Annotated in this window: 59 protein-coding genes and 1 pseudogene; 22 read left to right on the top strand and 38 right to left on the bottom strand. The window is 65.9% G+C overall.

The annotated features are described in order from the left end of the window. Window positions 1-185: 185 nt before the first annotated feature. The 5 genes from K7711_RS37520 to K7711_RS37500 all read right to left on the bottom strand — a co-directional run bounded on the left by K7711_RS37520 (window position 186) and on the right by K7711_RS37500 (window position 3,784). Window positions 186-1,259: a quercetin 2,3-dioxygenase gene (locus tag K7711_RS37520; protein WP_222975915.1), complete on the bottom strand. Its 1,074-nt coding sequence runs from the start codon at window positions 1,257-1,259 to the stop codon at window positions 186-188. Next, window positions 1,256-2,176, bottom strand: a complete 921-nt coding sequence (locus tag K7711_RS37515) for an alpha/beta hydrolase (protein ID WP_222975913.1) — start codon at window positions 2,174-2,176, stop codon at window positions 1,256-1,258. The genes K7711_RS37520 and K7711_RS37515 overlap by 4 nt, the downstream gene beginning before the upstream one ends. 54 nt (window positions 2,177-2,230) lie before the next feature. Beyond that, window positions 2,231-3,118: a LysR family transcriptional regulator gene (locus K7711_RS37510; protein WP_222975911.1), complete on the bottom strand. Its 888-nt coding sequence runs from the start codon at window positions 3,116-3,118 to the stop codon at window positions 2,231-2,233. Between the two features lie 101 nt (window positions 3,119-3,219). After that, window positions 3,220-3,396 carry a hypothetical protein gene (locus tag K7711_RS37505; RefSeq protein WP_222975909.1) on the bottom strand — a complete coding sequence of 59 codons (177 nt, stop codon included), beginning with the start codon at window positions 3,394-3,396 and terminating at the stop codon, window positions 3,220-3,222. 154 nt (window positions 3,397-3,550) lie between these two features. Then, window positions 3,551-3,784 carry a hypothetical protein gene (locus K7711_RS37500; protein ID WP_222975907.1) on the bottom strand — a complete coding sequence of 78 codons (234 nt, stop codon included), beginning with the start codon at window positions 3,782-3,784 and terminating at the stop codon, window positions 3,551-3,553. Between the two features lie 343 nt (window positions 3,785-4,127). Here K7711_RS37500 and K7711_RS37495 point away from each other — a divergent pair, with 343 nt between their 5' ends. The 3 genes from K7711_RS37495 to K7711_RS37485 all read left to right on the top strand — a co-directional run bounded on the left by K7711_RS37495 (window position 4,128) and on the right by K7711_RS37485 (window position 6,909). After that, entirely contained in the window at window positions 4,128-5,459 is a 1,332-nt protein-coding gene (locus K7711_RS37495; RefSeq protein ID WP_268929627.1) for an NsdA family TPR-like regulatory protein, read from the top strand. After that, entirely contained in the window at window positions 5,456-6,031 is a 576-nt protein-coding gene (locus K7711_RS37490; RefSeq protein ID WP_235748369.1) for a GNAT family N-acetyltransferase, read from the top strand. Before K7711_RS37495 ends, K7711_RS37490 begins: the two co-directional genes overlap by 4 nt. A gap of 188 nt (window positions 6,032-6,219) precedes the next feature. Further along, window positions 6,220-6,909: an LppX_LprAFG lipoprotein gene (locus tag K7711_RS37485; protein ID WP_222975903.1), complete on the top strand. Its 690-nt coding sequence runs from the start codon at window positions 6,220-6,222 to the stop codon at window positions 6,907-6,909. 56 nt (window positions 6,910-6,965) lie between these two features. Here the strand turns inward: K7711_RS37485 and K7711_RS37480 are convergent, their stop codons facing one another. The 4 genes from K7711_RS37480 to K7711_RS37465 are packed head-to-tail and all read right to left on the bottom strand — an operon-like array spanning window position 6,966 to window position 8,727. Continuing rightward, on the bottom strand, window positions 6,966-7,412 hold the full coding sequence (locus K7711_RS37480) for a 3-hydroxyacyl-ACP dehydratase FabZ family protein (protein ID WP_222975901.1): 447 nt from the start codon (window positions 7,410-7,412) through the stop codon (window positions 6,966-6,968). A 9-nt stretch (window positions 7,413-7,421) separates the two neighbouring features. Then, entirely contained in the window at window positions 7,422-7,874 is a 453-nt protein-coding gene (locus K7711_RS49115; protein ID WP_222975899.1) for a hotdog family protein, read from the bottom strand. A 5-nt stretch (window positions 7,875-7,879) separates the two neighbouring features. Next, window positions 7,880-8,518: a hypothetical protein gene (locus K7711_RS49110; RefSeq protein ID WP_222975898.1), complete on the bottom strand. Its 639-nt coding sequence runs from the start codon at window positions 8,516-8,518 to the stop codon at window positions 7,880-7,882. After that, on the bottom strand, window positions 8,515-8,727 hold the full coding sequence (locus tag K7711_RS37465; protein WP_222975896.1) for a hypothetical protein: 213 nt from the start codon (window positions 8,725-8,727) through the stop codon (window positions 8,515-8,517). Before K7711_RS37465 ends, K7711_RS49110 begins: the two co-directional genes overlap by 4 nt. Window positions 8,728-8,996: 269 nt before the next feature. Between K7711_RS37465 and K7711_RS37460 the strand changes: the two genes are divergently transcribed. From K7711_RS37460 to K7711_RS37400, 13 genes are all read left to right on the top strand, one after another. Then, window positions 8,997-9,440: an SCP2 sterol-binding domain-containing protein gene (locus K7711_RS37460; RefSeq protein WP_222975894.1), complete on the top strand. Its 444-nt coding sequence runs from the start codon at window positions 8,997-8,999 to the stop codon at window positions 9,438-9,440. A 364-nt stretch (window positions 9,441-9,804) separates the two neighbouring features. Further along, the gene (locus K7711_RS37455; protein WP_222975892.1) at window positions 9,805-10,089 is read left to right on the top strand and encodes an acyl carrier protein; all 285 of its coding nucleotides are present in this window, start codon (window positions 9,805-9,807) and stop codon (window positions 10,087-10,089) included. Between the two features lie 7 nt (window positions 10,090-10,096). Further along, window positions 10,097-11,254, top strand: coding sequence for a thiolase family protein (locus tag K7711_RS37450; RefSeq protein ID WP_222975890.1), 1,158 nt, complete (start codon window positions 10,097-10,099; stop codon window positions 11,252-11,254). Beyond that, window positions 11,251-12,210, top strand: a complete 960-nt coding sequence (locus K7711_RS37445; RefSeq protein ID WP_222975888.1) for a hypothetical protein — start codon at window positions 11,251-11,253, stop codon at window positions 12,208-12,210. Before K7711_RS37450 ends, K7711_RS37445 begins: the two co-directional genes overlap by 4 nt. Beyond that, on the top strand, window positions 12,207-13,886 hold the full coding sequence (locus K7711_RS37440) for an FAD-dependent oxidoreductase (RefSeq protein WP_222975886.1): 1,680 nt from the start codon (window positions 12,207-12,209) through the stop codon (window positions 13,884-13,886). The genes K7711_RS37445 and K7711_RS37440 overlap by 4 nt, the downstream gene beginning before the upstream one ends. Next, the gene (locus K7711_RS37435) at window positions 13,883-14,389 is read left to right on the top strand and encodes an SCP2 sterol-binding domain-containing protein (RefSeq protein WP_222975883.1); all 507 of its coding nucleotides are present in this window, start codon (window positions 13,883-13,885) and stop codon (window positions 14,387-14,389) included. The genes K7711_RS37440 and K7711_RS37435 overlap by 4 nt, the downstream gene beginning before the upstream one ends. Beyond that, the gene (gene fabF, locus K7711_RS37430; RefSeq protein ID WP_222975881.1) at window positions 14,386-15,642 is read left to right on the top strand and encodes a beta-ketoacyl-ACP synthase II; all 1,257 of its coding nucleotides are present in this window, start codon (window positions 14,386-14,388) and stop codon (window positions 15,640-15,642) included. The genes K7711_RS37435 and fabF overlap by 4 nt, the downstream gene beginning before the upstream one ends. 2 nt (window positions 15,643-15,644) lie before the next feature. Beyond that, window positions 15,645-16,118 (top strand): DUF3237 domain-containing protein, encoded by a 474-nt coding sequence (locus K7711_RS37425; protein WP_040832617.1) that lies wholly within the window; start codon window positions 15,645-15,647, stop codon window positions 16,116-16,118. A gap of 6 nt (window positions 16,119-16,124) precedes the next feature. Continuing rightward, a complete protein-coding gene (locus K7711_RS37420; RefSeq protein WP_308015125.1) occupies window positions 16,125-16,895 on the top strand; it encodes an ABC transporter ATP-binding protein in 771 nt (256 codons plus the stop codon). Window positions 16,896-16,898: 3 nt separating this feature from the next. Continuing rightward, entirely contained in the window at window positions 16,899-17,636 is a 738-nt protein-coding gene (locus tag K7711_RS37415; RefSeq protein ID WP_222975879.1) for an ABC transporter permease, read from the top strand. 33 nt (window positions 17,637-17,669) lie between these two features. Then, a complete protein-coding gene (locus tag K7711_RS37410) occupies window positions 17,670-18,662 on the top strand; it encodes a DUF1702 family protein (protein ID WP_222975877.1) in 993 nt (330 codons plus the stop codon). After that, on the top strand, window positions 18,659-20,083 hold the full coding sequence (locus tag K7711_RS37405) for an ABC1 kinase family protein (RefSeq protein ID WP_222975875.1): 1,425 nt from the start codon (window positions 18,659-18,661) through the stop codon (window positions 20,081-20,083). The genes K7711_RS37410 and K7711_RS37405 overlap by 4 nt, the downstream gene beginning before the upstream one ends. Window positions 20,084-20,176: 93 nt before the next feature. After that, window positions 20,177-21,937 (top strand): sigma-54-dependent Fis family transcriptional regulator, encoded by a 1,761-nt coding sequence (locus K7711_RS37400; RefSeq protein WP_222975873.1) that lies wholly within the window; start codon window positions 20,177-20,179, stop codon window positions 21,935-21,937. A gap of 65 nt (window positions 21,938-22,002) precedes the next feature. Here the strand turns inward: K7711_RS37400 and K7711_RS37395 are convergent, their stop codons facing one another. The 9 genes from K7711_RS37395 to K7711_RS37355 form a co-directional block, all read right to left on the bottom strand. Further along, window positions 22,003-22,329 (bottom strand): putative quinol monooxygenase, encoded by a 327-nt coding sequence (locus tag K7711_RS37395; RefSeq protein ID WP_222975871.1) that lies wholly within the window; start codon window positions 22,327-22,329, stop codon window positions 22,003-22,005. Between the two features lie 14 nt (window positions 22,330-22,343). Further along, window positions 22,344-23,993, bottom strand: coding sequence for a chaperonin GroEL (gene groL, locus K7711_RS37390; protein ID WP_222975868.1), 1,650 nt, complete (start codon window positions 23,991-23,993; stop codon window positions 22,344-22,346). Between the two features lie 45 nt (window positions 23,994-24,038). After that, entirely contained in the window at window positions 24,039-25,064 is a 1,026-nt protein-coding gene (locus K7711_RS37385) for an NAD(P)-dependent alcohol dehydrogenase (RefSeq protein ID WP_222975866.1), read from the bottom strand. Beyond that, window positions 25,061-25,807, bottom strand: a complete 747-nt coding sequence (locus K7711_RS37380) for an iron-sulfur cluster assembly protein (protein WP_222975864.1) — start codon at window positions 25,805-25,807, stop codon at window positions 25,061-25,063. The genes K7711_RS37385 and K7711_RS37380 overlap by 4 nt, the downstream gene beginning before the upstream one ends. Then, complete coding sequence (locus tag K7711_RS37375; RefSeq protein ID WP_222975862.1) at window positions 25,804-26,841, bottom strand: amidohydrolase family protein; 1,038 nt, start codon at window positions 26,839-26,841, stop codon at window positions 25,804-25,806. The genes K7711_RS37380 and K7711_RS37375 overlap by 4 nt, the downstream gene beginning before the upstream one ends. A 96-nt stretch (window positions 26,842-26,937) precedes the next feature. Beyond that, entirely contained in the window at window positions 26,938-27,279 is a 342-nt protein-coding gene (gene mimD, locus K7711_RS37370; protein ID WP_222975860.1) for a propane 2-monooxygenase effector subunit MimD, read from the bottom strand. After that, the gene (locus tag K7711_RS37365) at window positions 27,276-28,382 is read right to left on the bottom strand and encodes an aromatic/alkene monooxygenase hydroxylase subunit beta (RefSeq protein WP_222975858.1); all 1,107 of its coding nucleotides are present in this window, start codon (window positions 28,380-28,382) and stop codon (window positions 27,276-27,278) included. Before K7711_RS37365 ends, mimD begins: the two co-directional genes overlap by 4 nt. Window positions 28,383-28,425: 43 nt before the next feature. Beyond that, window positions 28,426-29,475: a 2Fe-2S iron-sulfur cluster-binding protein gene (locus tag K7711_RS37360; RefSeq protein WP_222975856.1), complete on the bottom strand. Its 1,050-nt coding sequence runs from the start codon at window positions 29,473-29,475 to the stop codon at window positions 28,426-28,428. 74 nt (window positions 29,476-29,549) lie between these two features. After that, window positions 29,550-31,181, bottom strand: a complete 1,632-nt coding sequence (locus tag K7711_RS37355) for an aromatic/alkene/methane monooxygenase hydroxylase/oxygenase subunit alpha (protein WP_222975854.1) — start codon at window positions 31,179-31,181, stop codon at window positions 29,550-29,552. Between the two features lie 283 nt (window positions 31,182-31,464). Between K7711_RS37355 and K7711_RS37350 the strand changes: the two genes are divergently transcribed. The 3 genes and pseudogenes from K7711_RS37350 (at window position 31,465) to K7711_RS48040 (ending at window position 32,626) form a co-directional block, all read left to right on the top strand. After that, window positions 31,465-31,959 carry a hypothetical protein gene (locus K7711_RS37350; RefSeq protein ID WP_222975852.1) on the top strand — a complete coding sequence of 165 codons (495 nt, stop codon included), beginning with the start codon at window positions 31,465-31,467 and terminating at the stop codon, window positions 31,957-31,959. Beyond that, window positions 31,932-32,174, top strand: a pseudogene (locus K7711_RS49405) (putative toxin); the annotation flags it as partial. The gene K7711_RS37350 and the pseudogene K7711_RS49405, both read left to right, overlap by 28 nt. Before the next feature lie 209 nt (window positions 32,175-32,383). Further along, window positions 32,384-32,626 (top strand): hypothetical protein, encoded by a 243-nt coding sequence (locus K7711_RS48040; protein WP_235748368.1) that lies wholly within the window; start codon window positions 32,384-32,386, stop codon window positions 32,624-32,626. A 178-nt stretch (window positions 32,627-32,804) separates the two neighbouring features. On the opposite strand, the gene K7711_RS37340 is transcribed toward K7711_RS48040, so the two are convergent. From K7711_RS37340 to K7711_RS37275, 14 genes are all read right to left on the bottom strand, one after another. Beyond that, window positions 32,805-33,530, bottom strand: a complete 726-nt coding sequence (locus K7711_RS37340) for an aspartate/glutamate racemase family protein (RefSeq protein ID WP_222975848.1) — start codon at window positions 33,528-33,530, stop codon at window positions 32,805-32,807. 4 nt (window positions 33,531-33,534) lie between these two features. Beyond that, a complete protein-coding gene (locus K7711_RS37335; RefSeq protein WP_235748367.1) occupies window positions 33,535-35,034 on the bottom strand; it encodes an NCS1 family nucleobase:cation symporter-1 in 1,500 nt (499 codons plus the stop codon). A gap of 126 nt (window positions 35,035-35,160) precedes the next feature. Beyond that, complete coding sequence (locus K7711_RS37330) at window positions 35,161-35,883, bottom strand: GntR family transcriptional regulator (RefSeq protein ID WP_222975844.1); 723 nt, start codon at window positions 35,881-35,883, stop codon at window positions 35,161-35,163. 152 nt (window positions 35,884-36,035) lie between these two features. Next, window positions 36,036-36,953, bottom strand: coding sequence for an ABC transporter substrate-binding protein (locus K7711_RS37325; protein ID WP_222975842.1), 918 nt, complete (start codon window positions 36,951-36,953; stop codon window positions 36,036-36,038). Window positions 36,954-36,980: 27 nt separating this feature from the next. Then, window positions 36,981-38,459 carry an MFS transporter gene (locus K7711_RS37320; protein ID WP_235748366.1) on the bottom strand — a complete coding sequence of 493 codons (1,479 nt, stop codon included), beginning with the start codon at window positions 38,457-38,459 and terminating at the stop codon, window positions 36,981-36,983. Between the two features lie 181 nt (window positions 38,460-38,640). Next, window positions 38,641-39,255 (bottom strand): GntR family transcriptional regulator, encoded by a 615-nt coding sequence (locus tag K7711_RS48655; protein ID WP_222975840.1) that lies wholly within the window; start codon window positions 39,253-39,255, stop codon window positions 38,641-38,643. 292 nt (window positions 39,256-39,547) lie between these two features. Beyond that, entirely contained in the window at window positions 39,548-40,435 is an 888-nt protein-coding gene (locus tag K7711_RS37310) for an alpha/beta fold hydrolase (protein WP_235748365.1), read from the bottom strand. A gap of 100 nt (window positions 40,436-40,535) precedes the next feature. Then, window positions 40,536-41,954 carry a cellulase family glycosylhydrolase gene (locus K7711_RS37305; protein WP_222975838.1) on the bottom strand — a complete coding sequence of 473 codons (1,419 nt, stop codon included), beginning with the start codon at window positions 41,952-41,954 and terminating at the stop codon, window positions 40,536-40,538. 176 nt (window positions 41,955-42,130) lie between these two features. Beyond that, window positions 42,131-43,507: an NAD-dependent succinate-semialdehyde dehydrogenase gene (locus K7711_RS37300; RefSeq protein WP_222975836.1), complete on the bottom strand. Its 1,377-nt coding sequence runs from the start codon at window positions 43,505-43,507 to the stop codon at window positions 42,131-42,133. A 159-nt stretch (window positions 43,508-43,666) separates the two neighbouring features. After that, entirely contained in the window at window positions 43,667-44,083 is a 417-nt protein-coding gene (locus tag K7711_RS37295) for a YbaB/EbfC family nucleoid-associated protein (protein WP_222975834.1), read from the bottom strand. Between the two features lie 4 nt (window positions 44,084-44,087). Then, on the bottom strand, window positions 44,088-45,737 hold the full coding sequence (locus K7711_RS49105) for an alpha/beta hydrolase (protein ID WP_222975832.1): 1,650 nt from the start codon (window positions 45,735-45,737) through the stop codon (window positions 44,088-44,090). Beyond that, window positions 45,734-46,108, bottom strand: a complete 375-nt coding sequence (locus tag K7711_RS37285) for a hypothetical protein (RefSeq protein WP_222975830.1) — start codon at window positions 46,106-46,108, stop codon at window positions 45,734-45,736. Before K7711_RS37285 ends, K7711_RS49105 begins: the two co-directional genes overlap by 4 nt. A gap of 184 nt (window positions 46,109-46,292) precedes the next feature. Beyond that, window positions 46,293-47,063: a 3-hydroxybutyrate dehydrogenase gene (locus tag K7711_RS37280; protein WP_308015124.1), complete on the bottom strand. Its 771-nt coding sequence runs from the start codon at window positions 47,061-47,063 to the stop codon at window positions 46,293-46,295. Beyond that, window positions 47,060-48,442, bottom strand: coding sequence for an MFS transporter (locus K7711_RS37275; protein ID WP_308015123.1), 1,383 nt, complete (start codon window positions 48,440-48,442; stop codon window positions 47,060-47,062). The genes K7711_RS37280 and K7711_RS37275 overlap by 4 nt, the downstream gene beginning before the upstream one ends. Window positions 48,443-48,547: 105 nt before the next feature. Here K7711_RS37275 and K7711_RS37270 point away from each other — a divergent pair, with 105 nt between their 5' ends. After that, window positions 48,548-49,510, top strand: coding sequence for a LysR family transcriptional regulator (locus K7711_RS37270; RefSeq protein WP_222975828.1), 963 nt, complete (start codon window positions 48,548-48,550; stop codon window positions 49,508-49,510). Window positions 49,511-49,617: 107 nt separating this feature from the next. Here the strand turns inward: K7711_RS37270 and K7711_RS37265 are convergent, their stop codons facing one another. After that, entirely contained in the window at window positions 49,618-50,337 is a 720-nt protein-coding gene (locus tag K7711_RS37265) for a YoaK family protein (protein WP_235748393.1), read from the bottom strand. On the opposite strand from K7711_RS37265, the gene K7711_RS37260 reads away from it, so the two are divergent. Continuing rightward, on the top strand, window positions 50,273-50,515 hold the full coding sequence (locus K7711_RS37260) for a hypothetical protein (RefSeq protein ID WP_222975958.1): 243 nt from the start codon (window positions 50,273-50,275) through the stop codon (window positions 50,513-50,515). The two genes, K7711_RS37265 and K7711_RS37260, sit on opposite strands and share 65 nt — an antisense overlap. 236 nt (window positions 50,516-50,751) lie before the next feature. Here K7711_RS37260 and K7711_RS37255 read toward each other — a convergent pair whose 3' ends face one another. Both K7711_RS37255 and K7711_RS37250 read right to left on the bottom strand, forming a co-directional pair. Then, entirely contained in the window at window positions 50,752-51,117 is a 366-nt protein-coding gene (locus K7711_RS37255; RefSeq protein ID WP_222975824.1) for a BlaI/MecI/CopY family transcriptional regulator, read from the bottom strand. 56 nt (window positions 51,118-51,173) lie between these two features. Then, entirely contained in the window at window positions 51,174-52,013 is an 840-nt protein-coding gene (locus tag K7711_RS37250) for a TetR/AcrR family transcriptional regulator (protein ID WP_222975822.1), read from the bottom strand. Window positions 52,014-52,126: 113 nt separating this feature from the next. Here K7711_RS37250 and K7711_RS37245 point away from each other — a divergent pair, with 113 nt between their 5' ends. Continuing rightward, on the top strand, window positions 52,127-52,711 hold the full coding sequence (locus tag K7711_RS37245) for a flavodoxin family protein (protein ID WP_222975820.1): 585 nt from the start codon (window positions 52,127-52,129) through the stop codon (window positions 52,709-52,711). A 92-nt stretch (window positions 52,712-52,803) separates the two neighbouring features. Here the strand turns inward: K7711_RS37245 and K7711_RS37240 are convergent, their stop codons facing one another. The 3 genes from K7711_RS37240 to K7711_RS37230 all read right to left on the bottom strand — a co-directional run bounded on the left by K7711_RS37240 (window position 52,804) and on the right by K7711_RS37230 (window position 55,337). Continuing rightward, window positions 52,804-53,541, bottom strand: coding sequence for a sterol desaturase family protein (locus K7711_RS37240; RefSeq protein ID WP_222975818.1), 738 nt, complete (start codon window positions 53,539-53,541; stop codon window positions 52,804-52,806). After that, window positions 53,538-54,263 (bottom strand): FadR/GntR family transcriptional regulator, encoded by a 726-nt coding sequence (locus tag K7711_RS37235; RefSeq protein WP_222975816.1) that lies wholly within the window; start codon window positions 54,261-54,263, stop codon window positions 53,538-53,540. Before K7711_RS37235 ends, K7711_RS37240 begins: the two co-directional genes overlap by 4 nt. A 111-nt stretch (window positions 54,264-54,374) precedes the next feature. Continuing rightward, on the bottom strand, window positions 54,375-55,337 hold the full coding sequence (locus K7711_RS37230) for a glycoside hydrolase family 43 protein (protein WP_222975814.1): 963 nt from the start codon (window positions 55,335-55,337) through the stop codon (window positions 54,375-54,377). Between the last annotated feature and the right edge of the window lie 227 nt (window positions 55,338-55,564).

Raw genomic sequence — 55,564 nt, 5'->3', positions numbered from 1 at the left:
TCCGTCTCCACCGCCAGCAGCGCCGAGGTGAACTCCGCTCTCGTCGCTTTCTCGCGCAGCGCGGCAGCGAACCTTACTCGCTGTCCGGGGGTGGCCGCTGGTGTCCGACGATCCGCTGGCAGCCGTTTCTTCAGTGGTGTGGCGACCGGGGAAAGGGGCAGATCGCCGGGGCGAGGGTTCTCCGACTACAGGTCGAGCGCGCGGGTGCGGGTGGGTGGGGGACCGACGACGACGAGGTCGAGATCGGCGGCGTTGGCGATCAGGCGCTGCTGGAACACTTCCGGGGTGATCAGACCCCGGGTGTAGATGTGCTCGTCGGTCGGGTCGCCGGTGACCTCGAAGAACGGCTCGAAGATGTCGCTGGTGAGCATGCCGAGCAATCGGGTGCCGTGCCGTTCGATGGCGAAGGTGTGAATCGTGCCCGCCGGGGCGTGGACGAAGTCGCCGGGGGTCAGCAGCACTTCCTCACCGTTGACGTACACCCAGATCCGGCCGGACATGCAGAAGAAGTTCTCGGTGTGGTGCTGATGGAAATGCCGGATGAAGTACGGCTGCGGCGCTGCCGCGGACAGCACCGAGAAGTACCGGCCGCCGGTGTTGCGTCCGCGGGCGTTGAACGCCTGGATGGTGTCGGGCCAGTCCAGTCGTTCGCCGGTCATCGCGCGCAGGAAATACGGTTCGATGCCGTCGGGGAGCGTGTCGTCCCAGTCGTCGGTCGCCGGGGTGAAGGACTCGCCGGTGTGACGGCGCGCGCCGCGGGGCAGTAGCAGTTGTTCGCTCGCCGCATCGCCGCCCGCGGTGTACATGTGTGCCTCGACGCGGGCCTGGGCCAGCGCGTCGTCGTCGAGCAGGACATCGAGCGCTCCGCCGGGAGCCGAGAAGAACAAGATCCGGCTGCCGTGGCCGAGAATGCGATAGGCGACCGGGACGCCGGGCGGAACGTGGATCGAATCACCCTGTGCCAGAACGCGACTCCGACCGGGCAGCCAGAATTGCGCACTGCCTTCGAACACGTGGTAGGTGCGCTGGAGTTCGGCCAGACTGTGGAAGGGAGCGCCCGCCCCGCGCGGGCCCAGAATGAAGGCGGCGTCGAAGAGTCCGCCGGTGTCGGCAGGTCGCGCGATGACCGTCCACAGTTGCCCGTCGACCTCGTAGCGCTGTCCTTCGCCGCTGGCCAGGTAGTAGGGGGCGGGCTCGCCGGGCAGCGCGTTGATCAGGGGAGGGGTTCGGTTCATCGCGTCCAGATCGATGGCTGTCATCGCGTATTTCCCTCCGAGAGGTGACGAGCGAAGAAGTCACCGATGTCGTCGAATCCGAAGGTGGAGTGCTCGTCTCGCGGATCGGCGCGGCGGACGCGGGCGGCTGCCCGGCCATCGCGGAGCAGGCGGCCGTCATCCATCACGTCCGTGAGGTCGGCGTCCATGTGCCCGCTCGGGTTCAGGAATCCGTGCTTGTAGTCCTCGACCAGGTACAAGGTGCTCTCGACACCGGCGGCGATCAGCGCGGCGTGCAGCCGTTCGCTGTGGCCTTGGGAGACAACGGGATCCGCCGTGCCGTGTGAAATCTGGAACGGCGGCGCCGACGCTACGACCTGATGCAGTGGGCTCGCTGCGAGCGCCGACGCGCGCCGCTGCTCCGGAGGACCGCCGAGGAACGCCGCCTCGTGACTCGGCCTGCCATCGGGCAGCAGCGCCCGGGCCGTGGTCAGGTCGGTGGGACCGTACGATTCGGCGACCGCGGCCACCCGGGCGTCGCCGGAGTCGGGCTCATCGTCGAGCCGGTCGAGATGACCGGTGAGCCCGGCCAATGCGGCCAGATGCCCGCCCGCCGACGAGCCCCAGACCCCGATGCGGTCGGCCCGTAGATTCCAGGTGGCGGCGTTGCCGCGCAGAAACCGGATCGCCGATCGCACATCGTGCAACTGGGCGGGGAACACCGCCTGGCCGCTGAGCCGATACTCGATCGACACCATGGCTATCCCGCGTTCGACGAAGAATCGCCCGAAGTCGGGCGCCAGGGTCCGATCGCCGGTGAACCACGCGCCGCCGTGCAGCCAGATCACGACCGAAGTCGGCCCGTCGGCTCCGATCGGGGTGTAGAGGTCCAGCAGCAGCGCGCCGGTGGCTCTGTCGGCGAACGGCAGATCCCGTGTGACAGATACCGAATTGTTTTGCACACCTTCGATATTGCGGACCGTCGACACCGAAGACCAGCGGGAAATCCCGAACCGCTATTCGGCGAATCCGGATGATGCCGACTGTGCGACCCGCACCGCCAAACGGGTGAAGCGCCGCAGCGCCGGGGTGGACCGCCCCGCGCCGACACACAGGTGGGTCGGCCGATCGTCGAGATCGGCGATGGGCACGAATCGCACACCCGGCCGCTGATAGATGCGGGCGCCCAGCGCCCCCGCGACGTTCACGCCGATACCCGCCGCACACAGTTCGAGGACTTCGTCGAAGTTGTGCGCGGTCGGGAGCGTGCGCGGGGCGTCGCGCAGCACGTTCCCGAGCCATCGGTCCGAGGTCCGCGCGTCACCGACCGTGACGAAGGTCTGGTCGACCAACTCGGCAACCGTGACGGACTCCCGCGCAGCCAGCGGATGACTGTCGGCGACGATCAGCACACACGGATCGGTCCACAGCGGCGTCGCATGGATCGTGGGCGGGACGGTCCCGGCGCCGGGTATCAACGCACAGTCGACCGTCCGGTCGAGCAGCGCCCGATACGGATCGGAGAATCCCAATTGTTTGATGTGCCATTCGATTTCGGGCATCTCGTTGCGCGCGGCGGTCAGGATCTGCCTGGACTGTGTACTGAAAACGGCTATGCCGATGCGCAGTTCGAGCCGTCCGCTGTCCGACCGCGCCCAGAAGATGACATCGTCGACCGCGCGGACCGCGTTCTCCGCCAACGGGATCAGCTCGCGACCTTCGGCGCTGAGGCTGACATTTCGGGATGTCCGCTGGAAGAGTGTTTTGCCGAGCCGTCGCTCCAGCGCGGCCACGTGTTCGCTCAGTGACGAAGGGCTCACGTTGAGCCGCTCCGCAGCTCGACCGAAATGCAGTTCCTCGGCAACTGCCAGAAAGCTGCGGAGATGCGCGACGGTGACGTCCACACTCCGAGCCTAGTGCGGAGCACGTGGGGTGTTGGGATCCTCTCGCGGTCCGCGCGGGTATTCGCCACGCTGATCCGTGTCGGCTGCCGCTGAATGCGTCCTCACTGATTCTGTCGCAGGTGGTTGGACTTGGGTGCGGCCTCGGCGTGTGTGCGGTCTCGCTCGGCCCATTCGTCCAAGCCGACGGCGACCCGGATCAGCAACGCGAGCGCCTCCGATGTCGCCCGGTGCGGGATGCGGTGAGCGACTGGTATGCGCTGCGGCAATCGGGAATTCACGTCTCGCCCAGCGTCGGATCAACGCCGTTCGGGGCATACCCGCGAGCCTGGTACCGATGGATGCAGGAAGCGCCGCAGAACGCGCGGTCGTCGTAGCGGTGTATCCGCAGATTCCTTTTTCCGCACCAATCGCACCACAGATCGTCTTCGCAGCTCACATGCCCTCCGATCCCCGGGACGGCCCGTTCGGTTCGCCGTCTCGTCGAGCAGGGTGCTGTTCGAGTACGCGTCCGCCGTCGACGAGCACATCCCGTGCGGCGCGTTTGCGGCCGCACTCGGTGATATTGCATCCGAGGTGTCGCTGCATCGTGGCGTGCGCTTCCGGGATGCTCATGGCGGTGTCGGGGGAGTCGTGCGGCCACTCCGCGGGCCAGAGGCTGGTGTCCATGACGAGTTCCTTTGTCGGTCAGAGGAATTCAGTGGACGGCACTCCCATGCGATGAAGCCGAACAATCCGGCTGTCAAAGCGCCGAGCAGGATCCAAGTCGTCCACATCGAGACCTCCGGGGGTGTCGGTCGGTTCGGGTTCCCAGATGCCGGTGCCGGATCGGTCACCCGGGCTATGAGTCAGTGACCGGCGCGGCAACCCCCTTGTGGGACTGGGGAATCCCGGAATCTGGAGTGCCTTCAAGCGTCGCTGAGACACGACCTCCAAACCAGCGACAGACCACTACCGAACTCCTACACTTCCCTTACGGCATTTGCGTCGCATGGACAGGGGTGGATAGGGGATGGTTGTCCGTCAGTGGACTCGATGTGAAGTCCGGGCGCTGCGGGTCGTGGCGCTGCGGCTCACGCAGGAAAAATTCGCTGAGCGAGCGGGGTATTCGGCAGCCGCGGTGGGCAAATGGGAACGCGCTACCTCGGAGCGCCCGGTGCGTGGGGAATCGGCGCAGGATCTCGACACCGTGCTCGCCCAGCTCGATCCCGAGCAACGAGCACGGTTTCGATCCGCAGTCGATATCCTCGATGATGACGGTGCGAAGCATGCCCGAAGTGCTACTTCGCCTCCGCGTGCAGTTCGGGGCGAGTATCGCGACGGGCAGAAAGCTGACGGTGACGTGAAGCGACGAGAATTCGGCAAGCTGACCGCCACCACAGCCCTGGCGATCACTCTTCCAGGCAATCACAACCGTATCGGAATGAGCGATGCGCAAAGACTTTCGGACGATATCGATGCTCTCGACAAGGCAGATCAGCAGTCGGGTGGCGCGGTGCTCGTCGACTTCGCCGTACAGCACCTCGGCAAGGCCAAAGAGCGTCTACTGACCGGCGTATTCGCCGACAGGTCGGGGCGCGCATTCACCACGGCGACTGGAGAGCTGTCCGTGCTCACCGGTTGGCTCGCCTACGACTCCGATCGGCAGGCGCTCGCGCAGAGTTGCTACGCCGATGCGATGGCGCTCGGTGTGGAAGCGGGCGATACCGAACTCATCGCGCATACCTGCTTGTATGCGGCAAATCAGGCTATTTCCCTCGTGCGCTCCGGCCGAGGAGGAAGCCTGCACAGAGCGCTGCAACTGATCGATCGTGCACGAGATCTCATGCGCGGACGTCCCCCAGGCCGAATCCACGCGCTGATCGCGATCCGGGAAGCCCAGGCGCGGGGGCTCCTGGGTGAACTGCAGGCGTTCGAGCGTGCCGTGGCCACGGCACATCGCGAACTCGAATGCGCGGTGCAGTACGAGCCGTTGGAGGCGGTCCCCCAGTGGCTTCGATTCGTCACACACTCGGAAGTTGCCGACCACGAAGCCCGAGGCTACGCCGATATCGGCAAACTCGGCCGCGCTGTCGAACTCTATTGCGCCGCAATGCAACACCCTGCGGCACCGCGCAACATCACGAACATCCGCGCATGGTCTGCGGCTACCCGCGCAGCCCTCGGCGACATCAACGGCGCACTCGAGGAGGGAATGACGGTACTCGCGGACCTGTCCACTGTCTCGTCGACGCGTACCCTCCGGCACCTCGAGCCGGTGCGCACGGCCGCCGCTCGAGCAGGTGTCGGCGCCGACTTCCGAGCCGCATACGACAGCCTCGATCAGAAAGTGATCACTGCATGAGCGTGCCAGATGGCCTCGAGTTCGAGCACTTCACCGCTGCGCAGGCGCGAGCGCGCGGGAATATGGTCGAAGACATCTATCGGGCTTCCTATGTCGATGCGATCGCGTCCGGAGACCCCTTCGATTCGCCGTCCGAGTTCATGCGCAGGTTCGATTCGTACACCGGTCCTCGGAACGGGGACAGGTTCGCGTATGTGCTCGCGCGGGTGGGGGATGAGTCGGCAGGGCAGACCTGGGGGTGGTCGCTTCCGCCGGATGCGGCGTGGTGGAGGGGGTTTCAGCCGGATTCGGGTCTTGCGGGGGATTTCACCGCCGAGGATGGTGAGCGCACGTTCGCGCTGAGCGAGATCATGGTGTGTGCCGGGTATGCGGGCCGGGGGATTGCGCGTGCCATGCATGACGAGCTGCTGCGTTCGCGGCCGGAAGGCCGCGCCACTCTGCTTGTGGAAGAGGGCAATTCGCGGGCCTATCAGCGGTACATCCAGTGGGGCTGGCGCAAGGTCGGGCATCTGCGGCCCGACTGGCCCGATGCGCCGCGGTTCGATGTTCTGCTTCGGGATCTCGCGGACTGAAACTTGCAGAGTGGAAGTGGGAGATCGCAGGACGTCGGTCTGTTGGCCTCGCTTGTGCAACCGAGGTGGGCGCGCGACGGGTCCAGTGCACCCGCGAAAGTGAATTATGTTGGTGCACTGCATTATTCGCTTGTAATTCGCCCAATTTACTATGGTGTCGTGCGGTGTCCTCTCGATAAAATGCGGGGGTGGATACGAGCCGAGCGTTGAAGACGATTCTGATGGCGGCCGTTGTCTCGGCCGGGGTGGTGGCCTGTGGCGATGGGTCCGGGGGGCTGCCTGATCCGCACTATCTGTTGCGGGGGGCCGTGGCGGGGGCCGGAGATGTGAGCAGTGCTCATATCGAGATGGCCAGTTCGGGGGCGGTTGCCGGGTTGCCGGTGCAGAAGATGAGCGCGGATGTGGTGGCGCCCGAGGGGAGTGCGGCCGGCGCTTCGGTGGGGACCGTCGAATCGGTCGGGGTGCGGGTGAACTTCGTGGAGCGCAAGGGGGTGTTGTACTCGCGTGGCCAGGATGGGAAATATGCACCGGTGCAACAGATTCAGGGTGCCGGTACGCTGCCGCATCCCTCGACGCTGCTCGATCCGGACCACGGTCTGGCGCACACCCTGGCCGATCTGAAGAACGTCGTCACCGAGGTGCGCGAAGACCATGACGGCACGCTGGCCTTCCGAGTGACCGGGGATCTGCCCGCCGCCGATGTGAGCGCATGGCTGCCCGGTGTGCATGCGGACAAGCGGATCGCGGTGTGGTTCGCCGCGACGGGCCGTCATCAGCCGCTGGGGACGCGACTCACGGTGTCGGGCTCCACGCCTGCGTCGATCGACTTCACGCTGTCCAACCTGAACAGGAAAGTTCAAGTCCCCCAGGTGGTTTGAGTAAATGCCGCGCCCCGGCGACAATCGCCGGGGCGCGGCCGACCACCACGGGAAGCTCATGGTGCGGGCGTACGCACCAGGCTCGCGGCGAGCACGAGTACGCCGATGCTGGCCACGATCTCGCCGTCCACTCGCGCCTGCATCTCCCACTGGGTGTCCTCGGGCAGTTCCGGCTCGCCGCCGTGCGCCGACACCATGAACTCCACCTGATCGCCCGGAACCACGAAGCGGCGGAAGCGAAGTCGCTGCGCACGGCGTAGTCGCGCGGTGTCCGAACCCGCCGCCAGGCGCGCGAGGGCCACGGCGCTCTCGACCAGGAGTACGCCCGGCAGCACCGGATACCGGGGGAAATGCGTCGAGAAATAGGGCATGGTGGCAGTCACGTTCAGATACGCCACCGCGCGAACACCGGGTTCGACCGCGCCGATCCGGTCGAAGGCGGGTGTGCCCAGAGTGGCCAGGGGGCCGGTCGTCAGGGGTCCGGGTATCAGCGTTCCGGTCATCTCTGCCTCCTAATCCATCGGGCCGCGGCCCAGCAACATATCCGCCATCCGCGCGGTGTCCACGGGATCGTCGAGCCGCTCGGCGTCGACGAACGCGCACATCAGGCTGTGCACCACCAGGATCGGCTCGCCGCCGACCTCGACCCGGCCGTCCATCATGGCGGTGCGGTTGCGTTTGGAGGTGACCTGCGCGGTCATGCGCAGTACGTCACCGGGCACCGCATCGCGCAGTACACGCACCTCGCCCAGGCTCAGCAGGGCCGCGCGTTTGCGATGCTCGGAACTGAGCAGTACCAGCCACGCCCCGGCCTGGCACAGCGCTTCCAGCGCCAGCCCGAACGGCAGTACCGGACCTGATTCATCTGTCTGCCAATGATTTTCGTACACCGACACCGCCTTGCGCGCCACGATGCTGTGGTCCGCATCCCACGATTCGATGCGATCGATCAGATGGAAACGCACGTCGATCAGCCCTCGCTCGTGTCGGCCCGGGAATGCAGTGCCCGCAGCTGGTCGGACAGGGGTGTGGTGGTCACCGCCGCGAGGCGGTCGAGGGCGGCCGGGTCGTAGACCAGGCGCGCGGCCGAGAGGATCTCCTCGACATCCAGCGCCCGCAGGCAGCGTTCCAGCTGTGTCGCGGTCGCGACCTCCATGACGGTGCCGAGGGTGAGCCAATCCTGCCGGTCGGCCAGCGTGCGGGCGATCGCGACCGCGAGATCGACCGGCAGTCCAGCGATCAGCGCCGCCGATCGATGCAGGTCCAGATAGGCGGCAACGCGGGCGAGCAGCTCGGGCCGCAGGCGCTTGGCCACCGACAGCGCCCGCGCGGGTTCGAGCACGGCCGCCAGATGCGCGGTCATGAGCGCACTGTTGTTGTGCGAGGCCACTTTTGCGGCCACGGGCGGCGGCAGCACCCTGGTGGCGGCGACGATCTTGCCGAGACCGTCCTCGGTGACCGAGAAGAAGTGGTCGTAGACCTGATGCAGCAGGGCGTCCAGATCGCCGGTGGGCACATCGGCCAGGTAGTCCAGGCGCTCGACCGGAATCTCCAGCGCGCGTGCCAGCCGGTCCCGCGCGGCGGCCCTGGTCTCGGCGGAGTCGATCACAGACCCACCGCCCTGCGAACCGCGCCGCGCAGGAATCCGGGCACGTTGTCCAGCGCACCGAACGCATCGGTGGTGAGCTGCTCGACCCTGCTCTGCGCCGCCTGCGCGATCAGCCGGGCGAGATCATCTCGATCCGCCTGCGGCAATGCTGAAATCGATTCCGGTACAGCATGTTTCAAGATACTGATCAGGTCATCGGAATCGGTCATGGGAACCTCCCGGAAATCGAGCTGCATCGACTGGAGTGACGGCGGAGCGACCTCGGGCCCGCGCGCGTGTTCCAGTGGTGCGGAGAAGGTTGAGATAGGGCATCTTCGACCGGAAGAATGTCGTCCCGAAAGTACCACGCGTACCAGCGCTCTGCGAGTTGACCGACGCTCGTGCGCGTACCTACTCTGACCCTCGCGCGCCGGCCTCTCGGCGACGCCGCCCGATGTACTCACATTGTGGCAAATCATCGAATTTCGGGGAGATGTCTATGTCCGAGAACGATACTGCCGTGCCCGTCGAGCGATCCCTCGCGGCCGAGTTCAACGCCATCGTCCGGGGGATCGACGACGACACGTTGAACCGGTCGATGTCCGACGCGCTGAGTCGAGAGTTGGTGCTGGCAGCGGTATTTCGCGAGATGCCCGCTCGGATGCGGACGGATCGAACCGCCCGCAAACGCACCGTCGTACGGTGGCGGATCGGTGATCCGGCCGCGGTCTGGACCGTGGTCGTCGACGTCGGCGGGTGCACCACCCACAGTGGTCCGACCGACGAAATCCCCGATGTCACAGTAGAACTCGAGATGGTGCCGTTCCTGCGGCTGATTGCCGGACAGGTCGGCGGCTTCGCCCTCACGACCACCGGCCGGCTGCGAATCAAGGGCAACCTGCTGCTCGCCCGCAAGCTCGAGGATTGGTTCGCGCGCGAGTGAGGATTTCATTCGAAAGTGTGCATCCTGCAACATGTTCGGGCACATGAGTGGTTAATGACGTGTCTCGCAACATCTCTGGGCTGGGGAGAGGCGTCCGGATGTAACCAGCGGTTGACGGTCCGAACGACGTAACTTAGGCTTTGTAACGACCGGAAGCAAAGGCGCTCAGCATCATCCGACCCCCCAGTGTTGTGGCGGTTGTTTCTCTGTACCTCGAACCGATCGACTTCTCGAATCCGACCGATCTCGCAGTCGGATCATATTTCCCGGAATGCGGCGGTAGTTATCCGTCACATGATTTCTCGCTGGATTCCGTGCTGCTCACAGAGCATCTCCTTGCGTACCCTCTCCGGAAGGCTGGCACATGCAGGTCGAGACATCGATCCGCGATGACATCGCGGAATTCTTGCAGGCACATTATCAGATCGATCTGGACTCCGTATCCGCGGATGCGACGATGGAGGACCTCGGTCTCGATTCCCTCGGAGTGCTTTCGGTCGCGGATCTGATCGAAACGAAGTATGGCATTTCCCTGGACGACGAACGTATCGCCTCGGTGCGAACGTTCTCCGATCTGATGGACCTCATCCGGGTCAAGGTCGAAGAAAGTAAGGCCAACGAATCCGCACGTGCGGAAACGAGGGGCTGAGTATCAGATGAACGATGTTTACATCACCGCCACCGGTCGCTTCCTACCGGGTGATCCGATAACGAACGACGAGATCGAGGAATACATCGGAAAGGCCGGTCGTGCGTCCTCGGATCTGAAGGATCAGATTCTGCAGAACAGTGGCATCAAAACTCGCCACTACGCGATCGACAAGAATCAGGAGACGGTGTATTCGAACGCGGCGCTGGCCGCGGCCGCGGTCCGCGATGCGGTCGAGCGCGCCGGCGTATCGGCCGAGCAGGTCGAGATGCTGGCCGCGGCGACGACACTGCCCGATCTGATGGGCCCGGGGCACGCCAGCATGGTGCACGGGGAGCTGGATTACCCGCCCATGGAGATCGTCACCGCGCACGGCATCTGCAGCTCCGGCATGATGGCGCTGAAGAATGCCTATCTGCAGGTCAAGGTGGGCGAGAAGGCGACCGCGGTGGCAGTGGCCAGTGAATTGGCCTCGCGCGGGTTCAAGCACACGCGCTACGAGGAGATGAACGCGCTCACCGAGGACGGTTCGCTGCCGATGGAGACCGCGTTCCTGCGGTACATGCTCTCCGACGGCGCCGGCGCGGCCGTGGTGTCCGACACTCCGGCCAGTGACCGCATCAGCCTGCGCGTGGACTGGATCTCGCTCACCTCCTACGCGAACACCGAAAAAGCGTGCATGTATTTCGGCAGCAACAAGAACACCATCGACAAGGCGTGGGCAGATTATCCGAACGCGACCGCCGCCGCGCGGGACGGGGCGCTCGTGGCGCGGCAGAAACTGTCGCTGCTGCCGCATCTGGTCCGTGTCGGCATCGACGAATACGAGCGTCTGGCGGTGGCCGGGAAATTCGATCCGGACAAGGTGACCTGGTTCCCCGCGCACTATTCCAGTGAGCGGATGAAGACCATGCTCACCGGTGAATTGCGGCGGCGCGGCGTCTCGGCCGGTCGGCCCGAGGCGTGGTACAGCAATCTCACCCGGGTCGGAAATATCGGCAGTGCGAGCATTTACGTGATCGTCGATGAAATGCTGCGCGAGAATCTCATTCGCCCGGGTGACACTCTGCTGTGCATGGTTCCCGAATCCGGGCGCTTCGCGATTTCCTTCATGCATCTGACCGCGGTCGCACCGAGCGAATCGGCGGCGAAGGAAACCGCATGACGGGCGAATCCGTCCGCACCGTCGTCGTTGTCGAATATTCCCAGACCGGGCAGCTCGACGAAGCGGTGGATGCACTGGTGGGGCCATTGCTGGCGGCGGGATGGCAGGTGCGTCATATCGGGATCGAACCGATTCCGGAATTTCCGTTCCCGTGGCCGGTAACGCGATTCTTCGGAGTGTTCCCGGAATGTGTGGACGAGAACGCCACCGTACCGATCACCTCGGCCGGGTCCGAATTGTCCACTGCATCAGGCGATTTGGTGATCTTCGCCTATCAGGTCTGGTATCTGGCCCCGTCGCTGCCGATGCGCAGTGTGCTGACGCGTCATCCCGAACTGTTCGCCGACCGGGACGTGCTGACCCTCGTGGCCTGCCGGAACATGTGGTATTCGGCGGCCGCGGAGGTGCAACGCCGCTTGCGGGCGATCGGTGCGCGTCAACTGGGGACGGTGGCCGCGATCGACACCCGCCCGCAGGCGCTGACCTTGGTGACCACGCTGCGCTGGTTGCTGCTCGGCCGCCGGAACGGTGCGCTGTTCGGGCGGGCGGGCATCGGCGACGACGAACTCGAGCGGCTCGGCGCGCTCGGTGCGGGACTGCTCACGACCTCGTCCACGCAGGACGTGCGCGCGCTGCTGCGCGAGCAGACCTCGGCCCCGGTCGTGCCGGTGCTGGCGGCCGCTGATCTGCTGGCGGGCAGAGCATTCCGGCGCTGGGGCGCGGTGATCCGGCGCTCCTCGACGTTCGGCTCGGGCGCGCGGGCGGCCAGTCTGGGCGCCTTCGTCGGCTCGCTGGGGCTGGCGATCGTGCTGGGACTGCCGAGCCTGGCGCTGGCGCGTGCGCTCGGTGGTCGCCGATTCGACTGGTTCGTCGAGGCCCGCGTGGCCGCGACGACGAATCCCGAGAACCCGGTCGACAGTTCGGAATCCGTTGTGGAGGAAGGGGTTCCATCGTGACTGTGCTGCGCACACAGGTCGCGGTCGTCGGTGCGGGTCCGGCCGGATCGGCCACCGCGTTGTGTCTGGCCCGCGCCGGAGTCGAGGTCGTGGTGCTCGAACGCCGCACCGGGCCGCCGCGCCACCCGCAAGCGACGCTGGTGAACGTCCGCACCACCGAGATCCTGCGCGAATTGGATCTGCTGGACGCGGCGCTGGCCGTGGGCACCTCGCTGGAACAGGCGGCGCGCGTGCGCTTCCTGCACCAGGCCGCTGGTGCGGAACTCGGCCGACTGGAACTGGTGCAGACCACCGACAAGCTGATGCGGCTGGCCCGCCAGAGCCCGACGATGCCGATGATCTGCCCGCAGAACCGGATGCAGGCGGTGCTCACCGGACAACTCCGGCTCAGCCGCAACGCCACCCTGCTGACCGGTGTGCGGGCCGAGGAGGTCGCGCCGACGGCGAGCGGGGTCTCGATCGGCTACGTCGACACCGACGGCGTTCAGGGCCGCGTGGTGGCGGACTACCTCGTGCTGGCGGAGGGAATGCACGGCGGGTTGCGCGCCCGATGTGGGATGGGCCGGACCGAGACCGCTGCACTGGGTTCGCTGCTGGACATCTATTTCCGCGCGGACCTGCGGGACCGGCTCGGCGCGGACAGCGTCCTGCAGTGGATCGTCAACGACCGGATCCGCGGGGTCCTGATCACCGTCGCGCCCGACGCGGGTGAATGGCTGCTCGAGATCCCGATCGACGAAGGCGCGGCGGCCCCCGATCCCGATGTGGCGCTGCGGCAGGCGCTGGGTGCGGGGATCGACGCCGAGATCCGCTCGTCCCGCACCTGGACCATGGGCTGCACCGGAGTGGATCGCTGGCGCGACGAGTCCGGCCGGGTCTTCGTCGTCGGAGACGCCGCGCACACCTTTCCGCCCACCGGCGGATTCGGGATGAACACCGGCATCCAGGACGGCCACAATCTCGCCTGGAAACTGGCCGCGGTACTGGGCGGTTGGGCCCGGCCGGAGTTGCTGGACTCCTACGGCGCCGAGCGGGCTCCCGTCGCGAACTTCAACGCCGAGCAGAGCACCCGCAATGCGGTGGCGATGCGCGAATTCGGTGATGCCGCCGCGGCATTGCTGGCCGAGTCGCCCGACCTCGACCCGAGCGCGCTCGCCGACGGCATCGAGGCCCAACGCCCGCATTTCGACTTCTACGGGCAGGCGCTGGGCTTCCGGTACGGCGCCGACGAGCCGGTCGAATCGGTGGTTGATTACCAACCACGCGTTGAGATCGGTTGTCGCGCACCGCATCACTGGCTGCGCGACGATTCCGGTGCGCACCTGGGTGTGCTCGATCTCGCCGCCGGGGGCTTCGTGCTGCTGTGCGGTCCGGAACAGGCCGAGCGGTGGGCGGATTCGGTGGGTTACGTCCATCTGATGAACACCGTTCCGGTCGTCACGGCCGCCGTATTCCCCGATGATCGGGGCGAAACGATCAGCGGCGCACGGACATTGATCGACACCACCGGTGAGCTGCTGGCCGAATACGGACTCGCCGGACCCGGTGCGGTGCTGATCCGTCCCGACGGCCACATCGGCGCACTGCTGGCCGGAGTCGACCCGTACAACGAAACGATCCGTGCCGTGATCGACTGCACGGCAACGGGTCTGCAGAGATCCGAGGTGCTGACATGAACTCCGAGGCATTGGACCGGGCCGTGGCGATCGCGGCGGAATCCGGTAAGGCGAGCCGGTCGCAGATCGAGGACCTGCTGTCCGGGGAGCGCCCGCGCGTGCGCTCCGTGGTGGAGGTGCTCCCCGAGGCCGATCTGATCTGGGCGCTGGGCACCGATGTGGGGGAGCAGGCGCTGCGCAACGCCTTCGACCTGATGCCCAGCTACTACGTCGCCGGGAACTTCGATCGCGACATCCTGGTGCGCTACAAGGTGACCCGCGCCCCGGGGGAGCCGGTGGTGCAGGACGTGCGGTTCGGGCCGCAGACGTGCGGGCTCGTCGAGCCCGGCGACACCCCCGATCTCACCGTGTTCCTCGACGGCACGGGTTTCGTGAAGATCGCGACCGGCCTGGTCAAAGGGATGGAGCTGCTCATGCGAGGAGAACTCAAGGTCTCCGGCGACGCGCAGGTCGCCATGAAGATGGAGGCGTTCTTCGGCCTGGCCCCGGCAGGTAAGCGATGAACGCGCCCCGCCGCCGCGTGGTGGTGACCGGTATCGGCCTGGTCACCCCGCTCGGAATCGGCCTCGAAAACTATTGGAAACAGCTGATTTCCGGCGTCAGCGGCGTTCGGGAGATCACCTCCTTCGACGCGTCGTTCAACCGGGTGCGGATCGGCGCGGAGGTGCAGGACTTCGATCCGTCGCAGTGGCTCGAGTACAAGGATGTGCGGCGCTTCGACCGGGTCGGGCATCTGGCGGTGGCAGCCTCGGAGCTCACGCTCGCCGATCAGCACCTGGACGGCCTGGACCGCGAGGATCTGGCGGTCATCATCGGATGCGCGCTGGCCGGGGTGAACACCGCGACCACCGGAATCGCCGATCGCCTTGCCGGACGCAATGTTTCACCACTGTTCATCCCGATGGCCATGGCGAACTTCGCGGCCTCCACGGTAGCGTTCCGGCACAAGTTCGGCGGGCCCTGCTACGCCCCGCTGAGCGCGTGCTCCTCCTCGGCCGACGCGGTGGGACAGGGATATCGCATGGTGCGTGACGGTTATGCCTCGGCCTGTCTGGTCGGCGGCGCCGAAGCCGCCATGAATCCGACTGTGCTGGCAGGGTTCACGAGTATGCGTGCGTTGTCCAAACGCAACGACGATCCGGCGGGCGCGTGCCGGCCGTTCTCCGGGGACCGCGACGGATTCGTCCTCGGCGAGGGTGCGGGCATGCTGCTGCTGGAGCCGCTGGAGTCCGCGCGGGCGCGCGGTGCGCACATCTACGCCGAGGTGTGTGGCTACGGGCAGGTCGTCGACACCCACCATGTGACCGCGCCCCGCGAGGACGGCGCGTGTGCGGCCAAGGCGATGAGCAAGGCGATGCAGGAGGCGGGGGTGGAGCCGAGCGAGGTGGACTACATCAACGCGCACGGCACCGGGACGCAGCTGTCGGATCCGGCCGAGACCAAGGCGATCCACCTCGCCTTCGGCGAGCATGCCGGTTCGGTCGCGGTGAGCTCCACCAAGGCGATGACCGGACATATGCTCGGCGCGACCGGCGCGGTCGAGGCGGCCACCTGCGCGCTGGCGATCGACCGCGGCCAGATTCCGCCGACCATCAACCACACCGTGCCCGACCCGGAGTGCGATATCGACTGCGTTCCGAATACCGCACGGACACAGGAGGTTCGGATAGCCTTGTCGAATTCGATTGCCTTCGGTGGTCACAACGTGACGTTGGCTTTCCGCAAGGTCAGCGAGAGCCCGGAAGACGAGGAATAGGTATGGAACTCACTCCCATCGGCACCGTCACCGCTCATCTCAAACCGCCCATAATGATCGGTCCCGGCCCGTACGGCGTGCGGATGTTCGTCGAGATCCTCGACGGCGATCTCACCGGCGCATCGGAGGCCGCGGACGTCGCGCAGCTCACCGGCAAGGTGCTCTCCGGCGGTGGCGACTGGGCGCTGATCGGTGCCGACGGCTGGGTGCGACTGGATGTGCGCGTGCAGTTCCAGACCGGTGAGGGCGGCGTCATCTTCGCCTCGTTCCCGGGGTTGATCGAGATGACCGACAAGGTGCAGCAGGCGTTCATGGAGGGCAGCAGCACCGAATTCGACGATCAGTACTTCCGGGTGACCCCGCAGCTCGAGACCGGTGACAGCGATCTGAGCTGGGTCAACCACACGCTGTTCGTCGGCGAGGGCCGGTTCCTGGACGGATTCGGCTTGCAGTACAACATGTTCCGGGTCGGGTGAGATTCGGTGACGACGGAGACATCCGATGCGGTGGCGGTGCAGGACCTGGTCGTCACGCGGGCTCGCCGCCCGGTGCTGCGCGGCCTGTCCTTCCGGATGCCGGTAGGGAGTGTGACCGGGCTGCTCGGTCCCAGCGGATGCGGCAAGACGACGCTGATCCGCGCGATCGTCGGGGTCCAGCGGATCAAATCGGGATCCGTGACGGTGCTCGGACTGCCCAGCGGTTCGGCCGCGTTGCGCGCGCGGCTGGGGTACGTGACCCAGTCGCCCTCGGTCTACGACGACCTGACGATTCGCCAGAACGTCCGGTATTTCGGTGCGGTGTACGGGGTTTCGAAGGCCGCGGTCGATCGCACCATTCGCGACGTGGGGCTGGTCGAGCACGCCGATCGGCTGGTGGATCAGCTCTCCGGCGGTCAGCGCGCGCGGGCGTCCCTGGCCTGCGCGCTGGTCGCCGAGCCGGATCTGCTGGTGCTCGACGAGCCCACCGTCGGCTTGGATCCGCTACTGCGCCGCGATCTGTGGGACCACTTCCGCGGCCTGGCCGACGCGGGCACCACCCTGCTGGTGTCGAGTCACGTGATGGACGAGGCCGATCGCTGTGATCGGCTGCTGCTGTTGCGGGAGGGGCGGTTGCTGGCCGACCAGCCGCCCGCGGAGTTGCGCGCCGCCACCGGCGCGGACAATCTCGAGGCCGCGTTCCTGGAACTGGTGCTCGCGACCGAGCGCGGCGAAACCACCGAAACCGCCACGGCGGCAAGCGAAGTGGAGGTCTGAGCGATGTCCGTCCGGCTCACCGCCTGGACCGCGCTGCGGGTTCTGAACCAACTGCGGCACGACCGGCGCACGATAGCGTTGATCCTCGTGGTGCCCAGCGTGCTGCTGGCGCTGCTGTGCTACGTCTTCAACGGGCGCCCCGACATCTTCGATCAGGTCGGTCTGCTGCTACTCGGAGTGTTCCCCTTCACCTCGATGTTCCTGATCACCAGTGTCGCGATGCTGCGCGAACGCGCCAGCGGCACACTCGAGCGGCTGCTGAGCATGCCGCTGCACAAACTCGATCTGATCCTGGGCTACGGCATCGCGTTCGCCGCGGTCGCGGTGGTGCAGGCGATCGTGGCCGCCACGGTCGCCTACGAACTGCTCGGCCTGCAGACTCAGGGGCATGTCGCGATCGTGCTGCTGATCGTGGTCTCCACGGCCGTGCTCGGTTCCTCGGCCGGACTGTTCACCAGCGCCTTCGCCCGCACCGAATTCCAGGCGCTGCAGTTCGCGCCGTCGGTGATCATCCCGCAGTTGCTGCTGTGCGGGCTGATCTGGCCGCGTGAGGAGATGGCCGCACCGTTGCGGGCGGTCAGCAATGTGGTGCCGCTGCGTTATGCCGCGGAGGCCCTGGATCAGGTGGGCACCTATCCCGAGCCCACCACCGTGCTGTGGCGCGATCTGGTGGTCGTGCTGGCGTTCGGCGTCGTACTGCTGGCCGCGGGCGCCGTCACGTTGCGCCGCCGATCCAGTTGACGCACACCGCATTACCCGAAGCGAGGTAGTTCGATGGTTACTGCGCTCACCGTGGCACGGCACCTGGTGCCCGCGCCCACGATGAACGACATGAAATTCGCCAACCGTGGCTTTCCCGTCTCCGCCAACGACGTCAGCAGGCGTTTCGAGGGCGTCTCGCGTGCGGTGATGGAGGGCTTCGAGTACGGCGCGGATGTGGCGAAGCAGGACGAGGTGGTGCGGCGGCTCGACTGGATCGACCCGTTCTACCAGAGTCTGGCCTACGAGGGCGCGGTGGCGGCGCTCATCCTGCGCGATCTGCTGGTATTCGGAACTACCAGTCGCGCAAAGGCATTCGTCGACGGCCCGGCCGAACCGCATTCGCTGATGGCGTACGTCGGATACGGATTGGTGATGTCGCGGCTGCCACGCTCGATGTGGCGGCGTGCGTTGCCGCGGTTCGACTCCAATGCGCTGGTGAGTCAGCTGAGCTGGCTCGCCGTGGACGGATACGGATTCGATCGCGCGTTCTTCGACCCCGGGCGGTGGATCGACGGCGGTCGTCGCGCGCCCGAAATCGATTGGGAGGGTTACCCTTCCTACTTCCCACGGGCCTTCGACCAGGGTATCGGGCGAGCGCTGATGTTCGTGCACGGCGGAGACAGTGTCGCGGCGGGCGCCGCGGTCGAGCGATTCGCCCCGGACCGTCGTGGTGATCTGTGGAGCGGAATCGGCGCGGCGCTGGGCTATCTCGGCGGGCAGCCGCGTGCGGCACTGCTGGATGCGATGTCCGACGCCGCTGCGCACGCGCCGGAGGTGGCGGTCGGGGCCGTGATGGCGATCAAGGCCCGGCACTACGCCGGATATGTGCCCGAGAGCACCGAACTCGCCGCCGAGGTGATCTGCGGCAGCAGTGTCGAGGAGATCTCGGCGTTGGCGGACGAGGCGGCGCAGGATCCGCCGGGTGGGGGACCGGCGCCCGACTACGAGGTGTGGCGTCAGCGCGTCCGCGCCGAGTTCGCCGATTCGGCGGTGCGATCGGCATGAGCACCCGATCTGTTTCCGCGCCCCCCGACGAGGACCTGCACGGTTTTCCGGCGTCCGCGTTCAGCGTCGACCGGCCTGCCCTGGACCGCTTCGGTCCGGCCGAAGCGCTGCGGATATTGGTGATCGCGGTGACGTTCACCGCCTGTGCCACACGGCGTTTCGCCGGATATGCGCTGGCGGCGGCGTTCGGACGACGTGGCGAGCGCACGGTGCGCTCGGCGCTGGCCGAAGGGGTGGTCGACGGATTCGAGCGGCTGGGCCCGATGTTCGTCAAACTCGGGCAGCTCATCGCCTCCTCCTCGGGTGCGTTCCCGCGCGAGCTGTCCGATGCCTGCCTGCGGTGTCTGGATGACGTCCCGCCCGCCTCCGCCGTTCGGGCTCGGGCGGTCGTCGAGCGGGATCTGGGTCGCCCGATCGCGGAGCTGTTCACCTCCTTCGACAGCGTTCCGCTCTCGGCTGCCTCGGTCGCGCAGGTGCATGCCTGCGTCCTGCCCGACGGGCGCGAGGCCGTGCTGAAGATCCAGCGTCCCGGCATCGCCCGGCGGATGATCGTGGATCTGCGCGCCGCACTGGTGCTGGCCCGGCTGCTGAACTGGCGTTTCGAGTCCGCTCGCATCGCCAATGCCGTCGGCGTGGTGCGCGATCTGTACGAATTGTCCGTGGCCGAGGTGAACTTCCTGGTGGAGGCGGACCGGCAGCATCGTGTCCGGGAGCAGCTGGGATTCTTCGGCGACAACGCCGATGTTGTTGTGCCCGAGGTGTTCTGGGAATTCTGCGGCCCGCGCGTGCTGTGCATGGAACGGTTGCGCGGGGTGCCGCTGGACCGATTCGACGACGTGCGTGCCCGCGCCGACGCGCCGATGCTCATCCGCCGCATGGTGAAGGTGTGGCTCGAAGGGGTCACCGTGCACGGGCTGTTCCACGGCGACGTGCACGCGGGCAATCTGTGGCTGCTCGACGACGGCCGCCTCGCGATGCTCGACTACGGCATCGTCGGGGAAATGAGCGAGCCGTGGCGGGCACTGGTGCGGGCGATGTTCTACGCCAGCGCGTTCGACGGCGACTTCACTCCCGTGGCCCGCGCCATGCGCGAGCTGGACCTGTTCCCGGATCAGAGCGCCGACGACGAGGCGATCGGCGCCCAGCTGGCCATGGTCGCCGGTCCGATCCTGTCCGGCGAGCTGGCCGATATGGACCTGCGCACGATCACCGGTCTGCTGCTGGACTTCGGCAAGGATCGCGGGCTGGCAGGCCCCGAACAGCTGATCCTGCTCGGCAAACAACTCGGCTACTTCGAACGCTACGCGGTCGCTCTGGCCCCGAGTTGGCAGCTGGGCCGAGACCTCTACCTGCTGCGCAACATCTTTCCCGAGAAGGTGGCGGCCGAGGCCGCTCGGCAAGGCGTTTCGCTGCCCTCGTGAATCGGGTGCCGCCGACGGCCGTCTCAAATTGAGATCTGCATCACAGAGTGAGGCGGTAACGTGAGTTCCCCGGGGGTGAAGCCGAGGTAACAGATGGTGAGCAACGTGGAGACCAGCACGCGCTTGCGGCAGGCAAGGGACGAGTTCCTGAGTTCGGGTTCGGTCGATGACGGATTGATCTCCGGTACCGTCCGGGATTCCTGGCAACGCTCCCGTGATCTGCGCGTTCACCCCGATCGGGTGGATCTGCCATTCGTGCGGGAGCCGGATCTCGATTCGCCCCTGGTGGTCGCGGCCTCGCCGGTGGTGCACCGGTTGGGTGAGGATCTGGCAGCTCAGTCGGTCAGCATCATTCTCACCTCAGCGGACGGATTGGTCCTGGACCGCGCTGCCGCCGATGCCCGCATCCGTGCCGTGCTCGATTCGGTGCAACTGGCCTGTGGGTACAGCTATGCCGAGAAGTTCGTGGGCACCAACGGCATCGGCACGACGGCCGAGACCGGGCGCGCGACCTTCATCCGCGGCGGCGAACATTATCTCGGGACCCTCGGACGGCTCGCGTGTGCCGGCGCGCCCATCCGGGATCCGCTCTCGGGCCGCGTCGCGGGCATCCTCGATCTGACCTGCTGGGCACGGCAATCGGATCCGCTGCTGGTCACGCTCGCCAAGACCGCGGGCTCGCAGATCGAGGATCGGCTGCGCGCGCTGGCCACCGAAAGTGAAGCCGCACTGCTGGATACGTATCTGCGGCAGTGCCGCCGCTATCCCACCGGCGTGCTCGCGGTCGGTGACGACATCGTGTTGATGAACCGCTATCTGCGCGAATCACTGGACGGGCTGGATCAGAGCGCGTTGCTAGGGCACGCGACGGACCTGCAACGCTCGCAGTCGACCACGGCGGGTGCCGTGCTGCCCAGCGGATATCTGGCCAAACTCACCGTGGCCGAACGGATTACGCTGCGCAGCGGCCGCACCCACATCGTGGCCCACGTGGCCTTGACCGACAGTGCGCTCAGCAGAACCCGACTCGTGGCCCGCTCCGCGGTGGTGCCCGGACTCGCCGGTGGCAGCAGTTCCTGGCGGCGAAGTTGTCAGCAGGTCGAACGATGTTGCGCCGACCGCGACTGGGTGGTCCTGGATGGCGAATCCGGTTCGGGGCGTACGAAGCTCGCGGAAGTGGTGGCCCACCACGTCCGTCCGGACAGAACGGTTCGAGTGCTGCGGTTCGACCTGAGCCGGGGTGCGGAGGAGATGCTCAACGCGCTCGAAGCCGAGGTCGCCCGGGACGACTTCGACATCGTGCTCACCGATATCGACGAATTGCCCGAGGACGTTCTCGAATCGGTCTCGACGGTTCTGCAGGCGTGCGCGGGCCGCGGTTGGATCGCCGCCACGATGAATTCGACCGTGCCGTCCCCCGCTGTGGAAACCCAGCTGCTGCCCCTGTTCATGCACACCGTCCCGGTGCCCGCGCTGCGGCATCACATCGAAGATCTCGACGAACTGGTGCCCGATCTGCTCCGGGAACTCACCAAGGGCGCCGACATCACGATGTCGCCCGCGGCGCTGCGCCGGCTGGCGAAATTGTCGTGGCCGGGAAATATCGCCCAGCTGCGTCAGGTGCTCGCCGAAATCGTCATCTGGCAACGCTCGGGCGTCATCACACCCGACAAACTGCCACCCGAATGCCATTCGCTGACTCGCCGCACCCTCACCCCCATGGAGGCCCTGGAACGGGACGCCATCGTGCGGAGCCTGCACGACCACGACGGCGACAAGCGTTCCGCCGCAGCCGATCTCGGCATCTCCCGCGCCACCATGTACCGCAGGATCAGGCAGTACGGCATCACCTAGTCCGGCCACGCGAATGCGGGGTCGTCGTCGACGACCCCGCATGTCGGTTGTGCCGGTCCGGGCGGCTACGGGGTGATTTCCAGTTCACCCATGCGGGACCACTCGACGCCGGGAATCTCGGTGTTGATGATGTGCGGTGTCTCCTGGAGTGCCGGGCGCATCGCGGCCAGTCCTTGCCGGAAGTGCTCGGAGCCGACGTGCTCGGCGCCGGCTGCGCCGTCCCGGAACGCCTCGACCAGCACGAACTGTGCCGGATCCGCCGTGCTGCGGCTCCATTCGAACCAGAGATTTCCCGGCTCGGATCGGGTCGCTTCGGTGAATTCCCGGGTGAGCACCGTCCACTGATCCTGGAATTCGGGGCGGACCTTGAATTTCACGACGATGAAAATCACGCTGCTCCTCCTGCTCAGTAGATGTTCGACGGCCGAACCATACCTTCGGCGAGATCGCCGAAGCCGGGCGCGATGATCGCGCCGGGGTTGACGTCGATCTCCTCCACGATGGCCGTCTCGGTCGTGATGAGAAGGGCCGCAATCGATGCGGCGCTTTCCAGCGCGGCGCGGGTGACCTTGAACGGATCGATGACGCCGTGCTCGAACATGTCGCCGTAGGTACCGGTCAAGGCGTTGAACCCCTGTCCGACAGCGAGTTCCGCGACGGCCCGGACCACCTCGTCGCCGTCGAAACCGGCGTTGATCGCGATCCACCGCAGCGGCTCGGCCAGCGCCCGCAGCACGATATCGCGGCCCATGGCCTCGTCGCCGGGGAGTTCGAGATCGGCCAGGACACGGTGCGACTGAGTGAGGGCGGCGCCGCCGCCGGGGACGATGCCCTCCTCGACCGCGGCGCGAGTCGCCGCGAGCGCGTCCTCGACCCGCAACATGCGCTCCTTGAGCTCGACGCTGGTGGCGCCGCCGACGCGGATCACCGCGACCCGTCCGGTGAGCCGGGCGATGCGCAGTTCGATGCTGTCCCGGTCGGCGTCGATCCGCGCGCGATCGAACTGGCCCCGTAACTGTGCGACCCGGGCGTCCAGCAGTCGCTGATCGCCACGCCCGCCCACGATCGTGGTCCGGTTCTCGGTCACCGTGATGCGGTCGCACGAACCCAGGTGCTCGCGGGTCACCTCGGACAGTTCGATCCCGGTGTCCTTGGCCACGACATGCCCGCCCAGCGCGACCGCGAGGTCCTCGAGTTCGGCGACGCGGCGGTGCCCGAAGCCGGGGGCCCGGACCACCACCGAGGCCATCGTGTGGTGCATGTTGCCGCCGACGAGCAGTTGCAGGGCCGGTCCGTCGACGTCCTCGGCGAGCACCACCAGCGGCCGATCGGCCCGCTTGGCCACCTCGATGCTGGGCATGATGTCCTGCACCTGGGTGATCTTCTTGTTGGTCAACAGAATCAGCGGTTCGGCGTGCACCGCCTCCATCCGCTCCGGATCGGTGACCATGTAGCCCGAGGTGTAGCCGTGGTCGAATTCGATGCCGTCGACGATGTCCACCGACAACCCGAACCCGTCGCCCTCCTCGGTGCTGACGATCCCGGACCTGCCGACGTAGTCGACGGCCTCGGCCACGGCCACCCCGATCGTTTCGTCGTCGCTGGCCGCGAGTGTCGCGATGCGCTGTAGATCATCGCGCCCGCTCACCTCGCAGACCTGTTCGCGCAGTGCGTCGATGACCGCGGTCACCGCGCGTTCGATCCCGCGGCGCACCCGCATCGGATTGGCCCCCGCCTCCACCGCGCGCAGGCCCTCGCGAACCATGGCCTGGGCGAGGACGGTGGCTGTGGTGGTGCCGTCGCCGACCACCCCGTTGGTCTTCATCGCCACCTCCTTGACCAACTGCGCGCCCATGTTGGCGAAGGGCTCACGCAGCTGAATCTCGCGGGCGATCGTCACGCCGTCGTTGGTGATGGTGGGCGGACCGGTGAGCTTTTCCAGAACCGCGTTGCGTCCCTTGGGACCGAGAGTCACCTTGACCGCGTCGGCGAGGGCATTGACGCCCTGCTCGAGCCGTGAGCGGGCGTCGGTGTTGTAGCGCAACTGCTTTGCCATGGTTGATGCGTCCTTTCGAGCGGATGCGGATCGCGGAGGGGTCGGCTAGGGAACGAGAATCGCCCGGCCGCGCACCCGCCCGGCATCGAGATCGTCGAGTGCCTGCTGGAAGCTCGCGAGTGGATAGGTGGTGGTGTGCAGGGTGACCTTGCCCTGGGCGGCGAGCGTCATCAGTTCCTGCAGATCGTTGTAAGAGCCGACCAGATTGCCGATGAAGTTGATCTCGGTGGAGATCACATCGATCGTCGGGACATCGATGTTCTCGCCGTATCCGACGACGTAGTAGTTCCCGGCGCGGCGCAGCATCGCGATGCCCTCCCGGGTCGCGCCGCCCTCGCCGACGAAGTCGACCACGGCCTCGGCCCCGTGCCCGCCGGTCAGTTCCAGCACGCGGTCGATGTGCCCGCCGTCGGCCACGATGCCGTGATCCGCGCCGATCTTCACCGCGAGTTCCACGGCGGCGGGATTGCGATCGACGACGACCACCGTGACCGCCGAGATCGCCTTCAGCACTTGAATTCCGATGTGGCCGAGCCCGCCCGCGCCGATCACCACGCACACATCGCCGGGCCGGGTGGTCTGCGCGACCTTCGCGACCGCGTGATACGCGGTCAACCCGGCGTCGGCCAGGGCCGCGACGTCGGCGGGCTCGAGTGAATCGTCGATCCGGACCACGCTGCGCGCGGTGGTGCGCAGGTATTCGGCGTAGCCGCCGTCGACGTCGATGCCCGGGAATCTGCTGTTCTGGCAGTGCACGTCGTCGCCGGAACGGCACGCCCGGCACAGGCCGCAGGTGATCAGCGGATGCAGGATCACCTTGTCCCCGACCGCGACGTTGCTGACCGCATCGCCGACGGCGTGCACCCATCCCGCGTTCTCATGGCCGATCGTATACGGCAGTGCGACACCACTTTTGGCCTCCCACTGCCCTTCGAGGATGTGCAGATCTGTGCGGCACACACCGGCGCCGCCGATCCGCACGATCACATCGAGGGGTCCTTCGATGGTGGGCTCGGGAATCTCGGTGAGCTGCAGTCCGGTGTGGTAGCCCACCACCTGCACGGCCTTCATCGCGGGCTCCTGACTGTTCTGAGGTCGGTGATATGCGGTGTGCCGCCGACTGTTTCGCCGTCGGCGTAGCGGGTGGCCAGCAGGCCGCGGCAGAAGTGCGCGTTGCCCTCCATGGAGATGCGCACCGACTTGGCGAATCGCAGGCGCATCGGCACCGCATCGGGCGGCACCCGTTGCCCGGTCTCGTCGACGAACACTCGACTGGCCGGGCAGATGCTCAACCCGATGTCCATGCGGCGGCGCAGCAGCGCTTCCTTGTACTTCCCGGGCGGTAGCTCGCTCAGGGTGAGTCGATAGATTTCGTTGGCGCCCAACCCGGTTCGCTTCAGATATGCCTCGATGCACCGTTCCATCGCCGCGGTGTGCGCCTTCACCCGGAACGTTCTGCGCAGCTCGTCCAGGCTCTCCTGCGCCTCGGAGCCGAAGGTGCCCCGGTACCCGGCATCGGCGGCCAGACCGCCGTTGATCTTGTCGCTGTCGTGGTGGTCGTCCAGGTACACCCGCACCTCGCCGACGCCCTCGACCAGGCGCAGCGCGTCCCGGGCGTCGGAGGCCATCAGGTAGGCGAAGTTGGGGGAGCAGAAGGCCGTGGGCAGACGCAGGTGGACGGTGACGCCGTCGTCCTCCAGCAGCACCGATCGCACGAAGCCCAGATCGGTGATCGGCTCGTCCAATTCGGGATCCACGACCGTCGAAAGAGCCTCGAGCACAGCCTGTTCGGTGGATATCGCCGCGGTCGTCACGACGCCACCGATTCCCGTGTCCCGTTCGCGATGCCGTCGGCGCGCGGTCCGCTCACCCGCAACTCGGCCGGGACGTCGATGTCGTACAGGGCCGCGGCGTTCAGGCCGAGGATCTTCTTCTTCTCCTCGACGGTGATCGGATCGTATTCGCTCTGCATATCTTCGGGGATCTGGAAGTCGACGAACTTCTCGATCAGCCACTTCGGCGTCCACAGCGCGTAATCGCTGCCGAACAGGATCTTGTCCTCGCCCAGCCAGTACAGGAGTTCGCCGATGATCTGCGCGAAATACCGTGGCCGCGTGTGGATGAACGGCAGGGCCACCGCCAGACCGCCGTAGACGTTCGATTCCTGCGTGCCGATCCAGCAGAAGTCCTCGAGCCGCGGCAGACCCACGTGCTCGACGACGAAACGCAGGTCCAGATAGTCGGTGGCGACCTTGTCGATATCCGCGACATCGAAGGCGTCGCGGTCCAGCGGGCGGATCGTGGGGCCCTTGTGCACGTGAATGTTCTTGATACCCAGCTCGATACATTCCTCGAGGTAGCGCCGCGACCACGGGTCGTCGAGTTTGTATCCGCGCGAGTCGCCGTGCCATTCGGCGGTGTAGAGCTTGACGCCCTGCAGATTCATCCGCTCCGCGTCCCGGCGCAGCTGTTCGAGCCCGGCCTGCTCGTGGCGCGGATCGTAGGCGTGGTTGTAGGTGAGCTTGCCGGGATGCCTGGCGACCAGGGCGAGTGCCTCCTCGGTCTGCCCGAATCCGGTGCGGTAGAAGTCGCTCAGCAGGGTCGCCTGGAAGATCGCGTGATCGACGTGGCCCTCACCGAAGATGTCACGCTCGAAACGTGCACTGCCGTAATACTGGTACGTCTCGTAGTCCCACAGGTATTCCTCGGGGCTGAGGTTCTTGTGATAGTCGTAGAAGCAGTCGATGAACTGCTTGCCGTGCACATTCTTCTGATTCGACTCGCGTGCGTCCCAGATGTGCACATGTCCGTCGACGATGAAGTACTTGTCGCCATTCTTCTCGTACATGCTGAATACTCCGATAATTGGGCTGTGGGGTGGTGCGGCGCCGTCGGCCGGCGGGATCGGGCGACGGCGCCGCACACGGAGACCGCGGGGACCGCGTCAGTGGACGGTGAGGTCGAATCCGATGTATTCGGCGGCGTCCTCGGGGCTGGCGAACAACAGGGTCTTGTCGTCGAGGTGGACCATGCGCCCGTAGTGGGTGGAGCTGATCTCCTCGAAGGTGGAGCCGTCGAACTCCTGACCCAGCGCGTCGGTGAGTTCGACGTAGTTGAAATCGAGCAGCCGCTGCCCGTCGACGCGGATCATCGACGGGTACTCCGTCAGCTCCACGCCGTCCTTCGCGCCCATCACCTCGGCCACGACCCGGCCGATGGGGGTGTTCATCAGGGTGACGCCGCACATGTTCGAGAACTCGGTGGACGATCCGAATTGCATGCTCACTTGGCCAACTCCTTGGGGATGTCGAGCCCGAGGTCCTCGAGCAGGGAACGGAACTTCTCGATCGCGGTGTCCAGGCTCGAGGCGAAGGTGACCGCCTTCTCGGCCGGCTGCGACCAGATCGGTTGCAGCGCACGGGCCGCGTCCAGGCAGCGCGGCACCCAGGTCTGCAACCAGGTGCCGAACAGTGCCTTGTTCGACTCCCCGAATTCGGGGTCGCGGGTGAGCAATCGGTACAGGTTGCGGGTGTAGGCGAGATCGCGGGCGTAGTCGTGCTCACCGGTGCCGACGATCGTGGGCGTGATGTAGTCGCCGTTCCCGGCGGCGATCTGCATGACCAGTTCGCTGCGGAACAGCGAACCGACCAGCTGCTCGAAGACGATGTTCGCGCCGAACAGCAACTCGCACCAGTCCGGTACCGCGGTCAGGCGTTCGACGACCTCACGCGTGGGCTGCCACTCGGGCGCGGACTGCCACACCTGCTTGTGCACGGCGCCCTCGAAGGCGTCGGCGGCCTCGGACAGGTCGAGGTTGAACAGCGCCAGATCCTGCGCGAACCGCATCTTGTGCGCGGCGTTGACCGCGACCGCGGTATTGATCATATTCGTCGGGCAGGACCGCTGTACGGACGTGAAAACATGCAGTGCCAGACCGTTTTCCGCATGCATCCACGCGCCCAGATTGCGGGCGATGAAAGTCAGCCACGAGGCGTTCCACCCGTCGTACACGCGAGCGCGCTTGGCGTTGGCCAGGCACAGGTCGACCTGGTGTACGACCTTGGAGTTGTTGCGGTAGATCGTCTGGTCCCACTCCTCGTTCGGGTCGCGAAACTCGTGCCAGTTCGAGGATTTCGCGGCGGTCCATTCCTTCGGATAGCCGCCGGGGCCGTCGGCGAAGCCGTAGATCCACCCCTGGGACAGGTGACGTTCGGGGTCCGGTTGTACGTCGACCGTCACGTCCTCGTACATCGTCGCGCGCAGTTTGGCGGGCTCGTAGTAGTTGTAGGAGCGACTCTTCGATCCGGGAAATTCCAGCGCCCCGGCCTCGGAATCGGTGAATTCTATTGTGGGAAAGCTGCGTTGCTTCGCCCCGGTGCTTGTGGTCATCTCGTTCTCGGTTCTTTCTCGGGTGGGAAGGAGGGTCCTGCGTTTACTGGTCGAAGGCCGGGCTGGTGAACTTGTCGTAGAAGATCTGGTCCTTCGGAGTGCCGCCGGACTCGAGCAGTTCGAGCGCGGCATCGACCATCGGAGGCGGTCCGCACAGGTACACCTCGGTCTTGCCGATGCCCGGTTCGCGACGCCGCACGACGTCGGTGACATTGCCTTCCTCGACGGTGATCGAGCCCGGAATCCGTTGCGGGTCCATGGATTCCGAAAGGCACGCCACGAATTCGAAATCGGTGAGCTGCGCGCCGATGTCGAGAATCTCGTCGAGGTAGAACAGGTCCCGCGGGGTGCGGGCCCCGTAGTAGAAGTGCACCCGACGGGTGTTGCCGGTTTCGCTCATGTGCCGCAGCAGCGACAGGATCGGAGCCATCCCCGCCCCGCCTCCGATGAACACCAGCGGCAGGACGTGCCCCTCCTTCAGGGTGAATGACCCGTACGGGCCGGTCAGACTCATCTCGTCGCCCACCGAGATCCCGTCGTCGAGCAATCCGGCGAACCGGCCGCCGGGATACTTCTTGATGAGGAATTCGATATGTTCCGAGGTCGACTGTGTCGTCGCCATCGAGAACGATCGGTGCTCCTCGGTGCCGGGGATCCGCAGGTCCGAGTACTGGCCCGATCTGAACTCGTAGGTCGCGGGTTCCACGGGCCGCAGTCGCAGCGACACGATGTCCTTGGTCACCGGCTCGATCGCGACCACCTCGGTGCGCACGTCCTGAATCGCGATCCCACGCAGGAGTTCGTCCTCGTCGAAATTGAGCAGTTCGATGGTGCAGTCGCTGAAAGCGTGTGAGCGGCAGAGCAATACGAAGCCCTCCTCGACCTCGGCGTCGTTGCATGCGAAGGTTGAGTAGTTCGCCATCTGGATATCGCCGTCGAGGACGTAGGACTTGCAGGCCGAACACCGCCCCTCGCGGCAGCCGTGCATGAGGTGAATTCCCTGCCGGAATGCGGCATCGAGGATGTTCTCCTGTTCGCCGACTTCCATCTCGATGTCGACGGGCTCGAAGTTGATCCGGTGATTGTCGGCCACGGGTATATCTCCTGGGCTCGGAAAAAGTGGTGGCAGCGGGTGACGCCGAATCCGGCGTCACCCACCGAACCTGGTCAGGCCGCGGTCCCGCCCGCGCGGTACGCGGCGACGTGGGCTTCGCGCTCGGCGGCGGACATCTCGTTCAGCAGTACGTTCGGGCTGTTGAACGTGTTGCCCCGGACGTCGTCGAGGGTCCACATCTTCTTCGGGTCGTCCAGATTCAGATGCGGTTGTCCCACAAGGGTTTTACCGTCGTCGCGGACGTAGCCCAGATCGGCGACGATATCGGCGAGGTCCTTGCCGTGATGCAGGGTCTCCCACTCGCGGAATCCGGTGAGCCGCCCCATGTTCGGGGTCGGGCGGCCCTGGTACTCGCCGCGGAAGGCGACCGCGTCGGTCCAGTGGCAGGTTTCCGAGCAGTAGGTCCGCCACTGGCCGTCGACCTCGTCCACGACCATGTCCTCGCGAATCAGGCACGGCACCATGCAGGTCCAGCACCGGTGCGGATACTGGTACCCGACCTCCTCGAACGCGATGGGCTTGTTGCGCCCGGGGTAGGCGAGGCGGTTGTACTCTTCCCACCACTTGCCGTACTTCGAGTACCAGCCCGGGTACTTGTGCTCGAACCACTCGAAGTCGGTGTCCGTCATCGCATCGATCCGCCAGTAGTTCACCGGCCAGCCGGTCGCGAAGAACTGGGCGACCTTGTGCACGTAGCCCTTGTCGACGATGCGCGACCAGGACTCCTCGACCAGATCGTGTGGAATCTCCAGCCCGTACTTCTCCAGCGGGATGAGGTAGCTGCGGTAGTAGTCGTCGTAGATCCACCGCCGCCACATCTCGGCATAGCTCTCCCGGTCCTTGCGGCGGTCCTTCGTGCCATACTCGATGAAGGTGCCGATCGCCGCGTCGACCACGCAGTGGTTGTTCCACCACGCGTACCGCAGATCGCGCTCCAGCAGCGGACGGTTGCGCTCGTCGGCCAGGGCCATGAGCAGAATCGAGTAGCCGTTGGAGATGTGCCGCGACTCGTCGGACTGCACCGAGTGGAACACCGTCGGCAGCAGGTAGTCGCCGTTGGCCGCGGCCTCGTCGGGCATGGCCACGAAAAGCGTGTTCGTGAAGGCGGTTTCGGCGACGACGGTCAGATAGATGTTCGCCGCGGTGATCGCGTCACCGGTGATGAACCCCTCACCGAACTGCCTGCCGATGGTGCCCGCGTAATTGTTCGCGAACGCCTTCTCGGTGATGTCGAATCCGGCGGGATCGATGTAGTTGTTCATGTACAGCTTCTTGAGATTCATCTGAATCGTCGAGTGCCGGACCTCGTCGATCATCTGCACCGCCAACCCGTTGTGGATCTCCGGGTTGGGCACGGCGTCGATGGCCATCGGCATCGCTCGCGCGGCGGAGATCTCCGGGAACGGAATGATCGACAGGAACAACTTCTGCCATTCCAGCCACCGCTGCTGCACCTGCCGGAACATGTTGCCGCGGATGGCGCCGTCCATCGCGCCGTAGACGCGGTTGTCCTTCTCCTCCTCCATCGGGAAGTAGGACCGCATGATCTGCTTGAGCGGGTCCTTCTTCGGGGCCTTCTCGAAGGTGTAGTCGGTACCGAAACGAGTGGCCGGCGTCGCGAAGGTCGGTTCCCACGACAGCTCGGTGATCTTCGCATGGGCCTTCGTCAGGCTTTGCCTACTCAATGTGCGCCTCCTGGATCGACAGTCGGCCGATATGCCGGCTGTGGCGACGTTTGCCTGATCCATTGGAGCCCGGGAACCACCCGCGCAGCGTCTCAGCATGAGACTCGCATCACAGAGGGCTGTGTCTACGCATGAGTCGAGGAAAAGGCTGCAGCGCAGGTGAATCAGCTCATGCCCAGAGTCTGCGGGTCCCGGTCACAGCGTCCGTGCCGTCGAGGTTGATCTCGAGACTGTCGCTGGTCACGGTGTACGGGACCAGCATGTCGATAGCGAGACCCGTGTTGTGCTCGAACTCGATCTTGATGGCGTCGCCGCGGAACGGCGCCGAGACGGTCACGTCGAAGACGGTGACGCGGGCTCGCAGAGAGGTTGGGCCGACTGCGACGAAGGGCGAATAGTAACTGCGGGAAAGAATCTCACCTCGTACAGCGACCGGGAATCGCCGATCGCGGACCGGCTGTACACGGGTATCATCGCGATATTCACCGAGGAAGCGCAGCGGAACGACAAGGTGATGGCCGGATTTATCCTGGACATCGACAATGTGTGTGCCTCGATTGCGTGTTCGGCCGATGCGGCGAAATATCTGGGGACTGCATGTGCATCGGTAGCGTCCGCCGCGAAATCCGCCAAGGACGACTGCCGTAAATCCCTGGAACTGCTCAACGCCATTATCACGTCCTATGAGGCGGACAAGGTTGCGGCCCATGTGGGCGGTGGGAAGCTGCGTCGAACAGTGGCATCTATTCGATGGTCAGCGGTGAACTCGGCAACCTGAAGAAAATTCTCGGACGCACTCCCCGTAATACCGCCAAGATCACAGGTCGAACCGGCCCGCAGAACAAAGCCGCGGGTGATGAAGCCGAACGCCGTGCCGGAGTTCGGCTTCCGCAACGTCAGGTCACCGTGATCGACACGACCGGACGAGCCGTGACGATTCAACCGGACCAGATCGACCGCGAGAACCGTCAGGTCATGGAGGTGAAGAACACCAACGATATCCGCGCCTACTCCAACTGCGCGGTCCCAGCAGTATCCCGGCGGGAATTCCGATCTTCATCGATTGGCTGGCCAATCTGGAGACCAGAATCCCCGGACCGGAGACCGAGCATCGCTCCATTCTGCGGTCCGGGCTCATCAGCAGCCTCGACGACGTCGCCGCTCGCGGCAATCAGCAAGCCATCGATCTACTCGATCAGCAGTTGCGTCACCAGCCGCCGCTGCCGCAGCCGACGCTGGACTGGGCCAGCCAGGCCCTGCGAAAGATCGCTACCAGGAAGAACTTCGAGCAGATCGCCGCGCTGCTGGCCGAGGCGCCATCGGGACCGCACTTCATCTGGTTGATCGAGTACCTTGGCAAGGTCAAAACCCCCGAAGCTCGCGATCTCGCCATCAGCTATCTCGACGGCTTCGCGACCGAATTCGCGATCAAGGCTCTCGTGTAGATGAAGGCGACCGGCGTCCGCCACCTGATCGAGCCATTCGTCGACGACCCGGCTCCCCAGGTGCGCAGGCAAGCGCTGCGCGCCCTGGACAGGCTTCCGGAATAGGCTTACGCCGCAACGGTTTCAATGCCACCGCCGATCGTGCTCGTCGAGTGCCGACGTCTCCGGCGGCACGTGTTCACCGTGTGAAACCGGCGAGCAGGCCGGTGTATTGCTTGGGTGGCGGCGCGGCGAACTCACCCCGGCCGGATTTGCGCAGCCCCAGGGTGAGCAGTCCTTGCACCATGACGGTGGCCGCGCCGACGCCGTCGACGACCGGCACGCCGACCTCGGTCGTCAGATATTCGCAGAGGTCGGCCATCCCGGCGCAGCCCAGCACGATCGCGTCCGACCCGTCGGCGGCCACTGCGGATCGGCAGGCTTCGGCGATCACGCCCCGCGCTTTCGGGTCGTCGAGTTCCAGTACCGGGATGTCGGTGCCGTGCACGCCGAGACAGGAACGCCGCATGTCGTAGCGCTCGGCCAGGTCCATCGCATGTCCCGCGGTGCGCCCGAGTGTGGTGACGACGCTGAACCCCCGGCCGAGGAAACCGGCCGTGTGCATCGCGGCTTCGGCGATGCCGAGCACGGGTCCGCGTGCAAGTTCGCGTGCGGCGTACAGGCCGGGGTCACCGAAGCAGGCGATGACGTACCCGTCCACGCCTTCGGCCTCACCCCGGACGATCTCGGCCAACAGGCCGGGAACGGCCAGCGCGTCGTCGTAGTGACTTTCGATGGACGCCGGGCCCATCGTGTTGGTGACGGCTTCCACCACGGTGCCCGGTGCGGCGACGGCGCGAGCGCACCGTTCGATCGATGCGGTCATCGATGACGTCGTATTCGGGTTGACGACACGGATTTTCATCGCCTCAGCCTCCTTGCGGCACTGTCGTCGGCGACACCGAGCTGCGGATGGTCAGCAGCCGATAGCTCAGCAGGCCCAAGCCGCAGCCGATGAACCAGCTGTATTGCGCGGCGGTGTACATGCCCGCGAGATGACCGGAGGTCAGCACCGGGAACATCGCGGCGATCGCCGCGATCACCGTCGCGATGATGGCGGCCGGGTGGTAGCCCCCGCGGTACCAGTAGGTGCTCTGCGGCGACAACGTGAACAACTCGTCCACCACGATGCGCTGCTTGCGCACCAGGAAATAGTCGGCGATCAGCACACCGAACAGCGGACCGATGAACGCGCCCAGTGTTTCCAGGGTGTAGTGGATCACCTCCGGGCTGTTGTAGAGGTTCCACGGTGTGATCAGCAGTGAGCCGACCGCGGCGATCATGCCGCCGGCTCGCCAACTGATCCGCTGTGGGGCGAGGTTGGAGAAGTCGAATGCCGGGGCGACGAAGTTGGCGACGATGTTGATGCCGATGGTGGCGACGGTGAATGTCAACGCGCCCAACACGATTGCCGTGGTGTTGTCGATACGGGCCACGGTCTGCACCGGATCGGTGATCAACTTCCCGAACACCGGAACCGTCAGTGACGCGGTCACCACCACCAGCAGCGAGAACACCAGGAAGTTGAGCGGCAGGCCGAGCAGATTGCCCCGTCGCACCGCACCGAAACTCTTCGCGTAGCGGGAGAAGTCGCCGAAGTTCAGCATCGGGCCGGAGAAATACGAGACGACCAACGCGATCGCGCCCAGCATCACCGTCACCGCGGACCAGCCGTGATGGGTGACCGCGCCCAGATTCAGATCGATATTGCTCCAGCCGCCCTTGGCGATCAGGTATCCGCACAGCACGAACATGACGAGATAGACTGCGGGACCGCAGAAATCGATGAACCTGCGGATCGCGTCCATGCCGCGCCAGAAAACGCAGGCCTGCAGGACCCACAGCACCAGGTAGCTGACCCAGCCCAGCGCCGAGAGCCCCAGGAAGCCGTAGCTGCTCACCTCGGCGTAGGCGGCGAGCCCCGGGAACAGCTTGATCAGCACGACATCCAGTGCGGCAGAGGCGAGATAAGTCTGGATCCCGTACCAGGCGACGGCGATCAGACCGCGAATGACGGCGGGAATATTGGCCCCGAGCACCCCGAATGCGCTGCGGCACACCACCGGATACGGCACCCCGGCTCGCTGACTGGGTTTGGCGATCAGATTGCACAGCAGATAGACGATGCCGATGCCGACGACGAGCGAGACCAGCACCTGCCAACTCGCCAGTCCGAGGGCGAAAAGGCTACCGGCGGTGACATATCCGCCGACGCTGTGCACATCCGACATCCAGAAGGCGAAGATGTTGTAAGTGCTCCAGGTCTGCTCGGGCAGGGGAGCCAGATCTGCGTTGACCAGTCGAGAATCGTAGGCCGGTGCATCGGCGGCCACGGTTGATACCTGTTGCGGCAATGCGGTTTCGGTCATGTCGCGCGTCCGATCGTGCATATCCCGGAGGAGAAATCGGGATGGTGATCTGTGACGCTAGTCAGGCTGTATTGCCTGCGTGTTGCAAGAAAGGTATATCTTTTCGCGCTCTGCCGGAGTCCGGGTTCACGGCGCTGGATCGCTGAACAGCCCGGTGTCGTCGGGGAGTTGTGCCACGACCCGATTCAATCTGGTGTTGTGAAGTTCGGCGGCCGCGAGTAGCGCTTCCGCGTCGCCAACATAGAAGGCGGCCAGCATCCGGCTGTGATCGGCGTGTAACTCGGCGCGGTCGCGAGGGCCGACATGCACCATCGGCTGTATGGGTTCGGTGATGTTCCAGGCGGATTCCAGCATGTGCACCAGTCGCGCCATCCCCGACGGACGGGTCAGGGCCAGATGGAAGATGCGGCTCTCGCGATGATAGGCACTCGAATCATCCTCGAGCACAGCCTGTTCCAGACGAGCATGGGCCTCGGCCGCCAAGCGGTGATCTTCGGGGGTGGCCGTGGTGACAGCTGTCTCCAGCGCGACCCATTCCAGTCGTTCCCGCACGATGTACAGTTCGCGCAGCTCGGCTGCGGTCAGCTGAGTCACCCGGTAGCCCAGGTTGGGCCAATGTTCCACCAGGCCCTCGCCGATCAGCGTTTGCAGCGACTCCCGGAGCGGGATGACGCTGACCGCGAACCTGCTCGCCAATTCTCGCAACGGCAACCCCGCACCCGGCGGCATATTGCCGTCGAGCATCAGCCGCCGCAATTCGTCCAGGATCTCCTGCTGGGAGTAGCCGCGTTCGAGGTCGTGCGGCGGAGTGAGCGGGGGAAGCCGAGGTAGGCGTGGGCGCGAAGGCATCCGGCAACCGTAACCCGGTCGGCCTACCGGTCGAGGATTAGTTGGGCGGTGACCAGGCCCTGCAGCCCGAGGCCGACCGACTGGAACAGGGTGATGTCAGCGCCGGAGCGTCGACGGAGGGCCGGGTTCTGGAATTCTCCCGGAATCACGATTCACCGGACCGTGTCGGTGAGTTCGGCGCTGTCGAGGATCCTGGTGTCGACCAGTTCGTCGAACGGAGGCGTGGACCGAACCATGCCCTCCTGCTGGAGGATTCGCATCCACCGGTCACTCGCCGCCGCGTCGATGCGCGTGGTTTCCCAGGTCCGTGATCGCTTGATGCGCTCGCAGGCTCGCACCAACGTCGTACGGGAAATACTCGGCCAGTGGGCGGCCAGCAGCGGTTCGAGTTCGGTGACGGTGGTCGTCCGCAGTCGCCGCATCGCCTCGCTCAGTGCGGTGGTGAAGTGCACGAGGCGGTCGAACAACTCCTCCACGCGATCGGTGCGGCAGTAGTAGACGCTGTTGGGTCCGATGCCTCCGGCCTCGGTGTAGTCGATCGCGGTGACGCCGGTTCCCTTGTCCTGCATGATCTGTGCGGTCGTGGAGTCCAGGACGATCGCGTCGCCGAGCCCGGCCTCGAACAGTTCGACGAACATCGGCGTGGACAGGTCACGCAGAAAGGTGATCCCGGCTGGATCCACTCCGGCCTCTCGGATCAGGCCCGCGGTGAACGCGTATGGTGCGCTGCCGCCGATGCCGGGAGCCAGGACGGTGCTGCCGGACAGATCCGCCCAGCCGAAGCCGGGCGAGTTGTCGCGAGTCACCAGGGCTTTCGGGAATTGGTGGTTCACCTGGGCGAATACGGTGATTTCGCGGGGAGTGCCCCAGTACATGCTGGGCACCCAGAGGCCGCCCAGTACGATATCCGCCGCGCCGCTGTCCAGGTCGTCCAGCACTCCGGTCCATGGATCCTTCGCTGTCGCAACGACTTTCAGGTCGCGGTCGGCGAACAGGCCGAGGTGGTCGGCATAGTACTGGGGCAGGTAGTTCAGACCGTGCGCGGTGGCGGAGATCGTGAGTTCGGCCATGGGTGGGGCTCCTTTGTCCGGTGGTGGTTACGCGGGTACGGCGACGGGATTTTCCGTGGCCGCCTCGAGGGATCTGCCGAAGGTTTCGGGACCGAATCGTGCCGCTACCACGAGCAGCGCGTACATGACGGCGATCATGGCGAACACGCCGGCCACGCCGGCCAGATCGAAGAAGTACAGCGCCGCGAACGGCATCACCGCTCCGGCGACGTTGCCGATCCCGTTCACGACCGACGCTCCCATGGCGCGCACGGAGGTCGGATACAGCTCCGGAGACCACACCGACAGCATCGTGTTCAGCATCATGGTGAAGAACTGAAAGATCATGCCCAGCACCAGGATCAGCGCCGTCGAGTGGGCCAGCGCCGCGAAGGCGATCGCGGATACGCACCCGAGCACCGCGGCCGACATCACCGTGATCCGGCGGGGTACGCGCCCGGCCAGATACGAGGCGGCGCACGCACCGAGCAGACTTCCCACGTTCATGATCATCGTGAAGGCCAGCGAATCCGACAGTGAATATCCTCGGGACACCAGCAGGATCGGCATGAGGAACAGCAGGGTCACCTGCGCGCCGAACGACATCCACGAGGCGGCGCCGATGGCGGCGGTGCGCCGCAGGTTCCGACCCTGGAAGACCTCGAGGTAGGAGGATCGGCGAATCGGCGGAATATCCGCCTCGGTGACGAATCGTGTTGTGGGACCGAGCTTTCGGAGGCCGGAAACGCTGCCGCTCGCCAACCGGCTCAGACTCGCGTTGGCGTCCTGGACACGTCCCTTCGACAACAGAAACCGCGGTGACTCCGGCAGATAGCGGCGGAAGAACACGACCAGGACAGCCGGCGCGGCAAGCAGCACATATGTCCAGCGCCACGATGCGTCGTTCCCGCCGAGCGTGTGGTTCATGGGCCCGAGCACGAGCAGGAAGAAGCCGAAGGAGGCGATATTGCCGATGCCGCCGGAGGAGATGTTCAATGTCGCGAGCAGCGATCCGCGGTGGCGGGTGGCGACCAGCTCGGCGAGAATCGCCAGGCCGACCGTGAATTCGCCACCGAGCCCGATACCCACGACTGCCCGGCTGACCAGCAGCATCTCGTAGTTCACGGCCGCGGCGCTGATCAGGCCGCCCAGGGTGTATACGAGCAGGTTGAGGCTCAGTGCGGTGCGGCGGCCCCATCGGTCGGCGATGTATCCACCGATGAGCCGCCCGACCAGACCGCCGACCACGGTAACGGTGTTGATCAAGGTGAGTTGGGCATTGCCGATTCCGAACGACTCCTTCAGCAACGGACCCATCGCGCCGGTCGAGTTCTGCTCCAGCGAGTCGAAGAACAGTCCCGCCATCAGCAGTGCGATCACGGCTACCTGTACCCGGCCGAAACCGATGCGGTCGAGCGCACTCGACAGGCCGGAGGGAAGGTCGAGGACGGGTGGCGGAGGTGAGGCGGCATCAGACGACGAAGAGGCGGTGGCAGAGGGTGATTCGCCGGGCAGCGTGAGAGACATGTCGGAACTCCGGATAGCGGGAGTGTGACACCGACACCGGTTGTATCGGCGAGCCGACCGCAGAGCAGAACTGGAGTCGCGCTGCCAATAGTTGTATACAGTAGTGATTGCCTACAGGTTTCCTCATCGATGCTTCGTGTTAATTGGCCGGTATATCAGCTCAGACTGTATACCATCTGAGTCAGCTGCCGAACTCGTCGGTGAAGAATCGTTCGTCGCGCCGCAGGTGTTCGTCCATCAGATATCCGGCCTGCGCGACAGCGCCGTTGAGAATCGCGATCGCTACCGCGCGATGGTCGGTGGCGGAGGTCGCGGGATCGTGGCCCAGCCCCCAGTGCACCCGCTGGTTGAGATTGGTGAGCATGTCACGCAGGTGGCCGTTACCCGCGGCGACGGCGATCAGCTCGTGGAACGATGGTCCGTCGCTCGACGCGCCGCCGGACATATCCTCCGCGATCACAGCCAACTGCTTCGCTGCCGCGCCGCCACGATTTTCCGCCGCGAGCTGTGCTGCGAAGACCTCGAGGCCCCGACGAACCTGCAGCAGCTCATGTCCGTCGTGCAGCGACGACTCCGACACCGTGGCGCCACGATGGCGAACGATCGTGACGAACCCCTCCGACTGCAAACGTGCCAGCGCTTCGCGGACCGGAATTCTCGACACCCCGTACCGCTTGGCGATCGTCCCCTCCACCAAACGTTCCCCCGCCGACAGCCGACCGGCCAGGATCTCCTCGCGCAACGCCCGCGCGATCGCATTTCCCGACGAATTATCGGCCGCAATCGGTTCTGCCACATCCGCAGCATAAGCCGGGGTGAGGTGCGCGGTTCTCGGTGTGGCTGTGTCTACCTTGCAGACTTGGGCTCGCCACCGATCGCGTCGAGTTTCCCGGCGGGCACACCGGCTACCAGACCCACCCCGACGCGTTCGCGCGGCGACTGACCGAGACGTTCGCGGAGCTGACCCGGTGACCGCGAAACGTCCCCCGCGGCGCACCCCGCGGTCCGTGCTCCCGCCAATCGATGTCACCGCAGCCCGCAGCCATCGCCCTCACCGGCCACGACCGGGCAGAGGTTCGGCGGGAATACTATTGGACATCTTGATCATTCACGGATTCCGGCTGGAGTGTCAGCATGGCGGCGAGCAGTCGATCCCAGGTGGTGTCCGGAAGTTCGTGGCCGATACCGTTCAGCGGGAGCAGATCCGCGCCGGGGATCTCGCGAGCCATGGCCTGTCCGTTGCCGTACGGAAAGAACGGGTCTTCGGTCCCGTGGACGACGAGGGTCGGCACGGTGAGTTCACCCAGACGCTCGCGCCACCGGTCGCCCGCCTCGGCATACGCCAGGTTGAGCATGCTCGAGGCCATGTCGGTGGTGCGGTCGACCATCCGCGTCGCCTGCTGTCTCGTCTCCTGCTCGTCGAATCCCCTTGCGCCCGTGAGTATCCGGGCGCCTTCGACGCGGTAGTCGATCACCGCGGCCCGGTCGGACCAGTCCGGTGCGGGTGTCCCGGTGAAGAAGTTCACGACCCGGTCCGAATGTTCGGGCAGATCCGGGTCCGGCGGGCCGGGCGGCGTCGGCCGGGTGTTGATCAGGGTCAGGGCCGATACACGGTCGCGGTGGTCGAGGGCGGCGAGCTGGCAGATCCATCCGGCCACGGAGAAGCCCACCAGGTGCGCTCGCGCAAGCTCGAAGACATCCATCAGTTCGATGATGTCCGAGGCCAGGTCCCGGAGGCTGTAGCCGGGGGAGCCGGTCACGTAGGCAGTCGACCGCCCGGTGTCACGGGTGTCGTAGCGCACGACGAATCGCCCGGCATCGGCGAGCCGGTCGCAGAACCGGTCTTCCCAGAACAGCCTCGACGTGCTCGGCAGCAACACCGGCGGCAGCCGCCGGTCCCCGAATGTGGTCACACACAGGTCGACGTCACCGACGGTGACCATGTGCTCGGGTGATCGTCGAACATGAAGTGGCATGGCGACTCCTCTGCGGTTGCGTCCGGAGGAAAGACCCCTTCCGCAGCCGAAATTCATCGGTCCGGGATGCCGGTTCGTGAGCGACGCCTCCGGAGGACGTTCAGCGGCGGGTCACCGTCAGCTGGACCGCGGACTGTCCGGGAGTGGTTCGCAACTGCAGTAATTCGGCATTCGGCGCGGAGACGACATCGGCGCCGTGCACATCGACCCGGTAGCCGTTCGGGTAGTCCGCTGCGGGCAGATACACCTGGGTGCGGAGGTCACCGGCGAACGGGCGGCCCGAATCCGGGCGTGCGGTGGTGTACCGGAGCTCGAACGTCGCGGTGCCGGGGTCGAAGTGCCATCCCTGCGGGGTGCCCGCGACGACCTGCGGATACGGGCGCACGATCGGCCCTGCGGGGCTGATCAGATCGGGACCGGTCGGCGGTTGCTGGCTGTGGCCGGGCAACTCGTTCTGCGTACTGGACCACAACATCCACGACGCCATGGCGTCATCCAGGCTGCCGGTGACGCGTTCCAGTAGCGCCGTATCCTGCGTCGCCCCGAATTCGGTGACGAGTCCGGCGGTATCGGCCGCGCGAGTGCTGTCGAAGCCGTTGCCGGGGCACGTCCGGATCGGCCCGAGGCAGTAATCGTGAAAGCTCATTCCGGCGCGGGGATCGCCGGTCGGGTTCGGCATGCGCACCGGCGCGCCGAAATCGGTGGTGACGAACGGTTCGTAGAACAGCAGATGCCGCGGATCCACCCGCCGGATGGCGGTCATCGCCTTGGCCTGGAGGACGGCGAGCGTGTCGCGGGTGAAGTCGGGGCAACCGTCCAGCAGGCACGTCGGTTGCGTGATGCCCGGCCACGGCTCGTTGATGAGGTCGTACCCCAACACGTAGCGGTCGCCCGAGAAGCGTTGCGCGACATGCGACCACATGGCCGCATAGTGTTCCTGCACACCGACGCCGTCCGGCGCCGGATGATCGTGCCAGAAATTGGCCCACGTCCGATTCTGGGCCGGGCTCAGCGTGTAGGCCGCGAACAGGCCCTGGATCGGGCCCGGCGGCAGTCCGTCGGAGAACGTCGCCCAACCGGGGAATCCGTCCCAGCTCGCCCCGACCGACTTGTTGAACGCATCCTGATGCGAATCCACCAGGGAGTAGATGCCGTGCCGGGCCAGTACCTGCTGGGTGTCTTCGATCTGCCCGATGTACCGATCGTCGTAAACGCCGGGCCGCGGCTCCACCGCACTCCAGGCGAAACCCAGCCGCACCGCATTGATCCCGTGCGCCGCGAGAAACGCGGCGTCGCGATCACCGAATCCCCCGGCCGCCGGATAGAAGGGCGGGTACTTGTACACGAGATTCACCCCGTGCAAGGTGATCACCCTGCCGTCGGCGTCGGTGATCCAGCGCCCCACGTGCCCCAACTCCGCGTTCATCGGCGTCGCCGTGGCCACCGGCGTCTGCAGGCAACCCGCCGCCAGCAGCACCCCCACTCCGAGATGCCGCATCATTCGCGCGAACCTCGTCATCCCGGGAACCTTCACCGAGCTCGCGGAATCGGCCGTGTGCACGCTTCGGTGAAACTATTGAACTCGACTGCCATGACCGCCTCGATCCACTCGCGGGGGTAAAGCGTCCGACCAGCACAGAATAAGCGCCGATGGTCATCGGTTCCGCACGCAGGGATGGCCCGGGATCCGGACTCTCAGTGGGCCGAGGTCCGCCGGAGTTTGGTGTTGACGAACTCGCCCATGCCCCAGCGGGCCAGTTCACGTCCGTAGCCGGAGCGTTTGACGCCGCCGAACGGGATACCGGGCAGTGTCGTTCCGTGTTCGTTGACGTAGGCCATTCCGACGTCGAGACGGTCGGCAACTCGCGCCGCGCGGGTGAGGTCGGTGCTCCAGACCGATCCGCTCAGGCCGAATCCGACGTCGTTGGCCAGGCGCACCGCGTCCTCGTCGGAGGAAACCCGATAGACCATGGCGACCGGGCCGAAGATCTCCTCGGAATAGGCATCCATCCTCGGGGTGATGCCGGTGAGCACCGCAGGTTCGAGGAACGCGCCGTCTCCGTCCCGGGGTGAGCCGCCCGTGTGCAGCGTCGCACCCTGCCGTACCGCGGCGTCGACCTGGTCGGCGACGGTGTCCCGCGCGGACACCGAGGACAAGGGCCCCACCTCGGTCTCGGGGTCCGCCGGATCCCCGACCACCGCGCGTTCGAATTCGCCGACCAGCCCGTGGACGAAGTCGTCGTAGAGTTCATCCAGGACGATGAAGCGTTTCGGTGAATTGCACGCCTGCCCCGCATTCGCCAGCCGAATTCGCGCGGCGATCCGGGTGGTCCTGGCCAAATCGTCGGTGTCCAACAGAATGAACGGGTCCGAACCGCCGAGTTCGAGGACCGACTTCTTCAGGTTTCGCGCGGCCGCGGTGGCGACCGCAACGCCGGCTTCCTCACTTCCGGTCAGTGACACTCCGCGGATCGCCGGATGCGCCAGCATTTCGGCGATCTGGTCCGGGTTCGCGTACACGTTGATGTACGCGTAGTCGAGAACCCCTGCCTCGTGCAGGACATCGGCCATGAGTTTCGAGGACGCCGCGCAGATCGAGGCATGTTTGAGGACGATCGTATTACCCACCAACAGGTTCGGTGCGGCGAAGCGCGCCACCTGGTAATAGGGGTAGTTCCACGGCATCACTCCGACGAGCGGCCCGATCGGCAAGGTGTGCACCACCGACTCCTGCGCGCCTTGCGGGGCGAGTGGCTCGGAGGCGAGCAGGTCCGGACCGTTCTCGGCGTACCAGCGGTAGATATCTGCGGAAAGCTGCACCTCCGCGGCCGCCTGCTTCGCCGGTTTACCCATTTCTCGCGTGATGGCCGCCGCCAGCTCGGCCGACCGTTTCTCGTAGAGCTGCGCGGTCCGCGCCAGCGCGGCCGCGCGTTCGGCCACCGGCGTGAGCCGCCAGGTCTCGAAGCCCTCGGCGGAATGTTCGGCGACAACGGGAACCTGGTCGTCGGCCAGCTCCGGAAATTCGTGCTCCGTGGTACCGGTGGTCGGATTGGTGGTCACATAAGTACTCACAACGCACTCCTTCATGTCATCGGTAGGTGCAATGTGCCGGGACGGCCGCCGCGAGCGGGTTTACTTCGCACTACCCCGCACAACCGGCGCTACGCACATTCTGATGTCCGGGGGCCGGATCCCGCCGCGCGGGTACCACGCGAGGAGTGTCGTCTTCGGTTACCAGCCGGATTCGCTGACCTGCGGCGGATGCGATTCCTCGGTATCGGTGTAAGTAGCTCGAGGTTCCTTGCGCGCGAACATCTTTCGTAATCCGGCGGTGGCGGTTCGGTGCGCGATGGCTGCGACGTAAGGGTCTTCGTGTAGATCCCGTTGGATCTCGCTCGCCGCGGCCCGGGCCCAGGTCAGCGCGGTGGTGTGGGCCGCGGTGATCGCGGCGGCGACATCGCTGAGATGCAGAGCGTGCAGAGCGGGGTCGAGCACCAGATCGGTGATGCGCCCGTCGATATCCACCGTCACCCGGACCTGCCCGCCCAGCGCCTCGCCGTTGCTGCGCACCCGCGCCAGTTCCTCTTGCGTCGCAGCAACTTTCGCCATCATGCGCTCGAGTGCGGCGTCGGGATCGGTATCGCTCATCGCCTCAGTGCACCCGGTCGGGACGGTTGGCGATCAGGCTACCCAGGTTGCGCAGGGCCTGGCCCGGTTGCCCGTCGTGAGAGTCCCAATAGGCGCTGTGGCCACCGGGATCGGAGGTGAAGACCCGGCCGCCGTACTCGGGCGAGGTGACGTCGTTGCCGAACCAGCCGTGCGGGTTGTGCTGCGGATGAAAGGCCGGTGCGCTGGACCCGTCCGCGGCCGCATCGAGGATCTCACCCGAACGCGCCGGTATCCCGATCCAGTCGCCGTTGGCTCTGGTGGACCAGACATGTTGCGGCACTTGGTCTTGCGGCACACCCGTCAGATGCAGATCGCCGGCGTGGTCGACCGTGCTGCCGGGGCTCGCGACGAATACGACGTTGTCGGCGTTCAGCGGGCCACGCGAACTCGGGGGATCGTCGGGATGGAGCTGATCGTGGCCGGCGGCGTCGCCGATCACGGTGGTGCCGTAGCTGTGCCCGACGACCGTGTTGTAGGACGGTGCGCCCACATGCGAGGCGCGCAGTCCGTTCTGAAAACTCTTCAGCGCCGGAGCGCCGTTGTCGGCGTAGGACCGATCCGCCGCGGCGGCATACCCCTGCGGCGGGTCGTAGCCCTCCCACAGGATCACCGAAGTATTCGGCGCGCCTTGATCTTTCGCGGAATTCAGCATGGTCAGGCTGCGGTTGACATCACCGGACATCTTGGCCAGTCCCGTTCCGGTACCGGGGACGAACGTCGCCACGTTGGTCGCGAGATCTGGATTGTTCAGCGCCAGTGCCCCGTGCCCCTGCTCGTCGATATGCAGCAGATATCGATCGCCTCCGTCGTCGAGTTGTCCGGCGAGGGTGTCGTATCCGGCCTTTCCCGGGCCACCCCGGGCCTGTAGCCGGGCCAGATACTGTCGGTTGTAGTGGTCGCGATCGACGCAGGGCATACCGTCGATGTTGCCGATGGCCGGGTCGGCGGCGGCCAGTGCGTCCTTCTCCTCGGGAGTCAGTTTCGACCACCAGTCGTGAAAGGCGCCGGGATCGTTCCGGAATGGGATCTTCCCGTTGCGCGCATCGGCGAGTATCTCGTCGAACCCCGGCGGCAGCGGTGCGCCCGCCGGGTTGTGGACCAGGGCCGCAACGGCATTCGTCGCGGTGTCCAGGGCGGCGGCGACTCGTGCGTCCAGATCGTTGAAATCGCGCACGGCCGGCAGCAGATGCGACTCGAATTCCCGCGCTTTGGAATTCGCTGCCAGCTGCGCGATCTGGAGCGCATTCGACCGGCCGACGGCCGAGACATGAACCATCGGGGCGATCACGTGTCCGTCGGGCCGCACGGTGCAGCCGGCGGCAGCGGCCCGATCCGCCCAGTCCACCACGGTTTTCTTCGCGGCGCTCAGCGCTGCGGCGGCATCGCCCACGGCCTCGATCTGGCCGTCCACGGCGGCGGCGATATGGCTGCCCGCGATGTGGTGGGCCAGGCTCGTTTCAGCGGCTCGCTGCGACCCGTCGCCGGACCAGGACCGCGAGGTCACCTGATCCACCGCAGTGCGCATACCGTTCAACGCTCCGGAGAAGGCGCGATTGTGTTCGGTCAGCTGCGCCGCCAGATCGATGAGCCCGTCGGGGGTGGTCGCGCGGATATCGTCGACTGTCGCGGTCACACGGCGCCCTGGTCGTAGGTGGTCAGTACCTGGGTGTTGCGCCTTTCCATCTCGCTGTAGTCGGTTATCCCCGCGTCGACGGCATCGTGCATGCCCTGGATTGCCGCGGCGACCTGCGTGTATCCGTGCGCGACGGGCTCGGCCATCCGTGCGGCCGCGGCGGCGAAGGCGGTGTTCTTCATCGCCGCAGCCGCCTGCGCGCCCACCGGCCGCACATCGATCCTGGCGATCTCGTCGTGGTGCGACTGCAACGCACTCGACAGTTCATTCAGATCGAACAGGTTCAGGCCCAACGGCATAGTGCTCGAGGGGGTGTCGGTGTCGCCGTTGGGCAACAACGGAAACACGAGATCGGTTTTTCGCTCGGTCATCTTCCCCCCGACAGTGGTCGTGCGGCACGAACAGACAGCTGAAGCGAGGCTATCAGCCGGACCGGTATTTGCGGTGCCGCTGATTCCTGGGGCCGCTGGTGTTCGTGCCGCGCCGCTTGTGTCGACGGATCCTACTGTGGTGCAACGTAACTGGCGTTTGTCACCGCGCTCGTACACATCCGGATCATCGTGCGCTCCATCCGCCGTCCATGGTGTAACTGGCTCCGGTCACCATGCGGGCCGAGTCGGTGCACAACCAGCCGACGAGGTCGGCGACCTCGCCGGGTTCGACCAATCGCTTGATAGCGGCCTCGCTCAGGAAGATTCGTTCCTCGACTTCTCGCTCGGGAATGCCGTGCGCTTCGGCTTGCTCGGCGATCTGGTTGTCCACCAGAGGAGTTCGCACGTACCCGGGGCTGACGCAGTTGCTCGTCACGCCGTGTTCGGCGGCTTCCAGTGCGGTGACCTTCGACAGCCCCTCCAAGGCGTGTTTGGCGGTGACGTACGCGGACTTGTAGGCCGAGGCTCGTGTTCCGTGCACGCTGGAGATATTGACGATGCGCCCGTAGCCGCGTTCGTACATATGCGGTAATGCCGCGCGGACCAGCAGGAACGGCGCCTCGACCATCAGGGTGAGCATGGTGCGGAACCGGTCGGGCGGGAAGTCGGCGATCGGGCTGACGGTCTGCACACCGGCGTTGTTGACCAGGATGTCGCAGTCCAGGCGCAGGGTCTCGAGCCCGCTCACCTGGCTGAGGTCGACCTCCCATGCGGTCCCGCCGATCTCGTCGGCGACCTGTTTCGCGCGCACACCGTCGATATCGGCGACGGTCACCGACGCCCCGCGGGCGGCCAGTTCGCGTGCGCAGGCCGCGCCGATCCCGCTGGCGCCGCCGGTGACCAGCGCGGTTCGTCCGGTCAGAGCGTCTCGGCTCGGGTGATACGTCCGGGTCACGCGGGGCTCACTTTCGGCTCGGGTTCGGGTGGCAGGTGCGATGCGGCGGTTCGGTCCAGTTCGGTGAGATCCGCGCCCGCGGTCTCCCGGGCGGCCAGGATCGCGAAGATGGTGACCACACCGGCGAGGGCGAGATAGATCGCGATGGGAACCGAGGACCGGTAGACCTCGAGCAGGCGGACGGCGATGATCGGCGCCAGCGAGCCGGCGAAGATCGCGGTCACCTGAGATCCCAGGGACACACCGGCGTAGCGCATCCGGGTGGGGAACATCTCCGCCATGATGGCCGGTTGCGCGGCATACATGGCGGCGTGTGCGATCAGGCCGATCGCGATCGCGAGCACGATGATCACGCCGCGGCCGCTGTCCATCATCGGGAAGCCGACGAATCCCCAGACCATCGCCCCGATGGCCCCGGCCAGATACAGGGGCCTGCGGCCGATTCTGTCGCTGAGCCGGGCCATGGCCGGGATGGCCAGGAAATGCACCGCGTTGGCCACGAGCAACCACCACAGGATCGCGCCGGTCTTCACCCCGACGTGTTCCTTCAGGTAGGTGACCGAGAAAGTGACCAGCAGGTAGTAGACGATGTTCTCGGCGAACCGCAGCCCCATCGCGGTCAGAACAGCCCGCGGGTATCGGCGCACCACCTCGAGCACGCCGGATGCGGCCGCGTCCTGCTGTTCGGATTCTTGTTGTGCCGCAACGAAGATCGGCGCTTCTCGCACCTTCGTGCGCACGTAGTAGCCGGCCAGCACCACGACCGCTGACAGCCAGAACGCAACGCGCCAGCCCCACGAGAGGAACGCGGCGTTCGACAGCGTCGAGGTCAGTACCAGCAGCACGACGGTCGCCAGGATATTTCCCACCGGCACCGCGGCCTGCGGCCAAGAGGCCCAGAACGCCCGGCTGCGGTTGGGGCTGTGCTCGGCGACCAGCAGGACCGCACCACCCCATTCACCACCCAGGGCGAATCCCTGAATGAACCGCAGCAACACCAGAAGTGCCGGAGCCCAGTACCCGACCTGGGGGAAGGTCGGCAGGCAACCCATCAGAACTGTGGCAGCGCCGACCGTCAGCAGGCTGATCTGCAGCAGTGACTTGCGGCCGTGCCGATCGCCGAAGTGCGCGAACACGATCCCGCCCAGCGGCCGAGCCGCGAACCCGACCGCATAGGTCACGAACGCGGCGAGGATCCCATCCAATTCGTTGTGTCCGGCAGGGAAGAACGCCTTGCTGAACACCAGCGTGGCCGCCGTGCCGTAGAGGAAGAACTCGTACCACTCCACGACGGTGCCGGCCATGGAAGCCATTGCCACCCGCCGCAACTCGCTTCTCAGAGGCTCGGAACCCGGTGGCCGCGCATCGAGCACGCTCATCGCCATCACTCCTTCGTGACTGCTGCCACATCACCCCTCATCTGTGATGCGGCCCACAATCAAATTCAGTGAATTGAGTATTCGTGCACATTCGATTCCGGATCAATGACGAATCTCGCACCCCATATCTGCAAGAATGCAGATATGGCAGGGGTGCACCCGAATCCCGATGATCTGCTCGTACTGCTGGCAGTCGCCCGGACCGGGCGCTACGTCTCGGCGGCCGAGGAATTGGGCATCAACCACACCACCATCTCTCGCCGCATCACCACCCTCGAACGCGCGCTCGGCGGCCGCGTGCTCAGCCGAGGTCCCGCCGGATGGGAATTGACCGACCTCGGCCGTGCGGCACTGACCGCGGCCGAGGCGGTCGAATCGGCGGTCCGCTCGCTCGCCGGGGACGAGCGAGGCGGGCAGGTTCTGCAGGGCGTGGTTCGCATGTCGGCCACCGATGGCTTCAGCGCCTATCTGGCCGCCCCGGCCGTGGCGGAGGTTCGGCGCCGCCATCCCGGGATCATGGTGGAAATCATCGCGACAACCCGCCGCGCATCGCCACAGCGGTCCGGTCTCGACCTCGAGATCGTCGTCGGCGAACCCAGCGTGCGCCGCGCCCGCGCCATGCCGCTCGGTGACTACGTGCTCGGCCTCTACGGCACCCGGCCCTACTTCGACGCCCACGGCATCCCGCGGTCACCAGCCGACCTGGCCGACCACCCACTGGTCTACTTCGTCGATTCCATGCTTCAGGTCGACGACCTGGACCTGGCGCCCAGCTTCGTCCCCACCATGCGCGAATCCGTCACCTCCACCAACGTATTCGTCCACGTCGAAGCCACCCGCGCAGCCGCGGGTATCGGCCTGCTGCCCTGCTTCATGGCCGACCGCCACCCCGACCTGATCCGCGTCCTGCCCGGCTCGGTCGCCGTCCGACTCACCTATTGGCTCGTCGCCCGCCCCGAAACCCTGCGTCGCCCGGAAGTAACCGTCCTCGTCGATGCACTTCGCACCCGCGTGCGCTCCGAACGCGCCGCCCTGCTCGGCGAGCCGTCGGCGCATCAGCAGGACTGATGCTTCGCACGGCACACCGCCACGATGTACCCGCCGAGTCGCGTCGGCGGCGTGGTGGTGTGCCGTGCTGACGAGCTACCAGGACGGTCATCCGCGTGGCGATCGCTTTACCGCTGGTCCGGATCCGAAAAGTTCGATGCGAGTTCGTCTTTGCTGTGGTCGCGATCCGCCCCGAGGAGAGTGGGAACGGTCACCTGCGCGGGGTTTGTGCTCGGACCGTTCGAGGCGGACATGTAGTGGTACAGCGCGACCAGGACGGATCCGGCGGTGGCGATGTAGAGCATTCGTGATCCGCTGACCGCGAGGCTGGCGAGGCCGCCGATGGTTGCGCCGGTCAAGAAGAATCCGTATTGGATTGCGTAACCGGCCCATTCGATTCTGCTGCTGCCGTGCAGGTGGCGTGCGATGCCTTGGCCGAGTTTGACCACACTGCCGGTCACGTAGGAGATCGGGATCGACACTTCCCCATTTTTGGAGAACGCGGTGTTGAGGGCTCCGAGCCCGAAGGCGGCGAACAGTACGGGCAGGAGGCCGAGGACGCGATTGTGTGGGGACAGCCAGAGGTCGATCACGGATGCGATGATCAGTCCGGCGGTGTTCACTGCCATCGCGATGTGCGCGTCGCGTGCGGACCGTCGGTGCTGCAGGACCGACGAGGTGATGACTCCGAGCAGGAACATCACGGTGATTGCCAAGGCCCCCGCGGCCATCGACGGGGCGCCGGTGAACCAGCCGAGTATTCCGCGCTGGGCGTTACCGCTCATGGCGGTTGCGAAGAAGCCGGTCGAGTGTGTGAATGCCGCCGCTCCCACGAACCCGGCCAGCATCGTCAAGGTCAACGGCAGTCGAATGTCTCGGTTTCTGAATGCTTCCGTGACGCCGATACCTGATCGTGGCATAGAAGGTAGCGCCTTTCTGTTCGAGGAGAACGGTGACTGCGCATCGTGCGGCCCGGATGAGTTCCTGGACGCGCACGAGTGTGGCGGCGTCGTCGGCGCCTCGTGATCGGCGGGATGCCCGGACAGGTGCCGGCCTGTCCGGGCGGCGGGCCGGTCGACCCGATGAGGGGACGGGCCGAGCGGCACGGCCACGACGTTAAGCCATCACCGTGCCGACAAGCATGACCATGATCACTTTCATGCCGCTTTATCAGGGACTTCTCAGAAAATACTATCCGGGATAGTTTTTCGTTACCGGCCGCGGAGGCGGTGCCACACCGAGCAGAATCGCGACGGCCACGATCATCGGGGTTCGGGTCCTCGAGCGAGGCCGCGCCGCAACGCGTCGACTTCCCGGGCACTGGCGGTGCGCGCCAGATGCAGCAGTACCGCAGACGCGTCCTGGCTGCTGTCGAGAATTTCCCGTAACAGGTCGGTGGTGGCCTCGGCGCGGCTGCGGCGCGGCCGGTAGCGATAGGCCCGGCCGACCTTGTCCCGGTCGACCCAGTCCTTCTCCCACAGGTGGGTGACAACGGTCAACACGGTCGTGTAGGCAGACCGATGGCATTGGTCGGCGAGCCGGTCGACCAGGTCATGGACCGACAGTGGAACCTCGCTGTCCCACAGGATGTCCATCACCCGCGTCTCGAGCGCGCCGAGTTTGTGCACAGTCTTTCCTTGCTGTCGCCTCGAGCGACCCCGCACCGCAGGTCGCTGCCGCATCGTCATTGTGCCTGATCGGAGCCGGTTTCCGTGTCCGCACTGCCGCGAAATGCCAGCCGGCCGCGGCTATCGAGATGCTGGTTGTTGCTACCGGTGGATCGGTGGGCCTCGTTGAGCCGTGTGAGCCATTCGCGCAGCAGGCCGGCTTCGAAGACGCTGAAACCGGCGTCGGTCACGGGGTCGGCGTTGCCGGCGGGGGTGATGATTCCGAGTAGTGACTGGGTGCGGTCGGCGACGGGGGAGCGGTCCTCGGCGTGGAGTGTCGCCTGCTCTGTCAGGGCGTCGAGCACGATGTCGCGCAGTGGTCGGATCAGCTGGACGTGCCGCGCCTGTTCGGGCTGGGCCAGCAGGAGCAGAACCGCGCCTGTCGTGGACGCCTCGATGGCCACCGCGGCGGCTTCGACGGGTACGCGGAGCAGGCCTTGCGCGTTGGCGCGTTCGAGCATGCCGCGCAGGATGGCCCGGTTCTCCGCTGCCGCCGCGGGCTGGCGGCCCGGCCGTATGTCTCCATACATCAGCGTGTAGATGGCGGGGTTGGCCAACCCGAACGAAACATGCACATCCCAGCCGCGGCGCAGGTCGTCGATCGGGTCTTCGCTCGGCTCGAACGCGCGCTTCTCGGCGAGGTAGCTCTCGAAGCCGAAGCTGGCCACGGCGTCGAGTAGTCCGTCCTTGTCGGTGAAGAGCCGGTACAACGTCGGCGTCTGAATTCCGGCCGCCGTCGCGACCGCTCGGGTGGACAGCCCGGATGGCCCGGCAGTGGCGAGCAGTTTTACCGCCGCACTCAGGATGCGCTCGCGTTGGTCGTCCGACCCGCCGCTGCGTCGATCGTTGGGTGGCATGTACCGATGATATCGGAAAGATGTTGACATTGACAATGACGTTGTCACGGTTCTAGCGTTATCGCTGTCAACAACGAGTCTCGAACCAGCCCTGCACGACGAGAGGATCCGACATGCCATCCGTCCAAGTCGCCATCGCTTACTACTCCGGCTACGGGCACACCCTCGAGATCGCCAAGGCCGTCCGCGACGGCATCGAGTCGGTGCCCCAGGCCCGCGCCGACATGGTCGACGTAGCCGACATGACCGACGCGAAGTGGGCGATCCTCGATGCCAGTGACGCGATCATCTTCGGAACACCGACCTACATGGGATCGGCGTCCGGGGCGTTCCACGCATTCGCGGAAGCCACCTCGAAGCGCTGGATGACCCAGCAATGGCTGGACAAACTCGCCTCCGGGTTCACCAACTCCGGATCGATGAGTGGCGACAAGCTGCACACGCTGCAGTACCTGGCGCTGCTGGCCGCGCAACATGGCATGCACTGGGTCAGCCTGGGCCTGTTGCCCGGCTGGAACACCACTACCAGCAGCGAGCACGACGACAACCGGCTCGGGTTCTACCTCGGCGCGGGTGCCCAAACCTGGAATGACCAAGGCCCGGACGCCGTCCACGCCGCCGATACGGCTACGGCGCGCCACCTCGGAGCCCGGGTCGCAACCCAGGTCCTGCGCTACCAGCGTCCGGTCGCGTCATAGGCCCGCGGAGAGCTCGACAACGCCCTGCCGGATCCGGGAACGGAGACCATGGAATCGGATCCGGCATCGCCGCGAGCCCATCGATCGGTCCGTCAGGCAGCTCGCCGCGCGTGTAGGGATTTCGCTGTGGGGGAGTTGGGGATTGCCGCCGGGTCGGGGTGGGTGCCCAGGACGCGGTCCGCGGTGCCGGAAGTGGTGACGGTGAACCAATAGTGCTCGTTCTTGAAGTGGTGCAAGCGATGGTTCTGTCTGACCGCCTTGAAGATTCGGGTTCGCGGCTGGTAATCGGTGTGGATCAGGTAGTGGGTCCACTCGTAGGTCAGGCCGAGCACCCCGACCGTGGTCAGGAAGATCAGGCCCGAGCCCGGCCGTGGAAAGGCGAGCAGCGCGATGGCGAGCAGTGCGGGCAGCAGCCACAGAAAGGTTTGCCACGGGATGAAGATCAGTCCCACCTCGCGCGGATCGGCATGATGCGCACGGTGTTTGCGTGCCAGCAGCGAATCCAGAGTGAGCTTGCCGATCCGGCGTGGCCGCCAGTGCAGCACGCAGACGTGAATCACCCACTCGGTGAACGGAAACAGCGCGAGCATGACCGCGGGCACGACGGCGTCGGTGTACTGCCAGTCGCTGACGATGATGCGGGCCGCCGCGGCGATTACCAGCAGTCCCGCGATGATCCACGGTGACGGGTGGCGCGCGAATTCGCGAGCGGCTGCGATCAGGGTGAGTTCTCGGCGACGGCCGCGGGTTTCGGTCGTTCTGACGAGGGGAGGGGAGTGGCGACGGTTGTCGTCATCCTCGGCGTTGTGGATCCGCGCGGTGACGTTCATGGCGTGTTCTCCTCGAGCCGACGCATCAACATGTCGAATTCTGTTGTCGCCGTGGCCAATAGCTGCGCGGCCGTCTGCCGGGCGACTATCGCGTCACCGGCGATGATCGCCTCGGCCAGGGCGCGATACCGGTCGATCTGGTCGACCTCGGCCGCCATCACCTGCACCAAGGCCGCCATGGCCGGTTCGTAGACAGCGCGCAGATCGTTGAACAGCAGCCGGTACACGATCGAATCCGCGGCATCGACCACGTGATCCCAGAAGCCGAGGGCCGCCAACTGCCGCGCGAGAGGATCGGATTGCGCGGCAAGCGATTCCACGGCACTGTTCAACGCCCCGGCCGCGTCGGCGCCACCGCGTTCGGCGGCCAACCCGGCGACTTCGCGGCCCATTGCCGACCGTGTCTCGAGGATGCTGCGCAACACATCGTCATCGACACGGCCGGCCCGCAGGATCAGCCGGGGCAGCAGATCGAGTCCGGCAGCGCGGCGGAAGTCGCGCACGGTGGTCGCTCCGCCCTGCCGCACCTCCACCAGTCCGCCGTGTGCCAGGCGTTGCATGGCCTCGCGCACTGTCGGCCGGGACACTCCCAATGCCTCGGCCAGTTGCCGCTCGGCCGGGAGCGCCGCTCCGGGCTGCAGTTCTCCGTCGAGCATCTCGCCCAGGAGTTGGTCGTACACCGACTCGGGCGCGGTTCTTCGATCGATCCGTCGCAATGCCACATCCGGACAGTAAGCCCACACTGGTCAGAGGTCAAGTGGTCAGACCAGTGTGCAACCCTGGAACGCCACGTCCGGGCAGGGGGGTGCGGCGTCGGTTGAAACCTCGACCCGTCACACCCGTTCGGCGGCCGTGACGGCAGCGCTCTCGGTGTCGCCCGAGGGCAGGGCGATCTCGGTGTCCAGGGACAGCGGCTGGCCGAAATTCGGTGTGCCGTCGGCGTTCCAGGTGAACTTCTGGGCCCGGGTGGTGCGGCCGTCGTACGTGTACGCGCTGGTGGTTTTGCCGTGGTAGGCGATCCAGTCTTCTTTGCCGTCGGGGCTCTGGAAGAAGTTGTTCGAGCCGGGGCCGAAGACGTTGGCCGAGTCGTTGCGGCTGAACACCGCGTTGGGGCACTGGGTCCAGTTGTCGGGGTTCAGCGGGTCGGCGCCGGGCGGGAGCGTTCGCATCCACAGCTGGTAGTCCGGTTTGCCTGTGTCGCAGGTGGAGTAGAGCAGGTAGGTGGTGCCGTTGCGCTGGATCGTCACCGGGGCCTCACGCACCTCGCTGCATCCGCCCGACGACGGCAGGTACACCGCGGGTCCGGACAGGGTGACCGGATCGCTCATCGGGGCGATCTGCAGCAGATTGTTCGGGCCGCTCCAGATCAGGTAGTACTTGCCGTCGAGAATCAGCAACTCCGGATCGATCGCCCACGCGTCCCCGAGCTGGCCGACGAATGTATACGGGCCCAACGGATCTGTGCCCGATGACTTCAGCACGTAGATGCGATGAGCATCGTTGCTGCCGTCGCTGGCGGTGTAGTAGAAGTACCAATTCCCCTCCACCAGACGGAAACACGGTGCCCACATATCCTGATTGCGAGACGGGTTCGCATCGGTCCACACCGTATTCGGTTGCGCGGTAGCCAGATCGGCCAGCGAAGCCGCCTTCCAGATCTGCAAGGAAGTGCCCTGGCTGGTGGACAGATAGTAGTTCCCGTCGTAGTAGGTCATGAACGGGTCCGGCCCCTGATTGAGCGGATTGCGAAACGTCCCAGCGGTTCCCGTGCCGACGGCAGCTGAATTCTCGGTCATTCGAACGGCCTTACCCCTCATCGTCGATCTCGAAACGAGCTCCGCGGCAAGCGATGACAGTCTGCTGCCGATCACCCACCCCATCGCTCCAGTCAACCAGGCCCCGGCCCCTGTTGCCGATGAACGGGCGATCGGGCCGTGCAGCAGTCACTGCAAGGGTGCCTGTGATTGCGCGGTGGGCGTGATCACCGGGACCACCCGGTGACGTGCACGCTCGCCACTTCCGC

The sequence above is a fragment of the Nocardia coffeae genome, assembly GCF_019890715.1.
GTDB lineage: Bacteria > Actinomycetota > Actinomycetes > Mycobacteriales > Mycobacteriaceae > Nocardia > Nocardia jiangxiensis.
This window is presented reverse-complemented; position numbering and strand designations above follow the sequence as displayed.

Excerpts from the sequence above, each read along its gene's own strand:
- K7711_RS37520 (WP_222975915.1), bottom strand. The coding sequence starts at position 1,259 with ATGACAGCCATCGATCTGGACGCGATGAACCGAACCCCTCCCCTGATC.
- K7711_RS37490 (WP_235748369.1), top strand. The coding sequence starts at position 5,456 with ATGAGCGTGCCAGATGGCCTCGAGTTCGAGCACTTCACCGCTGCGCAG.
- K7711_RS37385 (WP_222975866.1), bottom strand. The coding sequence starts at position 25,064 with ATGAAGGCCGTGCAGGTGGTGGGCTACCACACCGGACTGCAGCTCACC.
- K7711_RS37450 (WP_222975890.1), top strand. The coding sequence starts at position 10,097 with ATGAACGATGTTTACATCACCGCCACCGGTCGCTTCCTACCGGGTGAT.
- K7711_RS37400 (WP_222975873.1), top strand. The coding sequence starts at position 20,177 with ATGGTGAGCAACGTGGAGACCAGCACGCGCTTGCGGCAGGCAAGGGAC.
- K7711_RS37445 (WP_222975888.1), top strand. The coding sequence starts at position 11,251 with ATGACGGGCGAATCCGTCCGCACCGTCGTCGTTGTCGAATATTCCCAG.
- K7711_RS37240 (WP_222975818.1), bottom strand. The coding sequence starts at position 53,541 with ATGAACGTCACCGCGCGGATCCACAACGCCGAGGATGACGACAACCGT.
- K7711_RS37405 (WP_222975875.1), top strand. The coding sequence starts at position 18,659 with ATGAGCACCCGATCTGTTTCCGCGCCCCCCGACGAGGACCTGCACGGT.
- K7711_RS37295 (WP_222975834.1), bottom strand. The coding sequence starts at position 44,083 with ATGAGCGATACCGATCCCGACGCCGCACTCGAGCGCATGATGGCGAAA.
- K7711_RS37325 (WP_222975842.1), bottom strand. The coding sequence starts at position 36,953 with ATGGCCGAACTCACGATCTCCGCCACCGCGCACGGTCTGAACTACCTG.
- K7711_RS37480 (WP_222975901.1), bottom strand. The coding sequence starts at position 7,412 with ATGACCGGAACGCTGATACCCGGACCCCTGACGACCGGCCCCCTGGCC.
- K7711_RS37270 (WP_222975828.1), top strand. The coding sequence starts at position 48,548 with ATGACGAATCTCGCACCCCATATCTGCAAGAATGCAGATATGGCAGGG.
- K7711_RS37500 (WP_222975907.1), bottom strand. The coding sequence starts at position 3,784 with ATGGACACCAGCCTCTGGCCCGCGGAGTGGCCGCACGACTCCCCCGAC.
- K7711_RS37415 (WP_222975879.1), top strand. The coding sequence starts at position 16,899 with ATGTCCGTCCGGCTCACCGCCTGGACCGCGCTGCGGGTTCTGAACCAA.
- K7711_RS37330 (WP_222975844.1), bottom strand. The coding sequence starts at position 35,883 with ATGCCTTCGCGCCCACGCCTACCTCGGCTTCCCCCGCTCACTCCGCCG.
- K7711_RS37285 (WP_222975830.1), bottom strand. The coding sequence starts at position 46,108 with ATGACCGAGCGAAAAACCGATCTCGTGTTTCCGTTGTTGCCCAACGGC.
- K7711_RS37375 (WP_222975862.1), bottom strand. The coding sequence starts at position 26,841 with ATGTACGAGAAGAATGGCGACAAGTACTTCATCGTCGACGGACATGTG.
- K7711_RS37455 (WP_222975892.1), top strand. The coding sequence starts at position 9,805 with ATGCAGGTCGAGACATCGATCCGCGATGACATCGCGGAATTCTTGCAG.
- K7711_RS37435 (WP_222975883.1), top strand. The coding sequence starts at position 13,883 with ATGAACTCCGAGGCATTGGACCGGGCCGTGGCGATCGCGGCGGAATCC.
- K7711_RS37340 (WP_222975848.1), bottom strand. The coding sequence starts at position 33,530 with ATGAAAATCCGTGTCGTCAACCCGAATACGACGTCATCGATGACCGCA.
- K7711_RS37275 (WP_308015123.1), bottom strand. The coding sequence starts at position 48,442 with ATGAGCGTGCTCGATGCGCGGCCACCGGGTTCCGAGCCTCTGAGAAGC.
- K7711_RS37250 (WP_222975822.1), bottom strand. The coding sequence starts at position 52,013 with ATGCCACCCAACGATCGACGCAGCGGCGGGTCGGACGACCAACGCGAG.
- K7711_RS37425 (WP_040832617.1), top strand. The coding sequence starts at position 15,645 with ATGGAACTCACTCCCATCGGCACCGTCACCGCTCATCTCAAACCGCCC.
- K7711_RS37310 (WP_235748365.1), bottom strand. The coding sequence starts at position 40,435 with ATGCCACTTCATGTTCGACGATCACCCGAGCACATGGTCACCGTCGGT.
- K7711_RS37335 (WP_235748367.1), bottom strand. The coding sequence starts at position 35,034 with ATGACCGAAACCGCATTGCCGCAACAGGTATCAACCGTGGCCGCCGAT.
- K7711_RS37410 (WP_222975877.1), top strand. The coding sequence starts at position 17,670 with ATGGTTACTGCGCTCACCGTGGCACGGCACCTGGTGCCCGCGCCCACG.
- K7711_RS37245 (WP_222975820.1), top strand. The coding sequence starts at position 52,127 with ATGCCATCCGTCCAAGTCGCCATCGCTTACTACTCCGGCTACGGGCAC.
- K7711_RS37460 (WP_222975894.1), top strand. The coding sequence starts at position 8,997 with ATGTCCGAGAACGATACTGCCGTGCCCGTCGAGCGATCCCTCGCGGCC.
- K7711_RS37230 (WP_222975814.1), bottom strand. The coding sequence starts at position 55,337 with ATGACCGAGAATTCAGCTGCCGTCGGCACGGGAACCGCTGGGACGTTT.
- K7711_RS37265 (WP_235748393.1), bottom strand. The coding sequence starts at position 50,337 with ATGCTGGCCGGGTTCGTGGGAGCGGCGGCATTCACACACTCGACCGGC.
- fabF (WP_222975881.1), top strand. The coding sequence starts at position 14,386 with ATGAACGCGCCCCGCCGCCGCGTGGTGGTGACCGGTATCGGCCTGGTC.
- K7711_RS37365 (WP_222975858.1), bottom strand. The coding sequence starts at position 28,382 with ATGACCACAAGCACCGGGGCGAAGCAACGCAGCTTTCCCACAATAGAA.
- K7711_RS37495 (WP_268929627.1), top strand. The coding sequence starts at position 4,128 with ATGGTTGTCCGTCAGTGGACTCGATGTGAAGTCCGGGCGCTGCGGGTC.
- groL (WP_222975868.1), bottom strand. The coding sequence starts at position 23,993 with ATGGCAAAGCAGTTGCGCTACAACACCGACGCCCGCTCACGGCTCGAG.
- K7711_RS37465 (WP_222975896.1), bottom strand. The coding sequence starts at position 8,727 with ATGACCGATTCCGATGACCTGATCAGTATCTTGAAACATGCTGTACCG.
- K7711_RS37305 (WP_222975838.1), bottom strand. The coding sequence starts at position 41,954 with ATGACGAGGTTCGCGCGAATGATGCGGCATCTCGGAGTGGGGGTGCTG.
- K7711_RS37320 (WP_235748366.1), bottom strand. The coding sequence starts at position 38,459 with ATGTCTCTCACGCTGCCCGGCGAATCACCCTCTGCCACCGCCTCTTCG.
- K7711_RS37260 (WP_222975958.1), top strand. The coding sequence starts at position 50,273 with ATGGCGGTTGCGAAGAAGCCGGTCGAGTGTGTGAATGCCGCCGCTCCC.